We start from the raw sequence: 57,671 nt of genomic DNA, 5'->3' as shown, positions 1-57,671 counted from the left end.
ATCGCAAGCAATGGCGATACTAGAGCAAATCGAAAAACTAAATTTTCTGGTCAGTATATTTTCTTCAATACCTCAACCCGTAAGCCATACAGCCAAAGCACATTTATTGATGCCCTATGGAATATGGGCTGTACCTGAAGCCATTAGACATGGGTTAAATAGGTACTAGCAGCTACAAGGCAATGAAGCTTATAGCAGAATAATGAGCTGTCGATAAAAGAGCTAATTTGAGTCTAATAGAACCGTTTAGTTAAGAACTAAGGTATTTCATATCAGCTGCACGTTTTTCTTGTTGCTCTTGAAGAGCTGATAATTTTTCAATGAGCATTGTAATTTGAGAGGCACTCATTAAGTAAGGTTTGAATTCTTTGCTAGCTGAGTACTTGAAATATTCTGTATTCTGATCGCTGGTGGTTAAATATTTCATTGACCACTTATTCCAATATCGTTCTTCAACTGTACGACAATCGATAACTTCTAAATCAAAATGTCTTTCATCGTTAACCAATTTTCTCAATAGATTGTTAATTACAGGTCGTGCACCTTCGATAACTTGGAGGAAGTAGTTTTCATTCATCACTAACACCCCAGTAACGCCACTACGTTCATTGTTTCGTCGCGCTTGCTCTAGAATACGTGCTACTTCGATATTTGCATTTTTGGTGTTATAGCGGCTAATATAAGTTAAACGTAGGATGATATGTTCACCATGATTTACATCCAAATTTTTTATCTCTTCAAGCGCAGTCAAATTTGACTCCATAGCTTACTCCACTTAATTAAATGTCATTTAATCGTTTGCTGTCACTATTAGAATCAACATTGATAACTACAGCTAAGAATTATGAAGCAATTATAGTAGATATAGTAATTTAGGGCTTGCTAGCAAATGTAGCAAGCATGTAAACATGATGTATTGCGCGGCAATGACTAATTGCTGTGAGCAGATACAGAGAAAATGTCGGAGAAATATATAAGTTTTATGGTTAATTAAAGAAACAATGATACCAATGAACTTTTAATGAGAAAGTAAAAACTATTTATATAGAGTAATCATCAAGCCTTTGAAATTGAATCACAATTTTTCGTTGCCTATGGAGAACATAATATTAACTTGTCTTAAAGAATAATTCTGATTATTCTTAGTTGAGGCCTATTCTTCGCATCAGGCGATGCAGTAGCAAGAATAAGCGGACTTTCAAATAACTACAGGGAATGTATGATGTTAGGAAAAATGATGTATCAGCCATTGCTGATCAGTGGTCTAATCGAACACGCTGCCCGTTATCATGGTGATACGGCGGTTTTGTCCAAAGAAGTCGATGGACAGATGACTCATACCAATTGGCGCACTGTCTCAGATAACTCAAAACGATTGGCCAATGCATTGGCTACACTGGGACTTAAATCATCAGAACGCATAGCAACTTTGGCTTGGAATAATCGTCGTCATTTAGAAGCTTGGTATGCGATTTCAGGTAGTGGCATGGTTTGCCATACTATCAATCCACGTTTGTTTCCCGAGCAGCTTAGCTACATTATCAATGACGCTGATGATCGTGTGCTATTTTTTGATACTACTTTCCTACCGCTAATTATGGCAATCAAAGAGCATATCAAAGGTGTTGAATACTTCATTTGTCTAAGTGATCGAGATGATAGTATCGTAGAAAAACTGCCTAATGTACTGTTCTTTGATGAGCTATTAGCAGAAAATTCTACTGATTTTGACTGGCCTCAATTCGATGAAGCAACAGCTAGCTCTTTATGCTATACATCCGGAACTACCGGTAACCCTAAAGGGATTTTATATACACATCGCTCTTCTGTGCTGCATGCTATGGCGTTATGCATGCCTGATGTCTCCGCGCTCTCTGCACAAGACGTTTTGCTACCCGTGGTACCGATGTTCCATGTTAACGCGTGGGGCACACCTTACGCGGCTGCCTTGACTGGTTGCTCTCTCATACTTCCTGGTCCCAATCTCGATGGAGATAGTCTGGTATCTCTCATTGATGATTGTCATGTCACGGTTGCTCTAGGGGTTCCAACGATTTGGCAAAGTCTATTGACCGCTGCCAAAGCCAGAGGCAGTAAGCTTGATAGTATGACGCGTACCATTGTCGGAGGGGCGGCATGTCCACCATCGGTAATTAAAACGTTCAGAGAAGATTTCAATTGCGATGCCATACATGGATGGGGTATGACGGAAACCAGTCCACTTGGCACGATGAATCAAATAAAAGCCAAACATAAATCGCTGAGTAAAGATGAGATTAATGAGTTGCGTAACTCTCAAGGTCGTCCACCCTACGGCGTTCAGCTACGTCTCATAGATACTGACGAGCCGCTACAGCGAGTCGAAGAAGATGGTATGTCTCAAGGTCGTTTACAGATCAAAGGGCATTGGATCATCAACGATTATTACACCGAGAACCCTGATGCGATAACTGAAGACGGTTGGTTCGACACAGGCGATATTGCAACCATTGATGCCGATGGCTATATGAATATTCGGGATCGCTCAAAAGATTTGATTAAATCTGGTGGGGAGTGGATATCGTCAGTAGAGCTAGAAAACATCGCAGTCGCCCATCCGCAGATAAGAATGGCAGCCGCTATTGCTGCAAAGCATAAAAAATGGAGCGAGCGTCCAGTATTGATTGTGGTGAAAGAACCAGATTCAGAAATCGACGAGTCTCAAGTACTGAGCTTTTACGAAGGTAAAATCGCCAGCTGGCAAATACCGGACAAAGTCATATTTGTAGATAATATCGTCCTAAATGGTGCTGGGAAAATGGTCAAAAAAGACCTGCGTGATGACTATGGCAGCGTATTGTTGGATAGCTGATTTGGCTATTAAGAGCAAAAATTGATAATGCTACTTGCCAAACCAAGTGTGTAATCTAGTTAAATTTCTCTAAGAATAGTGGTATAGGTGAATAGAGCGTTTGAGATGCTCGTCATCTATATCACTTTTCATAATCAGTATTTTAAATGTGCACTGGGAGGTTAATGTACATCAAATGCACAAATTGGGATAGATAGAGCAGGGCAGTATAGAACACCAGATACAACAAAGCCCCTGATATCAGGGGCTTTAGCTGTTCTATAAGATAGTATAGGACTATGTAATGGTACCCGGAGCCGGACTTGAACCGGCACGCTATTGCTAGCGAGGGATTTTAAATCCCTTGTGTCTACCAATTTCACCACCCGGGCAAAACTTTTTTTATCTAAAATGTAAACTAGCTGATAGACCATCTAGTTACTAGATAAGTGGTCGCTATTATAATCGGTTGTGATAATAATGCAAGCCAAAATTAACGTAAAGTTAATAAATAATTGGAGGCTGGAGTCGGAATCGAACCGGCGTTAACGGAGTTGCAGTCCGCTGCATGACCACTCTGCCATCCAGCCAATCAAGGTCGCCTATATTAGCAAAAATATAGTAAATTACAAGTCCTTTTTTCGTTAAAAACAGCTTATTTACTATCTTGTCTATATTTAGCCCCAATTTCAGGACATTTATGCTATTAATAGGCTTTTCCAAGCCATCAGTAACCCAGTGTTTAATGATGATAATTTAAAATATAATACGCTAAACAATATCTCTATTGTCACGTTTAGCACTTTTCACATCGCGATAAGTGGCCGTGCAAATTAACACGAGTACGCCAAGAGTAATGGCAGGCCAAATTAAGATATATAAGCCGTAGATAAAAACGTTGTCCATGATATCTCCTTATAGTATTACTAAATAAGTAGCGATTAGCCAAATACTGCTTACTAATCACTACTCGGATAAAGCGACTTGGGTTTAAGATTTAAGTGACGATGGGATTTCCGATTTTTTGTCGTAATTGCCCACGCGCTGCTTAATTAAGTCGAAGTCGAAGTGTTCGTCTCCCATCAAGCTGATAATCACACAGACAACGGTACTAGCGCCGTAAGCCGTTAGAGAGGCTAGCAGGACCATATATTGACGTAAGAAGCCAGTAGCGAAGATAAGCATCAGCACAAGCGTGATAGCTGCGGCGACCATGCCAATCTTACGACCTAAGAACCCAAAGACCATTAGCCCAATAACAACCGCTGCACCGACACTGGCCAGTATTTCAAAGAATAGGGCAGTGACACCAGTGATTGGGAGTAATTCGAAACGGGCAACGCAAAATAAGAGTAGTCCGACGATAACTGCTGAGGTAAAGGCAGTATTGGTGACGCGATTCCAAAACACACTGGCAATTACAGGGAAGACGATAGCGCCCCATAAGGCACCAACAAATACTAGCATGACGAGAATATCGAGCTTAAAGCTTGCAAAAATTAGTCCAGCTGCTGTCGCAACAATCATCGTGCCTCGACCAATTAGCATCATCGTTTTAGGTTTAACATGACCTTTTTTGGCGATGTTTTTACCGTAGACATCGGCCATCATAATGGTTGATAGCGCTGATAAATCTGAGTCAGCAGTCGAAGACAATGACCCAATCACTAAAATGAAGAATAAGGCGATAAAGACGGGATGTAGATAAGTACTGACCATTTGAGGAATGAGGTTGTTCATATTGCCATCGAGTGGCTCGACGCCAATCGTCACAGCCATTAGTCCAATCATACCAAGACCAATAACGATACCAGCATAGCCGACTGTAGCAGTGATAAACGTCGCTTTAATCTTGGTTTTATCAATCGCGAATAATCGCTGAGTGATGGTTTGATTACCGATAGCATATGCTAATACAGCGACGAAGTAGGGCGCACCTTGTTGAAAGAATGCCTCAGAGGAGAAGAAGTTCTGCTGTTCTAATGTCAGGTTTGACAGGCCGCTAACCATAACCTCAGGACCACCCATAGCGAATAACACGGCGGGAATAATGACAATACCAATGGCCATTAGAGCGACCAACTGGGCGAAATCCGTAAAGACGGATGCTCGAAACCCTGATGTCAATGTGTAACTTAGTACACCGATACCTGCGATCATTACCCCTGTTTGGAACGATAATGGCGACAGGACTGACACCAGTGCTCCAGCAGCGGTAAAGTTGACCATCAAGCTAATTAAACTGCCCATAATATTAGATATGGCTAAGATTAATTGGCTTGATGAACCGTGGCGGGCATGAATCAGTTCACCTAGTGTATGACCGTCTGGTGCCAATTCACGAAAGCGCATACCGAAAGGGTAGATGAACAAAATCATCAATGCACCCCAAAAGCCATAATGTATCGGCCCTGATACGCCGTATTTATAACCAGAGGTGGCCGCGGCGTAAAATGAGGCCGCCCAAATCCAAGTGGCGGTCATGCTGGCTGCACCCATACCAAAGCCAACACCGTGACCTGCGACCATAAACCCAGAAGTTGTCTCTTTATCTTTTTTGATTAATAAGGACAGTAAATAGGTGCCGCCATAAAATGCTAATAATAATAAAATAATCGTCAATGATGAAAATTGGAACAATGACTCAGTTTTCAAACTCAGACCTCGCAATTGTTAGTTGATGAATAAAGTTCAGTAAAAATGAAAGATACCAAACCATTAGGAATACAGCATAGCCTACACAGCCCTCATACCGAACGTATGTGGCTAATATAAATAGCGAAAATACCAACTGTAGTGGTAAGCAGATGCTAAGTGTTACGCCCAAATCTTAATGAGACAAATAGTGTCAAATCAAAAGACAGGGACTACTTTCAATAGGCGTCAGTTAATGGGTAAACCATCACGCTATTAATAGGCATACACAAAGGTAGCTACATGCTAAAGAAAACTCATGTGATGAGTGTCTATAGCGGAATTACGAATAAGCACTAAGCCACGATGGCATGACCCGAACTCGATTTAGACAGCCTTATCAGCTGTAATAAACAATAGCTGAGAAGTCTCTACTCATCTATTGCGATTGATGTGTTACTAAGCAGCATTAATAAATAAAACTACATATTCGTTAAGTGCCTGTAACATATTTGCGCGATAAGAGTAACCTATTATGTCACTAACCTCAAACATTATCCGAGATTTACCAGACAATGACCGAAGATGACATATAAGTGTTTATTTAAAGAGATTTAATAAGATATTTAATAAAGCATTGAAAGATAGGGATTTATTATGAAAAGTATCGAGTGATATATCGCTATGAGCTAAATTATAACTATGAATGATTAGCTGAAGTTTTCATTAGAAAGAAATAGATGATGGGCGATAGACGGTTGCTCTCAATGAACAAGTAGAAGTGAATTTTTATATATTATCTTGTTTGGTGTAGTAAGTGACTCGGTTATCACGTAAAAATCCAGCCAATCCAAGGCCATAACGCTCAGCCACGCGTACAGCTGTACTGGTAGGTGCTGACATGCCAACTAGCCACGAGATTTGACTTCGAATGGACTTTTGAACCAGTTCAATAGAGAGACGCGAAGTCATAAGCACACAGCTAACGTCTGCTTTTTGGCGTAATTGCCAACCGATGAGCTTATCAAGTGCATTATGGCGGCCTACATCCTCAAATAAATGTAGCTGCTGATTATAGATCGTTGCTGCGGCGTGTACTGCACCTGTCAGTTGATGCGTATGTTGCGCGGCATCCACTTGTTGACGCAGTGCCAGTAGGTAGTCAAGACTTGGAACAGTCGTCTTAACACTATCGTTGCTTGTCGGTTGATTATGGTCGGACTGTAGACTGCTTTGAGAGTAAGCACTTAAATCAGGCAAAGCTTGTGTTAATCCAGTAATACCGCACATACCGCAGCCTGTGCGCCCTGCGAGCTGCCGTTTTTGTGCTTGGATACGTTGATGGCAGCGTTGGCTTAATACTAGCTCAACGACATAGATATCGTAATCTTGAAATTGTTCTAAGCTTTGTTCAATTGATACTGAATCAAAATCTTCGTCATTCGAATCTTGAGCAAACTGCTGATAGCTAGCTAGATCTGCAAGATGAGTCACTTCCCAGTCGAATAACTCGTGACTGTATTGAATTAAGCCTTCGCTAAATAAAAAACCAACAGCCAAGTACTCTAACTGATGAGGACTGGCCATCAGCACAGCATAATGAATTCCATTAATGATGATAGAGACCGCAGCTTCTACGGCTAAGCTGGTGCTCTGAGGTTCAATTTGAAGGTGAGAGTCATGATTAGGATCACTACTAACTGACGGGTAATGATGCTTTTGTGCGAAATGACCACGAGCAAGTGGTGTCTCTGACAACCTCTCATCGTTAGACAGCTCAGGTGTAACTATCTTAGTGCTAGTTGAGTTATCTATCATAGCGGGGTCAATGAAAGCCTCACTTTGTTCAGCATTGTTTTCAATGGTTATCACGATTTATCATGGCCTAAAATTATGAGCGTGCTTATGGTCATATAGAGGTAGAGCCAATGAAGTTTTCATTCTCATTAGCTCTCCGCAGTATGATTTACGCAGGCGTAGCTATCGATGTATTTACCTCTACGCGTTCCAAAACGACGGTCGTCGATTTGTACGCTGGGATATGAGAATCTGGCGCATGTGTCTCTAAATCAAAAAGGTCATTGCACTCAGGGTAGTAAGCGGCAACAGCGTTAGAGGCAATATCCATCTCGCTCAATACCAATGGGCCCAATATGCGTGGTTGCTCTAGGCTATCTTTGGCACGCTGGCGAGTGACCATAACACGGTCACCTTTTTGCCAACCTAAACGACTTATTTCATCGGGATGCATGAACAGCACGTCACGACGATCCGTTTGACGATAGCGGTCTTTAAACCCAAAAATCATAGTGTTAAATTGGTCATGGCTGCGGACACTGGTCAATTGCCAAATCTTTTGCGCTGTATTTTCAACATCGTCGATATCGTTTGCGGCTGCCATTTGTGCAGCGACAAAAGTAATCGGATATTGTGGTACTTCAAACTGAGCTTTGCCGCTTTCGGTATTCCATACACGATGACGCGCCGCATGATACAAATGAAAGCCACGCTCAGAGGTGCGAATACGCTGATTAAAGTCTTCAAATCCGTTAATAGCTTGAGCGATATAGTCTCGAATAATATCGAAATCCTCACTCATCGCTAGCCAAGGAATAGACGAGTCGGCGCCGAGTACATGGGTCGCGATATCCGCTACGATTTGCGCTTCAGATTTTAGAGTATCACTAACAGGTTTTAGTTTGCCCTGAGTAGGTACGATCTGACACATAGAGTCTTCGATAGTGGCAAATTGCTCACCCTTTGTTGTGACAATACGCTCGGTACGGCCTAAGCAAGGTAGGATTAAATTATTTGCACCGGGGTATAGCATGGTCTCATTGAGCTTAGTACCGACAAATATATTAAGCTGAGTAGTGGTTAAGGCTTGTTCAATGGCGCTGGTATCAGGGGCGGCCACTGCGTAGTTACCACCCATGCCCATAAAGACTTTCAATTTACCTGCGATAAGAGCCTTGGCACCTGTAACGACATCGTAGCCATGCTCTTGCGGCATAGGGTGCTCAAACACACGCTCTAAACTGTCTAGTAAGCTTTTGCTAGGGCGTTCATGGATACCCATAGTGCGATCGCCCTGTACATTGGAATGTCCACGTACTGGGGATGCACCAGCGCCGTCGATACCAATCATACCCATCAGCAGGAGCAAGTTGGTAATCATCGCGACATTGTCATCACCCTGCACGTGCTGAGTAATGCCCATGCCCCAAGTGCAAATCGTTGCTGGACTATCAGCCACGAGCTCAGCGAGATTGATAATATCTGTCTGAGAAATACCGCAGCCAAGTGTTATATCTGTCCATGATTGCTCTGTTAGCCACTGTTTGAGAGGTTCAAAGCCTGAAGTATGAGTGGTAATAAAATCATGATTGATTTTATCGTTTTCAATTAACCACTTGGCAATGCCCGTCAATAACGCTGCATCACCGCCGATTTGAATTTGAATAACGTCATCGACCATGTCAGCGCTTTGACCAGCTGCCATATGTGTTGGTTTTTGTGGATTTCTAAACTTACTCAGGCCTTGCTCACGCATCGGGTTGATTGAGATGATTCGACAGCCTTGCTCATGCGCATGGGCGAGCATCTCTAGCATACGTGGATGGTTAGTCGCTGGGTTTTGGCCAAACATCAATATCAGCTTGGCCTGCTCGAAATCTTCTAGCATCACCGTCGCTTTACCAATACCTAGCTGTCTGCTTAGCATTACTGAGGTTGGTTCGTGACACATGTTTGAGCAATCAGGCAAATTATTGGTACCAAAGCAGCGTACAAATAACTGAAATAAGAAGGCAGGCTCATTAGTCACACGGCCTGATGTATAAAATAATGCCTCATCCGGTGAATCAAGCTGTCCTAACTGCTCAGCGATTAAGCTGTAAGCGGCTTCCCAAGGAATAGGAACATAGCGATCTTGCGCCGCATCGTAATACATCGGCTCTGATAAACGACCACTGTGCTCAAGCTCGTAACCAGTCCATCCCTGTAGCTCAGTGACGGTATGTCTTGCGAAAAACTCGGCATCTGCTTTATGGGTCATGGTCTCACTGGCAATGACTTTAATGCCGTTTTCACAGACATCGATGGCTTTGTGTGACTTATGATCAGGCCAAGCACAGCCTGGGCAGTCAAATCCGCCTTGGGGCTGATTGCTTTTAAATACACTTATACCGCCACGCAAAAATGTCTTATAGTCCATTAGCTTTTGGGTAGAGGAGATCAGCGCAGGCCAACCAGCAGCAGGGTGGGAGTAAATAGGAATTTTGCGCATGACAGACCTCATATAGTAAGTGACAACAGCGAAGCTTTGATAGACGACAACTATATAATGGTCAGTAAAAAGTTTATATGATCATTAACTATAGATAACAAAAAACCTCCAAGAAAAATCAATTATCTTGAAGGTTTTTGAGGTTGTCGGAAATGGTTGTATCCGACAGGTACAAATTTATAAGTCGTAAGTTATTAGCAGTATTAGCTCAAAATCAGGCTGTCATCTTCAACTTTTTCGCCACGTGTTTGCTCGAACATATCAAGTAGGTCATGTACAGTCATGCCTTTGCGAATGTCACCAGCCACATCTAGCACGACTTGACCCTGATGCAGCATAACGGTGCGTGTACCATGTGCCAATGCTTGTTGCATTGAGTGGGTGACCATCATCGTGGTTAACTTATTGTCCGTGACAATCTTATCAGTCAATTCTAAGACAAATGCCGCAGTCTTTGGATCGAGAGCTGCAGTATGCTCATCAAGTAGCAAAATCTTAGAGGGCTGCAATGATGCCATTAGCAGACTTACCGCTTGACGTTGACCACCAGAGAGTAGACCCATACGATCGGTTAGACGATTTTCTAGACCTAACTTTAAAACGGATAGTTTTTCTCGGAACAAATCACGGTTGTTCTGGTTCAGTGCAAATTTCAGACCGCGATTACCACCACGTTTGTAGGCCAAAGCCATATTTTCTTCAATCGTGAGCGCTTCACAAGTGCCCGCCATCGGATCCTGAAAGACGCGAGCAACCCAATGCGCGCGTTGATGAGCAGACTTTTTGGTCACATCAATGCCATTTAGCAAGATTGAGCCACTATCGACGCGTGTCGTACCGCTTACTGCGTTCAAAAAAGTAGATTTACCTGCGCCATTGGTACCGATGACAGTGACAAATTCACCGTCAGCAATGTTTAAGCTGATACCACGTAGGGCAGGGTTTTCGATAGGCGTGCCTGGGTTAAAGGTCAACCGTAAATCGGTGGCTTGCATCATAATCGTTATTCCTTATTATCTCTTCAAGCGTCGCAAGTGTTAAAAATACCTGCTTTGACTGTCATTAGGCGCGAACCTTGCGTGATAAAAACTTGGTTTTCGCTTTTGGCAATACCAAGGCTAGTACCACGAGCAATGCGGTAATCAAGTTCAAATCCTGTGGACCAAAGCCGATACTACGTAGCGTATCGCTTGATAATGCGACCTGAATAAACAGCTTATACAATACCGCGCCGACAACAACGGCAAAGGTAATCAGCCAAATACGCTTGGCAGGAATGATCGTCTCACCGATGATGACTGCTGCTAGACCGATAACAATCGTACCGATACCAATCGAGATATCTGCGCCACCCTGAGTCTGAACAAACAGCGCTCCCGCTAAGGCAATCAAACCGTTAGAAATCGCCATACCGATGATGGTCATCCACGAGGTATTGATACCTTGCGCCTGTGCCATTCTTAGGTTTGAGCCAGTAGCGCGCATCGACAGACCTGTCTCAGTGCTATAGAACCAGTTCAAAAATAACATAGCAGCTGCGACAACGACACCGATAATCAGGCAGCGCATCCAATAACCATTACCATCGGTCACCAAGGTGCTAAACACTGTGGTTTCGCCAAGCAAGGGTAGGTTTGGCGCGCCCATGATGCGTAGGTTGACAGAATATAAGGCAACCATGACCAAGATACTGGCAAGCAGTTGCAAGATGCCAAGTTTGACATGCAACCATGCAGTGACGATACCAGCGACTGAACCTGCTAACATCCCAAAAGCACAGGCCAACCATGGGTTGATACCAGCGATGATAGAAATACCAGCGACTGCACCACCTAACGGGAAACTACCGTCAGCGGTCAAATCTGGAAAGTCGAGCGTACGAAATGAGATAAGCACACCGAGTGCTACTAGGCCATAAATCAGACCACTTTCAAGCGCACCAAAAAAAGCAATTAAAGACATAAGAGATCAGTAAGTCATAACCAAGTGTCTAGCGTATGGTACCAAGATAAGTAAATGGCAATTGCCAAAATCATCTACCTGCTAAACAGCTAAGCGGTGAATTTAACAGATTAAGCAATCTGCGGTTAGGGTAAACCAAAACATATCACGATTAACAACGATCATAAGCTACCTTGGTTTGAAGCAATGGTTCAAGGCACTGCAATGTAATCAATCAACATATCATCTACTTAACAAGTATCAGATAAATTCTCAGACAAATACAGCACTATTAAGCACGCTTGCAAAAAAAGACTCTGTTTAGACAAGAAGCCCAGCCTAATGACTCATAGCTGGGTTTCTTATTTAATCATTAGCCGTATATTTAAGGTATACAACACAGTATTAAGTAGTGTCGCTTTCCTATTTATACCTGCTATTTTGAGCCAAATACAAAGGTGCGTTATTCTACCACTTCTTTAGCTTTATCGATAACCGCTTGTGGCAACGTGATGCCTTCTTCTTTAGCGTGTTTTGGACTGACGTATAGATCAAGCGCTTGTGGAGTGTAAACAGGGATAGCGCCTGCTTTTTCACCGTTTAAGATACGTACGACAATTTTACCAGTTTCGCGGCCAAGCTCATAGTAGTTCACGCCTAAGGCAGCAACAGCACCGCGCTCAACTGAGCTAGTGTCTGAGGCAATAAGAGGAATCTTACTTTGTTTAGCGATTTGATAAAGTGACTCGTACGCTGATACTACGTTGTTGTCAGTTGAAGTGTAGATCATATCGACCTTACCTTCGAGACTACGCGCTGCCATCGCAATGTCATTACTACGCTGTGCAGGCGCTTCTAATACATTGATACCGAGTGGTGTTAGCTTCTCTTTTAGATTTTTTAAGATAATCGTTGAGTTGACTTCACCTGGGCTATAGACATAGCCGACGTTCTTCAATGATGGAATGATTTGACGCATCAAATCAATTTGTGGCTCATACGGTAGGGCATCTGATGCGCCTGTGACGTTGGTGCCAGAGCCATCTAGCTTAGGTACCAGTTTGGCTGCTACTGGGTCAGTAACTGCTGAGAATACCAATGGAATGCTGCTAGTAGAAGCGGCAACAGATTGAGCAGATGGTGTTGCAATAGCGACGATAACATCTGGCGCATCAGCGACAAATTGCTTGGCAATCTGACCAGCAGTAGCAGTGTTTCCTTGCGCGCTTTGGAAGTTAACGGTTAAGTTTTCACCATCCTTGAAGCCTGCTTCGTTTAGCTCGTCGATGACGCCTTTACGTACATCATCAAGCGCTGGATGTTCGACGATAGCGGTAATAGCAACGGTCTTCATAGCTGTCGCTGCATCACCAGTAGCGGCAGCATCCGTGGAGCCATCATCTTGTGCTGATTGGTTACAACCAGTCAAGATAGCCGTACATACACCGCCTAATAATAAAGCCTTACCGAAATTAAAACGACCAAAACGATTTTGAGACAACATGGGTCTTACTCCTAAAATAATAGTGTGTCCATACACTATATAAATAATTGACGAGCTAATAGATAGCTTACTACTTTTTATTTGGTTTCGGCATCAATATCAACATTGATGGCGTTTTTTAGTAACTCTGCTGGCAAGCTGACACCTTGTGTTTTGGCATGCTTAGGACTGACATATAGTGTCAGATCATTCATGACTTCAGGTTTGATAGTATTGACCGCTTCGCCATTTAACACGCGATATACCATCTTGCCAGTAGTACGACCAAAGTCATAGTCATTAACACCAAGCGCAGCAGTCGCGCCGCGTTTTACACTGAATTCATCAGACGCGATAATCGGTAACTTTAGCTCATTTGCTGCTTGGGTCATGGCCTCAAAGGCAGAGGCAACATTGTTGTCAAATGAGGTATAGATGATATCTGCGCGTCCTTGCAAGCTGCGCGTCGCCATACCGATATCCGTTGGACGATTGGCAGGAATGTCTAATAGGGACAGACCTCGTGCTGGCAGAGCTTGTTTTAGGTTCTCACGCAATGACACTGAGTTTGCTTCACCTGGGCTATAGACATAACCGATGGTTTTTAAGTCAGGTTTTATCTGCTGCAATAAATCCAACTGCGGCTCTAGAGGTAGCTGGCTTGAGAGTCCAGTCAAATTGCTTTGAAAAGGCTTGCCATCGGCTGTGATGAGTTTGGCACCCAATGGATCTGACACAGCAGTGTAGATAATAGGGATAGTGGTGGTCGCGGCTACCACTGACTGCGCAGAAGGCGTTGAGATTGCTACGATTGCGTCAGGATTGTCTCCTGCAAATTGCTTGGCAATCTGTCCTGCAGTCGCTGTATTCCCTTGCGCACTTTGAAAGTTAACAGTTAGGTTCTGACCTTCGACATAACCGTTATCAGCCAATTCATCAATAATACCGCGGCGCATATCATCTAATGATGGATGCTCAACGATTTGAGTAATGGCAATAGATTTGGCAGGTTTGTCTGTAGCCGTGCTATTTTCAGCAGTCGCTGCGGTCTCGGTAGAGGAGTTTGAGCAGCCGATTAGTCCAAGTGTGCTAATGGCACTAAGAGCAACGCCATATAGGCTTAAGCGTAGAGTAGAAGCGATAGTCATTATTAGGTTAACTCATAGGTTATATCAATCGAAAAACCAAGTAGATACGGCCAGACTGAGCCTACTAACTTATATAGTAGTGATTTTGCTCATCTGTCTGGTGTACTTTGGTTTTTTTACCATGATATTGAAGAATGCAGATTAGCCAAGTCAATGCTATGTTGATGCTGAGATAGCAGGCTAACAATTAAATAAAGTAATCGTTCCATCGATTATTATGTTCATATTATGACAGTAATGTAAGTTATCGCAATAAGAAATTAATGTGTAGCGGTCATGGTGATGGATAATAAAAAAATCATCACTTCTTTTTATCTTATTAAGACGCGTGAGGCATTGAAGCTCTTATGTAGATCTGAATATAACGGATGCCGCTAGGGTACTTTTGTTTGCTCAAACCATATGCAAAAGACTTACATCCTAGCAACGCATCTATTACGTACTCACTTCATAATTAACGTAAGCTAATTTTCATACGAGAAACATAATAAGTCTAAGGATAATCCAGTCATTTCGATGACATTGTGCTGAATAGTGGATATGAAATAGACGCTATTATTTATCTAACTTTTTCGAATGACTATTTTAAGGATAATATTATGAACACTGCAAATCTTAAATTATTAACCATCGCGGGTATCACTGCTACTTCTTTGATTGGATTGCCTGCTATGGCAAAAGATGGTCATGGAAACGGGCACGGTAATAGCAAAGGTAACTCTGCCCATGTTAGTAAAAACTATAAGCATAGCGGCAACGCCCACCCAAGTATTAACGCTTATCGCAATGCTAGTCCTAACGCCTCATTTAAGCGTGATCTTGATAGATACGGTTATAGAGTAGTCGGCAAGATTGATAGAAGAGATTATGACCGCTCTGTCGTTTTAGATCGTTATGATGACCGTTACGTTCGTATTCGTACGCCAGAAAATAACATTGTGACGGTGATTAATGATACTTTACAGATTATCGATATTTTGAGTAGATAAGTATCAGGCTTGGTTTTTAGCCATTTGCTAAATCAACCATAAAAAAAAGATGCCGCTTAGGGCATCTTTTTTTATTTTTTAATCCTAAAAATAACCGTTATGCCAGTACGTCGCCAACGACACAAGCATCCGGTAAAGTAACAACCGTCAAGCCCGTCTTTGGCTCACCAGTTGATAGTACCATGCCTTCTGATACACCAAATTTCATCTTACGCGGTGCAAGATTGGTCACGCAAATGACTTTCTTATTAATCAATTGCTCAGGTTCATAGAACTTACGAATACCGCTAAACACATTGCGTGGTTTGTCTTCACCAACATCTAGCGTGAACTGTAGTAACTTATCAGCACCTTCTACATGGTTACACTCTAAAACGTGTGCGACTTTCATCTCGACTTTGGCAAAGTCTTCGATACCAATATAGTCAGTTTGCTCAGCACCTGCATTTGTTGCAGGTGTTTTGTCTTTTGCGGCAGGCTTACTACTTTCAGTTGCAGCAGGAGCGTCTGCTTGAGTTAAGGATGCTTTAGAATCTTCTACCATTGCTTCAATATCTTTTTCTTCGATACGCTGCATCAGTGGTTTGAACTTATTGATTTTATGACCTAGTAACCACTCATTACGACTGGCAAAACTTAAATCATCAAGGTTCAAAAACTCTTTGGCATTATTAGTCAGCTCAGGTAATACTGGCGCGAGATAAACCATCAATTGACGGAAAATATTGATAGCGACCGAGCAGACGTCTTGAACTTCTTGCTCAGTACCCTCCAACTTCGCTAGTGACCATGGTTTTTTGGCATCGATATATTCGTTGGCTTTGTCCGCACATTGCATGATTAAACGCATAGCACGCGAGAATTCACGATTCTCATAAGCAGCAGCAATCTCATCGCCCGTTTTGGTGATGTCTTCTAATAGCTCTGACTCGACGCAAACTTCTGACAGCATGCCGTCGTACTTCTTAACCAAGAACCCTGCACTACGACTGGCAATATTGACGACTTTACCAACCAAGTCAGAGTTGACCTTTTGCATAAAGTCTTCTAAATCTAAATTAATGTCTTCAACTTTATCAGACAGTTTACTGGCAAAGTAATAACGCAAATATTCAGGATGTAAGTGCTCAGCATAAGTCTCGGCCTTGATAAAAGTACCGCGTGACTTACTCATTTTTTCGCCATTGACCATCAAGAAACCATGGGCAAAAACACCAGTCGGCGTGCGTAACTCACTACCAGCTAGCATGGCTGGCCAAAACAAGGCATGAAAGTAAACGATGTCTTTACCAATGAAGTGATAAACCTCGGTTTTATGCTCGTTTTCTTGTGCCCAGTAGCGGTCAAAATCAAGTGCTTGGTCTGTCCCTGCACGCTTATCACATAGGTTTTTAAAGCTTGCCATGTAGCCAACTGGCGCATCTAGCCACACATAAAAATATTTGTCTGGCTCATCACTTGGGGTATCTGGAATTTGGAAGCCAAAGTAGGGCGCATCGCGTGAGATATCCCAGCTGGCAAGTCCTGCCTCAAACCATTCTTGCAGTTTATTAGCGACTGACGTTTGCAAACGGTTGTCACTGCGCGTCCAGTCTTTTAAGAATTGCTCAAACTCTGGCAAATCAAAGAAATAATGCTTAGAGGTTTTGAGTACAGGCGTTGCATTAGACAATGTTGAATGCGGGTTTTTTAGATCTGTTGCATCGTAAGTGGTGCCACATACTTCGCAGTTATCGCCGTACTGGTCTGGTGAATCACACTCTGGGCAAGTACCTTTGACAAAGCGATCGGCTAAGAATAATTGCTTTTCAGGATCAAACAGTTGCTCGACATCTTTTGTACTGATATGACCAGCATCATTTAGACGACGATAAATCAGCTCAGAGAACTGTTTGTTTTCTTCTGAATGGGTGCTGTGGTAGTTATCAAAGTTGATAAGGAACTTTGAAAAATCCGCTTCATGTGAGGCTTTAACTGAGGCAATTTGCTCTTCTGGTGTTACGCCATTGGCTTCTGCTTTGAGCATGATTGCCGTACCGTGTGCATCATCCGCGCAGACATAGGTGACCTGATGGCCTTGCGCTTTCATCGCACGTACCCAAATGTCAGTCTGAATATACTCTACAAGATGCCCCAAATGGATATAGCCATTGGCGTAGGGCAGCGCACTGGTTACTAGAATCTCACGCACAAAATCACCTATATTTTTATATAAACGGGTTAGTTATCGAACATCTTAAGCGGTTCATCGCTCATCGATGTGACATCGTTAATGCTAAAAACTTCTAAAAATAATAAAAATTCAAAAAGTGTGCCTATGATACCGTAAATCAAATAAATTTGTGATATTCCTTGGTAATTACTTCTCATTTGGCAGGCATTTAGTAACCATAAACAACAGCCTTGCATCGTATTTGATAGTTATAGAATAGTTATCAATCAGCCATGAAAAAACCCACCAAGCAGTATGCCAAGTGGGTTTTTTATTTATCCATTATTCGCTTAGATACTAGTAGTTAGTCATAATAAATGGCTAAGCGACTAAGCTAGCTTAGAATGAACCAAACATCGTACCTAAGATAATCACAGCGACTACAGCGACCAATGGGATGACCATTGTAACCATTGCCAAGTTCAAATAAGACTGCTTATGGGTCAGACCACAAATCGCTAGCAAGGTAATGACAGCGCCACTGTGCGGAAGTGTATCGAGACCACCTGCCGCCATGACAGCTACACGGTGCATTAGCTCAGGGTCGATGCCGGCATTGACCGCCATTCTTAGATAATCTTCACCTAATGTCGACAGCGCAATACTCAAACCACCAGACGATGAACCTGTGATACCAGCAAGCGTAGTCATCGCGACTGCTTCTGAGATCAGAGGGTTATCAGGGTTTAGGTTTAGGATGCTATCACGAATGATCAGGAAGCCTGCTAGTGAGGCGATAACTGCTCCGTAACCCACTTCTGATGCGGTATTAAAAATTGGCAACATAGAATCATAAGTACCACGGTTAATGGTTTTTTGTAGGTTATTCCAATGTCCGATACGGAGCAAAATTAACACCACACAAGCCACGACCAACGAGATAATAATTGACCATAACCCAAGCGAGCCTGCGATATTTAAGTCTGGGAATTGAGTTTGTAGACTACTAAAGTCTATCGATGGGAAAACCATATAGGTCAATAGAGCGTTCAAGCCAATGACCAATACAAGTGGAATCATCGCAATGGTAAAAGAAGTATGGTGAGTGTTTAATACCTCAGCTTCTTTTGCAGTTGCGCCAACGCCGCCTACATCTTCTTCGTCATGCTGACCATAACCTTCGCCTGCTGCATTGGCTTTTCTGGCGCGTGACTGAAGCCACATCCAACCACAAACAAACATGATCGTACCACCGATGATACCCAAAATAGGCGCGGCAAATACGTTGGTGTTGTAGTAAGGAATTGGAATGGCATTCTGGATAGCTGGCGTGCCTGGCAATGCGGTCATCGTAAACGTAAATGACCCTAGGGCAATCGCTGCTGGAATCAAACGTTTTGGGATATCTGCCGCTCTAAACAAGTCTTTGGCGATTGGATAGATAGCAAAAGCCACAACGAACAATGATACGCCACCATAGGTCAAAATAGCACAGACCAAAATCACCGCAAGGATGGCTTTGCTCGCACCGAGCTTTTCGACGACCGTATTGGCAATGGCGGTTGCTGCGCCAGAGTCTGCCATTAGGCGGCCAAATAGTGCGCCTAGCAAGAATATCGGGAAGAATTTGAGTAAGAATCCACTTAACGCGCCCATAAAGACATCGGTATAAGCGGGAATGGTGCTTAAGAAGTCACCTGACAGTAAGACTGCTAATGTCGCCATAATCGGTGCTAGGATCAGCACAGAATAACCGCGATAAGCAAAGAACATGAGTAATAATAGGGTAATGACAATAGCAAGTGTACTAAACATGACGGCCCTCCTTGGCAAAAAAATAAGGCAGCGAGTATGCCGTGCCTGTCGATATAGGTCAATAAAATTAATCAAAATAAGCCTATGTCGTCTGTTTTATCAAACATAAATCTAGACTCATAGACTGCTAATCATTAATATCTCGACAATTTAACTCCTACACAGCCTTGACTCACATGCGCTGATGGTTATTTTCTAGTCGCTATGAAAATAATATGTTAAGTTAGCATAAGTGTTTCACGCATGATATAGCGAGATAGAATGTATTGTTATGGATGCTAATGTAAAATATAATGCTTGCCCTTTATCAGATGTAGTGGCAGTAACCTCACTTAAATCTGATAAGCGTTTAACAAAGCGCTAATAATAATTCTCAAAACCAAACATCAAATTTACAAGGAATGTGAATATGTTTAGTGCCATCACTAATATGAGCGTGCAGTTAGTCAATCGCTATCTACCATCCCCATTCGTATTTTCGATCGTTTTGACCCTTATCGCGTTTGCTGTAGGACTGGCTACTACTGGCCAGAATATAATTGATATGGCAGGGCATTGGGGCAATGGACTGTGGTCATTGCATAGCTTTGCCATGCAAATGGCGTTGGTCCTAGTGACAGGCTATGCCTTTGCTAGCGCTCCATTTATTCAGCGTTTATTGGACAATCTGGCTAGTCGTGTTCACTCTCCTACGACCGCCATTATCGTATCAACCTTGGTGGGATTGGTTGGTTCATGGATAAACTGGGGCTTTGGTTTAATCATTGGGGCAATCTTTGCAAAGGCACTGGCCAGAAAAGTGGCTAACGTCGATTATCCGCTATTGGTCGCGGCTGCATATTCAGGCTTTGTGATTTGGCATGGTGGTTTTTCAGGTTCTATACCACTGACACTCAGCTCTGGCGGTGACACATTACTGACGCTATCAGGCAATACCATGACCGAAGCAGTGCCTTTATCGCAGACGGTATTTGCAGGCTACAACATGCTGCTAGTAGGTTTGCTTATCGTTATTTTGCCTCTGCTAAATCGCTTTATGCATCCTAAAAACCCTACGGTTATTGATCCTAAGCTGATCAAAGAAGAGATCTACGTCGCGCCCCAAAGAGACACGCCTGCACAAAAATTAGATGATAGCCGTATTATTGCTGTCATCTTATTGGCCTTAGCACTGATGTACTATATCAGCGAGTTTGGCAGTAACGGTTTTAACCTAGGGCTAAACATCGTCATTGGGCTATTCTTGTTCATAGGTTTGCTATCGCATGGCACGCTAGAGCGTTATTATCGTGCCGTACACTCAGGGATAGGTGGCATCACGGGTATTGTGCTATTGTTCCCGTTCTACGGTGGCATCATGGGCATTATGACGGGAGCAAATGCGGATGGTATCTCTATCAGTACGCAAGTGACCGAGTTTTTTGTCAATTCCGCTTCCGCAGACAGCTTTCCGATCTTTGCATTTTTAAGTGCTGGCTTGGTCAACGTCTTTGTGCCGTCTGGCGGTGGACAGTTTGCAGTACAGGGCCCTGTTATGATTCCAGCTGGTATTGAGCTAGGCGTTAGTCCAGCCATTACTGCCATGGCAATCGCGTGGGGTGACGCATGGACAAATATGATTCAACCGTTTTGGGCTTTGCCATTATTGGGTATCGCAGGTTTGGATGCGCGAGCTATCATGGGTTACTGTCTGATAGTACTGGCAGTCTCTGGTGCCATTATCATGGGCGTGTTCTGGCTATTGGTATAGTCATTCCACTATAAAAATATTACTGCGTTAACCTCGCTTGAAGTATTTAATATACATCTACACTCGGTTGCCTTGTACTATTTTTAAATTGAATCGACTATATGGCGTTATAACGCTTAAAAGAAAAATAAGCATGATGAATTTTCACTGTTAGGTTTTATTAAAAGCAACAATCAAACGGATAATTGAGATACTTAATTCAGCATTAAATTATGCACGGATTAAAAATATAAATAACAGTCATAGGAGATAAGCATGAGTCAATCAAAAGTATATAACAGTGCCGAAGAAGCGCTAAAAGGTGTCGTCAGTGACGGGCAAACGCTCGCGATCGGTGGCTTCGGACTATGCGGTATTCCAGAAGCATTAATCGAAGCGCTGCGTGATAGTAAAGTCAAAGAGCTGACTTGTATCAGTAATAACGCTGGTGTCGATGACTTCGGTCTAGGGCTATTGCTACAGACACGTCAAATCAAAAAAATGATTTCATCTTATGTGGGCGAAAACAAAGAGTTTGAGCGCCAGTACTTGGCAGGCGAGTTAGAAGTTGAGTTGACACCACAAGGAACATTGGCTGAAAAATTGCGCTCAGGCGGTGCTGGTATCCCTGCGTTTTATACTGCAACAGGCGTAGGTACATTAGTCGCTGAAGGCAAAGAGACGCGTGATTTTGATGGTCGTACTTATGTGCTAGAGCATTCACTGCGCGCTGATGTCGCTCTAATTAAAGCGCAAAAAGCTGACAAAGCGGGCAACCTAATCTTTAATAAAACCGCTCGTAACTTTAACCCAGACTGTGCGATGGCTGGTAAAACCACAATTGTTGAAGTAGAAGAAATCGTTGAGACAGGTACGTTTGATCCAGATGAAGTGCATCTACCGGGTATTTTTGTTCAACGTATTGTATTGAATGCTAGCCCTGAAAAACGTATCGAAAAAACCACGACTAAAGCTGTAGAAGGCGCGTAAATAAAAACGTGGTTGACGCTTAATCGTACGTGAAATCAACAGTTAATTTTAGATGGATAATAGTTTAGACAGCCAATCGATTAAATAACTGGCTGTCTAAATGAATAAAAATAGAATATCGTAAAAAAATAAGGAAATCAGCATGGCATGGACAAGAGAGCAAATGGCGCAACGCGCTGCAAAAGAGCTACAAGATGGCTACTATGTGAACCTAGGCATCGGTCTACCAACGTTGGTCGCCAACTACATTCCTGAAGGCGTGGACGTATGGCTACAATCAGAGAATGGCTTGCTAGGTATTGGTGAGTTCCCTACAGCAGAAAACGTAGATGCGGACTTGATTAATGCGGGCAAGCAAACAGTAACCGCAGAAGCTGGTGCTAGCTATTTTAGTAGCTCAGAGTCTTTTTCAATGATTCGTGGCGGTCATGTCAACTTGGCCATATTGGGTGCAATGGAAGTCTCAGAAAAAGGCGACCTTGCCAACTGGATGATTCCCAAGAAGATGGTTAAAGGCATGGGCGGGGCGATGGATTTGGTCGCAGGTGTGCAGCGTGTGATTGTATTGATGGAGCAAGTCAATAAGCACGGCGACCCAAAAATCTTGGCAAACTGTGAGCTACCATTGACGGGTAAAGGCGTGGTTGATCGTATCGTTACTGAGCTTGCTGTATTAGACGTTACTGATGAAGGACTAAAACTGGTTGAATTAGCAGATGGTGTGAGCTTTGACGAACTACAAGAAAAAACACCAGTAAGTATTATTCAGTAAACTTTGTACAGTAAAGTGACTGTCGTAAGATTAATATGTTTTATCCCGCAAATAAATACGCCACTATGATTATAGTGGCGTATTTGTTCAGTTCAGTTTTATAAAAACTAATAATATTTTAGACCATGATAAGGAATATGTATGGCGACCCAATTAGAACAAGATTTGACAGGCAAAGTAGCATTGGTTACTGGCTCTGCAAGTGGTATCGGACGTGACATCGCTGAAACTTATGCAAAAGCAGGTGCAGCGGTTGGTATTGCCGATATTAATCTCGAAGCAGCACAAAAGACGGTTGATGCTATTGAAGCTGCTGGTGGACGTGCTCTGGCGATTGCCATGGACGTTACCTCAGAAGATGCAGTAAACGATGGTGTACAACAGCTAGTTGATACTTTTGGCAGTATTGATATTTTGGTTTCTAATGCTGGCATTCAGATCATTGATCCTATTGATAAAATGGCGTTTAGCGATTGGAAAAAAATGCTTAACATCCACTTAGATGGCGCTTTTTTGACCACTAAAGCCGCGATTAAGCACATGTATAAAGGCGATAAAGGCGGCACAGTTATTTATATGGGTTCTGCTCATTCGCATGAAGCCTCATTATATAAAGCCCCTTACGTGACTGCTAAGCATGGACTACTAGGACTGTGCCGTGTGTTAGCCAAAGAAGGTGCCGCGCATAAGGTACGCTCGCATGTAATTTGCCCAGGATTTGTCAAAACGCCATTGGTCGAAAAACAAATTCCAGAGCAAGCAGCTGAAAAAGGTATCAGTGAAGAGTCGGTTATTAACGATATTATGCTGGTCAATACCGTAGATAAAGAATTTACGACAGTAAAAGACATTGCCCAATTGGCGCTATTTTTAGCGGCTTTCCCAACCAATGTGTTTACTGGACAATCTATCGTTGCCAGTCATGGTTGGTTTATGAATTAATATATATACAATTTGCCTATACCACAACGTCAGACCTACTGGCGTTGTGGTTTTTTTATGCCTCCAATTCAGCTACACTGTCACGATAGAAGGTTTGGCTAATATACTCATTAACGATATCAGTTGTAAAATACGCAATGAGACAACTTGAGCGATTTGCCAGATCTACCCACTTGTATAGGCCATAATAGTAGCTATGTTTAACTTTATGAAGAAAAAAACCACAAAAACCGAAACGCCTCAGCAGCAGGCAGAGCGTGATAGCGCCGTCGACAAAGTCCTACTTGGATATGAGATAGGTGCTGTCAGTATTGCCACGATGGTCACAGGGCTTGAGCGTGATGGCGAAGCACTTACCTTAGACCTGCGTTTGCCGAAGGATAGCAATCCTGAAGTTATACAACAGGAGCTCGGGCAGTTGCTACATCCGCATGGTATTACGACGATTCATATGAACGTGCGTCTGCCTGCGCCAGAAAAAGGCTCAGGTTCAAGCTTGCCAAAGAAAATGCCAAAGACGATCAATGCGATGGATAGTCAGAGCAAGCCTGCCATTAATCCTGATAGTCATAGCTCTGACAATAGTAATAACGCCGAGCCACCGATTACGAAAGCTGCACCTACCCAAGCGTCATTGGCCGCCCATCCTCGTATCCGTCATATTATTGTTGTGGCATCAGGTAAGGGCGGTGTTGGTAAATCAACCACCACGGTCAATATCGCCTTAGCACTACAAAAGCTTGGCAACCGCGTTGGTGTGCTAGATGCCGATATCTATGGTCCTAGTATGCCAACGATGCTAGGCGTTGCTGATGTGAAGCCGCAACTAGAAAACGAGCAGTTCGTGCCAGTTGATGCGCACGGTATGGCAATGCTCTCTATCGGTAGCTTGCTCGATGGAGATAATACGCCGGTTGCATGGCGTGGACCAAAAGCCACGGGTGCATTGATGCAGCTATATAATCAAACTAACTGGCCGCAGCTAGACTATTTAGTGATTGATATGCCGCCAGGTACGGGTGATATACAGCTGACATTGGCGCAGCGTATTCCTGTCACGGGTGCTGTCATTGTCACGACACCGCAGCATGTTGCCTTGCTCGATGCGCAAAAAGGCGTTGAGATGTTTAACAAAACCAACATTCCTGTGCTTGGGGTGGTTGAAAACATGGCGCTACATACCTGTAGCAACTGTAATCATACCGAAGCGATCTTTGGTACGGGTGGCGGTGAATTCATCGCTGAGCAATATCAGGTACCGCTATTGGGTCAGCTACCACTTGCCAGTGGCATTCGTGCACAAGTTGATAAAGGTGTGCCAAGCGTCTTAGCTGATGATGAGTTTGCACAATATTACCTAGATATTGCCAAAAACATCGAAACCAATATCAATAAATTTGCAAAGCCTGTCGATGATAAGCGGATTTTTTGATGTTGGAGAAGTAGCCTAAGCTGGCGACTTTTAAAGTGAATGTATTGTCTAAAAAGAGGATATCTTGAACTTATCTATTTATCAAAGCCATTTAGACAATACTCCTAAGCAGTATAGAGTCGTACGATTATTTCGTCCGCCGATATACATCATTGAACTCTCAAACAATCAGTTGATTGCCGTTTGCTACTATAAAGATGGCAGTAGCAAACGCTATCAGATTAATGCTGACTTTAGCAATCGCCGAATGGTAATTGCCGATTTTAACAAATTCACAAAGGCTCTCGCTGAGCTGTTAAAAAAGTTTCCAAGTCACTTTTTATGGGTGAGTGCGCTTGCATCAATAGATGTTACAGAAACACTAGTAGATGGATTAACCAATATCGAAGTTAAGGTGATAACTGAAGCGTTTTTTGTGGGTGCTGTACAGGCAAAAAGAAGAGTTTCACATAGCACCGTGAGCTATCAAGGACAGATAGTACCTTTAGAAAAATTTGGCTAGGATGCCGATATCATGAATAAAAGCCACGACAAACCGTATATTGCCGCCAACTTAAAACTGGCAAATCTCGAATATCTTATCCAAAATGGTCAGCCTGTTTTTGGTGTTTTCTCCCAAGTCAAAAGTATCAACTACTTAGACTATTATAGTCATCTCATTTCACAAAAATCCTTACCTAACTGGCGTAAAGAACTAAAAGCCAACCAATTCTGTTTCATTCAGATACTCCAGCCCCCGTATCGAGTGTGCCTCGCGCTCGCAACGATTAAGCTTGCGACTAGTGCTTTCGTTTACATTTATAATGAGGATACGCAGCAGCTGGAAGTCTGTGAGGCGCTACAGCCTTTGACGCATCATACGCACTTAGACGGTGATGGTTATCAAGGGCAGATGGCATTTACACATACAAAGCTTAGCGTCACCTTAGATTTTAGTCCTGCTCAGATGACTATTGCGCTCGACAGTCAGTATGTTGCAATAGCGGCAGCGTTAGCACGAAGCGCACAACCGTTAGCCATATGTACGCCGACTGGTAGGCGTGGCTGGACGTTTACGCAAAAAGAACCATTGACCGCACTATCTGGGCATTTACTTATTAAAACCAAGTCAAAATTTTATACTGATGCTCCTGACGCTCAACCTCAAAAAATAACTTTCACCGATGCCACTATTGCCAATCTAGATTGGACGCTCGGCTATATGCGTCATGAGACCAATTGGTTTTGGAGCTGTATCACTAGCTATTTGTCAGATGGCCGTCGCTTTTTGCTCAATCTGTCTATGGGTGTCAATGAGACAGGAGCCAGTGAAAATGCTTGCTGGCTTGATGGGCAGATATTCTATTTGCCACCCGTTATGTTTGCTCGTGAGGGTTCAAATATTCGATCAAGTCAGCCAGACAGTCTTAAGACAAGTATAGAAAGTGTAGAAACTGACGCTAGCGCCACAAAGCCGTGGCGTATTTATCATCAAAATCTAGGGTGGAGCAATGTCGATATTGATTTAAGCTTTACACCGATTGCCGTCTATAAAAAGACTGATAATTTTGGTGTGATAGCCAGTATCTTTGAGCAATGGATAGGTTTTTATAGTGGTGAAATTCGAATAAGAGATGAAGTCATTAGGCTTGATAATGTCATGGGGCTCGCAGAAGATCATTTTGCCAAATGGTAGCTTCTAAAATATAAGATGGGGATAAATGAGATTATTGGCTGTATTCAGTTTTAAGTAGCCGCTCCTCTATAAATTTTGCCATCAATTCCGTATAATCGTCGCTATCAAAATACTGTTATCATAACCGCTATTAAATATTTGCTAAGGAACAACAATGTCTATCAAGTCTGACCGCTGGATTCGTAAAATGGCCGAAGAGCATGGCATGATTGAACCATTTGAAGCCGGTCAAGTGCGCTTCAACGATGCAGGCGAGCGCTTGGTGAGCTATGGTACGTCAAGCTATGGTTATGACGTGCGCTGTGCCCCTGAGTTTAAAGTCTTTACCAACGTACATTCAGTCGTCGTTGATCCTAAAAACTTCGATGAAAAAAGTTTTATTGATATCGTTGGTGACGAGTGTATTATTCCACCAAACTCATTCGCGCTAGCACGTACCATGGAGTATTTCCGTATTCCGCGTGATGTATTGACTATTTGCCTAGGTAAGTCGACTTATGCGCGCTGTGGTATTATCGTCAACGTGACACCGCTTGAGCCAGAGTGGGAAGGGCACGTCACTTTAGAATTTAGTAATACCACCAATCTACCAGCCCGTATCTATGCTGGTGAAGGCGTCGCGCAAATGCTATTTTTCCAAAGTGATGCTGATGACGTTTGTGAGACCAGTTATAAAGATCGCGGTGGTAAATACCAAGGTCAACGCGGTGTGACGTTGCCAAGAACCTAATCAGTAAGTGCTTGGAAAGAGCTTATCAGTTATAGAAGTTAATAAGCCTTTAAATAGTTAATAAAAAAGCTAGTCATATTAAATATGGCTAGCTTTTTTATTGTGTTAAATAGAACTGGTCTACGGTTCTATTTACTTCCAGAATTTTTATTTTAAGACCTTTAAACCCGCTTTATTATCGCGCTTTGGTTTAGGGGTTTTAATAGCGCTGTTGTTAGACATTGGCGCTGAATCGTCTTCTGGCTGATAGTTGTCATACTCTTTTGGATCAAAGAACATCCCTTGCGAGTTCTCTTTAGCATAGATACCCATCACAGCAGTAAGCGGTATCCAGATTTCTTGTGATACACCACCGAAGCGTGCGCTAAAATGAATATAGTCGTTTTCCATACTCATGTTACCCGTAGCACGGCTGGCAATATTTAATACGATACGACCGTCTTGCACATGTTCGGTTGGTATTTGCACATTGTCAGCCGTGGCATCGACCATCAAGTATGGTGTCAGAGCGTTGTCTTCTATCCATTGATATAGTGCGCGTACCATATAAGGACGGGTAGGTGTAATAGAGGTGGTTTCGCTCATCTAATGATTTCCTATACTAATAATTTTTAATAATGAAAAATATCTCGTTCAGCAATTTATCAAATGACAGATGCTAATTAACATCTATCTTATTTATACTTTATTTTAGGACAGCTTTCGATACTTGTCTAATCAACGCACGCTTTTTTGGAAGCTACTACGCTCAAACACTCTCGTTTGGTATTCAAACAATGGACGGCTAATGGCACGTGGCAGCTCAATACCCATCTCATCTAATCGCCATAATAGTGGCGCTAATAACACGTCACACCAGCCAAACTCATCAGCCATAAAATAAGGCTTATGAGCGAACAGCGGTGACAGAGTAATTAACGAATCACTGAGCTGTTTTTTGGCAATGGCAGCCTGTGCTTTATTAAAGCTATCTGGATGCGTCAGCAGACGTTTGCCAAGTACTAACCAATCACGCTGAATGCGCCAAGCCAATTGGCGAAACTGTGCACGCTCTTGCGGTGTCTCAGGAAGCAATTTGTTTGTGTGATAACGCTCTTCAAGGTACTCAAAAATGACGTTAATCTCATAAAGCGCAATCTCACGCTGCTGCAAAACAGGCAAGGTATGATAAGGGTTTAGCTCAGTCAAATCTTCAGGGCGCTCAGAATGTAAGCGAGACAAATAGTAAGCGAGCTTTTTTTCTTCAAGTAATAGGCGTACCACATGACTGTCGTAGCCGTCATCAGCATACAAAATTAGCTGACTACTTGGAATGTCATTCGCATCAATCATGAAAGCCTAATGTTAATAGTGAAGGTTGTCATCGTAAACAAACTCGCAACGTTTATCAAGGTAGTGTACGTAAACATTAGCGCTGAGCGACTTATTTTACGGCATATCTAGTATTTATGCTCTATATCAAGGCACAAAAAAGGCACTACCGAAGTAGTGCCTTTTTTATTTCTCAGAACTATCTGCTGACTATGACTTATTTAACATCTTTCCAGAATTCTTTATTCAATAAGTAAACTGGGATGAGCAGTACTAATAAGAATAGAATTACGAAGAAACCAATTACTTGACGGTCGTGACGAGCAGGTTCACCCATCCACGCCATAAAGTTAACCAAGTCACCAACTTCAGATTCAAACTCTTCTTGGCTCAACTCTTCTTGCATGTTATGCAATACATGAGGCATCGCTGCATTGGCCAGTACTAAGTTATTCGCGCCCCAAGGACGGCTTGGATCTTCATAGAACGACAGTAGGTAAGTATATACCCAGTCGTCGCCACGCAGACGTGTCTCAAGTGATAAATCAGGAGGCGCTGCGCCAAACCAAGATGCTTGAATCTCAGGATCGATTTCAGCAGTAATGTGGTCACCGATTTGATCGGTAGTAACCATCAAATACTTTTCAACCAGCTCAGGCGGTATCTCTAAATCTTTGGCAATGCGTGAGTGACGAACGTACTTGGCTGAGTGACACCCAGCACAGTAGTTCATAAAGATTTTTGCACCGTTTTGTAGCGAGCCCTTATTGGTAAAATCAATAGGAGCAGTACTACAAGCCAAATGCTCTTCAACACCTTCAGCGTTAGTAAACGTGCCACATCCGTGACCCCCAGCCGCCATTGCCGTACCAGCAGTCAACGTCAATGCCGCGCCTAAGCCTAGACCAGCTAGGGATTTAATTAGCGTGCTCATTAGTGACCTCCGGTAACGCGTTCTGGTGGCTGTTTACACTTCTCGATGGCAGTGTAGAACGGCATCAGTAAGAAGAACAAGAAATATAGAATCGTGAATACACGAGCCATGATAGTTGCCGTTGGGGTAGCAGGCGTCGCACCCAAGTAGCCCAATACAACAAAGCTAATAGCAAATACAGTAAGCGCGATTTTAGACAAGATACCTTTGTAACGCATAGAGCGTACAGGCGATCTATCAAGCCATGGAATCAAGAACAATACAGCAATTGCAGCACCCATTGCGATAACACCACCAAGCTTATCAGGAACAGCACGCAAGATAGCGTAGAAAGGCGTGTAGTACCATACTGGTGCAATATGCGCTGGTGTTTTCAGTGAGTTCGCTGTCTCAAAGTTTGGTGGCTCAAGGAAGAAACCGCCGCCTTCTGGGAAGAAGAATACCACTGCAAAGAAACAGATAAAGAATACTACGATACCAACCATGTCATGCACAGTGTAGTACGGATGGAATTCGATACCGTCTAAAGGCACACCATTTTTGTCTTTTAGCTTTTTGATGTCGATGCCATCAGGGTTGTTTGAACCCACATGGTGCAACGCCACAATATGCATAAATACTAGGCCCACGAGTACTAATGGAATAGCAACAACGTGTAGAGCAAAGAAACGGTTTAGAGTAATACCAGAGATGATATAGTCACCACGTACCCATTCAGCAAGGCCATCACCAATAACAGGCAGCGCTGCAGGTAAGTTCAAGATAACCTGTGCACCCCAGAATGACATGTTGCCCCAAGGTAGTAGGTAACCGAAGAAACCTTCTGCCATAAGTGCTAGGTAGATACCCATACCGATGAGCCAGATAAGCTCACGAGGTTTTTGGTATGAACCGTATAACAAGGCTCTAAACATATGCAGGTATACAACGACGAAAAACGCAGATGCGCCGGTTGAGTGCATATAGCGAATGAGCCAACCACCTTTTACGTCACGCATGATGTATTCAACAGACGCAAATGCCCCTTCGGCACTTGGGTTGTACATCATCGTAAGCCATATACCAGTCACCAATTGGTTGACCAATACAATCATTGATAGCACGCCAAAGAAGTACCAGAAGTTAAAGTTCTTTGGTGCGTAGTACTTTGACATATGGTATTCATAGGTTTCGGTCGCTGGAAAACGCGCGTCCACCCAATGCATTAACTTTTTACCCATACTCATATTAAGCCTCCCCAACCGTCAAGATGGTACCATCCATACCATATTCTGGAACGGGTAAATTAAGTGGTGCAGGAACGCCACTATATACGCGACCTGCTAAGTCATATTTTGACCCGTGACACGGACAGAAAAATCCGCCGTACCAATCATTACCACCTAAATCTACCGCGCCCACATCAGGACGGTAGTTTGGTGCACAGCCCAAATGTGTGCAAACGCCTTCGACAACCAATACGGTTGGATCTAAAGAGCGAGTAGGATTTTTGCAATATTCAGGTTGTAGAGACGCATCAGACTCAGGATCAGATAATAGAGGTTTGACTGACTCTAGTCCTGCAACCATGTCTTCGGTGCGCTTAACCACATAAATAGGTTTACCACGGTACTTGACGACGATCATTTGTCCATCTTCGATAGAACCAATATCTTGGGTCACTGCAGCCCCTGCAGCCTCAGCTTTAGCGCTTGGGTACCAAGAACGGACAAAAGGTGTCGCCACGGCAGCTACCCCAGCTGCACCAATCGCGGCAGTTGAGGCAATAAGAACTCTACGGCGTTGTACATTAACGCCTTCGGCTTGGCTCATTAATACTTCCTCCAGGTGAATGAAATGGGATTATCCCACACTGGGTTTGTGGCTTAGAAAATATACAATATCAAGCCACTTTAGCTGTGCCTAATTTTGCTAATTGTTGCTATTCTAAGCTATTTCGGTGATAAAATAAATTATTGCGTTAAAAATAAAGCAACCTCAATAGGACATATTAGAAGGTTGAATATGACAATCAAACCAAAACAGTTGGATTATCAACGTTTAACGCTAACTTTGCTTTAACAAGGATTATGATGTGATGACCTTATAAATAATAAGGATTTTCAGCAATAGCGAATGATACTTGAAATTAAGGTAATGTTCACTAACTTTCACCATCTAACTACTTTGTAAGTTGCTGTAAAACAAATATCACCACTCTACATAATAAAGTGGTGATGTCTTCATAATAATTAATAATGTTTTGTCAGGCTATCAGAAACTTGTTCATCAAAATACGCAATGCACAGTGCACATGTGATATTCCAATAAACTCAGCTAGAGAATTGCCAATACTAGCCTTCAAGCTCACTCCAACGTTCAAGCTTGTGCATCATCTCATCTTCGATGGTTAGGAGACGCTCACTAGCAGCTGTCGCCGCATCAAAGTCAGTATTGAACCAAGATCCATCGGCCAACTTTTCTTGCAATTGAATTTGTTCGGCTTCGAGTGCAGCGATTTCTTTTGGCAAGTTATCCAGTTCACGTTGATCATTATAATTTAGCTTTTTGGCTGCCTTATTTGGTTTCGCTGCTGTGCCAGACTTGTTTGTCGCTTTACTGCTTGCTGCATTGTTGGCAGGTGCTTTGGCAGCACGGGATGCTTCTTCACGGTTCTTTTGTACGAGGTACTCTTGATAACCACCTACATACTCACTAACAGTGCCTTTACCATCTTCATCTTCGCCAAATACCCACGTAGAGGTAACGACGTTATCCATGAATGAACGATCATGACTGATTAGCAAAATCGTACCACCAAAGCTGGCGACTGACTCTTCTAATAGCTCAAGTGTTGCCATGTCTAAATCGTTGGTCGGCTCATCGAGTACCAAAATATTGGCAGGTTTCAATAACTGCTTGGCCAGTAGTACTCGGTTACGCTCACCACCAGACAGTGCTTTGACAGGTGTACGTGCGCGCTCTGGGGCAAATAAGAAGTCTTGCAAGTAGCTCATGATGTGCGTCTTACGGCCACCAACTTCGACAAAGTCAGAACCTTCCGAAACGTTTTGCGCAACGCTCGCCTCAAGATCTAACTGATCACGCAGCTGATCAAAAAAGGCGATTTTTAAATTAGTTCCTAATTCGACACTACCCGACTTAGTGACTTCGTCATCAGACATGTCGAGTAGGGCTTTAATAAGCGTAGTTTTACCCGCACCATTAGGACCGACAATACCAATCTTATCGCCACGCATAATAGTAGTCGTAAAATCATCTACCAAGACGTTGCCGTCATATTCAAGATGTAAGTTTTTAACTTTACAGACAAGCTTACCGCTTTTCTCGCCTTGACCCATGGTGATGTTTACATTGCCTACTTGCTCACGGCGATCGCTACGCTCTTCACGTAAGGCTTTTAGTTCACGTACACGGCCTTCGTTACGAGTGCGACGTGCTTTGATACCTTGGCGAATCCAAACTTCTTCTTGTGCCAGTTTTTTATCAAAGTTGGCATTGTTCTTTTCTTCAGCCTGCAACTGTAGTTCTTTTAGCTCTTGGTAGCGTGCGTAGCCACCTTCGCCTTGTGTTACGTCGTAGCTGGTCAATTGGCCACGGTCAAGCTCAATAATGCGAGTCGAAAGTTTATTTACGAAAGCTCTATCATGAGTCACGAACAACAACGTCAAGCCTTGCCAGTCAAGCAAAAAGCGCTCTAACCATTCGATACTTTCGACATCCAAATGGTTGGTTGGCTCATCTAGGAGTAGCACATCAGGCTTGGTAACTAGCGCACGAGCAAGTAACACGCGACGCTTACGACCACCAGATAGTGATGATAAGTCGTCTTCTGGATTAAGGCCCATGGTCGTAATCAGACGCATGGCATCGCGCTCCAAGTCCCAACCATGCACCGCATCGATATCATGCTGTAGGGTCGCCATGTGCTCACAGGCATCCATATCGCCATTCGCGCACATATCGACTTGCTTGTTATAGTTAATGAGCAAATCAGCCGTGCGACGACTGCCGCCCATAACGATGTCTAATATGCGACCGCTAGTCTCAGGAACGTCTTGCTCTAGCATCGCTACACGCATGCTACTGTTGGTAATAATCTCGCCACTGTCAGGCTGCAATGAGCCATTGATCAGTTTAAACAAAGTAGATTTACCTTCGCCGTTTCGGCCAATCAAGCACACACGCTCGCCTGTATTGATAGAAAAATCAACACCATCAAGAACAGGCGCGACGCCAAAGGCTAAGTGAATGTCTTTTAAATGAATCAGTGCCATAGAGTATCTTAAGCTTATATAATAGTGAGGTAGGGGTTGTTGCAAAATTGCCTGCAGTATAACATGCCACCGCGTCACTGTAGTGCGAGTAAATAGTTTTAACAGTACTATTTATTGTTTTTACTAACTGCTGCTATTTAATGACTATGATTATAGATTTATCGCTAATCTATAGTACTCTTCAAACTCCTTTCAATCTAATATTTACTATAATTTAGAGAAAAATATGAACCAACCTAAAACTACAGACGATACTTCTGATATTCAAAATGATTTGCAAGCCCAAGTAGTCGATCTGCAAATGAGCCTCGCGCACCTTGAAGTAACCGTCGAACGACTGGATGACGTAATCACGCGACAAGACAAAGATATTCATACACTGCAACGTCAACTACAGCTTATTTATAAACAGATTGAGGGTCAGGATACGGAAAGTGGTATTGCACCATTTGATGTACTGGCAGACAGACCACCACATTATTAATAAGTAGAACTTAGAGAGAAAAGCTTCTAATAACAGAAAATATATACGTATTTTTATATATAGATACTGTCTGATGACTATGTGGTCATAACATAGAAATAATGTGTTTTTGTAGTTGTTTTAGTGTTAAAAAATCTTTACTATCTTCCACCTCGGATGCTGATTACCTATCAATACTTGGTAAACAGTAAAACAATGCGGATGTTTGGAGATATAAAATGCGCCACACCTTTCATTTAAAAACTCTTGCAGTAGCTATTGCTACTCTTTCTGTTGCTAGCGTCGCTAGTGCTGCTGGTCTTGATCGCTCAGGCCAAGATATCACCGCATTCCTACAAGACGGCACTTATGCAGAAGCTGTCTACACTTATATCGATGCTGACGTTACTGGTAAAGATACATCAGGTAATAAAATCGATGATATCGCAGAGTCTTATGACTTTTTCCGTTATGGTGTAAAAACAGATATCAATGAAACTTTCAGCATTGGCGTGTTGTATGACGAGCCTTTTGGTGCTGCCGCTGATTATAGTGGTGATAATAATTTTGTAGATAATGGAGACAATGCGGTATTGACTGGCTTCGGTCTATCGCCTGCTGGGAATGGTGAAGGCACCAATGTAGAAGTACGTACAGAAAACATTACTGGTATCCTTGGTGCAAAATTTGGTCAAAATAAAAACTTCCAAGTATACGGTGGCCCAGTTGCTCAGCGCGTAGAAGCAGATGTAAGATTGCGTGGACAAGCGTACTCTGCAGCAGATGGCTATACTACTCATATCAGTGCCGATCAAGATTATGGCTATATCGCAGGTGTGGCTTATAGCAAGCCTGAAATTGCATTAAAGGTAGCATTAACGTATCGTTCAGAGATTGACCATACTATGGATATCTCTGAGACATATCCAGTTGCAGGTGCTCTAGCTAGAAATCCAGCAGCAGCCAGTCAAAATGGTGTTGTGGATGTCACTACGCCTGAATCAGTAAACTTTGATTTTCAAACCGGTATTAATCCTACGACATTAGCTACGGCTAAAATACGTTGGGTGCCATGGTCTGATTTTGCAATCACTCCGCCATTATACAATGGTGTGAGCAAAAGTCTGTTGGGTCTAGGGGCTTCTGGCATTCCTCCAGAAGGCTTAGACTTAATTAGTTATGATGAAGACCAGTGGCAAGTAGAGCTAGGCCTTGCTAAACGTCTAGCACCAGCTCTTGCCATTAGCGGCACTGTAGGTTGGGATAGTGGTGCAGGTAACCCAGTATCTTCACTAGGACCTATCGAAGGCTATTATAGTGCTGGTCTTGGTGCCAAATACAATGTAACCGAAAGCTGGGCAGTATCTGCTGGTGGTAAGTATTTATGGTTCGGTGATGCCGAAGGTCAAATTCCAAGTAAAACGATTGTTAGTGATTTCGAGAGCAATGATGGTTTTGTACTTGGTGTAAAAGTTTCTTATCAAGCTCAATAATTTGCATCTTAGTTATATAGCAAAACTTCTAAATGTTATTAATAAAAAAGCGACTCTTTATGGGTCGCTTTTTTTGTGAACGATTTTTTAACGAAAATATATTTTGAAAATTTCAAGTAAGAATGAGAGTTTATCTTCTGACTATGGGCGCTATCTCAAAATCATACTAAAGATAATAAGTAAACGACATTGTTCTATTTATATCTTATTTGTACTGTTCAGTCATAATTAAGAAATAAAGCACTTTAATTGTTGTTTTAGTGTCAAAAAGGCATTAGTATTCAACTTAGGACACGACTTTGATAACTTCAATGTTAAGCGCAGCAATGCTATATATTGGTTATCAAAGTAGTAATACAACAAGGACCGTTGGAGATACACAATGCGCACTACTTTTCACTTAAAAACCCTTGCAGTAGCAATCGCTACTCTCTCTGTCGCTAGCATGACTAATGCTGCTGGTCTTGATCGTTCAGGTCAGGATGTTACCGCTTTTTTCCAAGATGGCACTTACGCTGAAGCCGTTTATACCTATATCGATGCTGATGTAAGTGGTTACGATAGTTCTAACAACGATCCTTTTAACAACACTTACGTACGTGGCAATAAGACAGGCGACATTGCCGAATCTTACGATTTTTTCCGTTACGGTGTAAAAACGGACATAAATGATACTTTTAGTATTGGTATCTTATATGATGAGCCTTTTGGTGCTTCTGCTGAATATAAAGGTGATAACAATTTTGTTGCAAACACTAATCCAGCTGATTCAGCAGGGGAGTTCGCAAATGATCCTGCACCTAACAATCCTGTAGATGGTGCTACGACAGCAGCACTAGAACCAGCTATAATAGGTGCCGAAAACAGTACTGCAGGAGAAAATACACAAGTTGAAGTTCGTAGCGAAAGTTTAACAGCTATCCTTGGTATGAAGTTTGGTGCTAATAAGAACTTTCAAGTGTACGGTGGGCCTGTTGCACAGCGTATTCAATCCGATACAAAATTACGAGGTCTAGCTTATGGTCTAGCTACTGGCTATACCTCACATATGAATCCTGATATGGATTATGGTTATATTGCAGGTATTGCTTATAGTAAGCCTGAAATTGCGTTAAAGGCAGCATTAACATATCGCTCTGAGATTGATCATGATGCTGATACATTTGAGTCTTATCCTTTAGCTGGATTATTAAGTGGGGGAGCTCTTCCAACGTCTCGAACTGGGAAAATTGAAGTCACCACACCTAAATCAGTCAACTTCGACTTCCAAACAGGTATTAACCCAACGACTTTAGCAACTGCAAAAGTACGTTGGGTACCATGGGGTGATTTTGTCTTGACTCCGCCTTTATATAATGAGGCTAGTCAAGCCAGTGGTCGTTACGGTGATGATGGATTGAATTTGGTTGAATATGATGATGATCAGTGGCAAGTAGAGCTTGGTCTTGCCAAGCGTGTCGCACCAGCACTTGCGATCAGCGGTACTGTTGGTTGGGACAGTGGTGCTGGTGATCCGACAACATCTTTAGGTCCTGTTGACGGTTACTATAGTGTTGGTCTTGGGGCCAAATACAACGTCACTGAGAACTGGGCGGTATCTGCCGGTGGCAAATACTTATGGTTCGGTGATGCTCAAGGTGCTCTACCAACGGACAAAATCGTTGCTGATTTTGAAGACAATGATGGCTTTATTGCTGGTGTAAAGATTTCTTATCAGGCAAGATAATTTGGTTTAATAATTATTATGTATTAAAAAAGCGACCTATGATGGGTCGCTTTTTTTGTGAACGTTCTATTAAATATTTGATTGTTAGTTCTCAAGTATAGGTAGAATAGCAAAGATTATCTACATAGTACTAATTTATATAGCAGGGTTATATTTTATTTGCTTAGTTTAGCTTCGTATCCATGTATAACGCACATCCTTCAGATCAAGAGCAGATACGTACTTATATCTTATCGAATATTTAGTAAGTAAGTTGCTAATAACATAGCACACCTGAGGTATATAACGATGTATAAACAGGTAGCCAAATACGGTGCTAAATAGAGGTAGTTGTCCTAATAAAGGTCCACCATTCAAGGGTGGGTAGCAGTTAGATTGTCAAATAGGCTAGGGCAATCTAGCTTAATATACCCATCACAGGGCTATCCATACTACTGTCTCATTGGTCATAAGTTCTCTTGGGTTGATACTGTAGTAGGTTAAATGTAATAAATCGTTACTCATAAAAAAACCTCGCCAATAATGACGAGGTTTTTTATAACAATAATCTTAAGATTTTACGTAAACTTATTTGTTTAAGTTTAGCTCCATCTCTTTGTACTTAGCAGAAACTGAAGGTCTTGGGCCACCAGTCATGATACTAACAGCAAAGATAGCGATAGTACTTAAGATAAAGCCTGGAACGATAGCGTATAACCAGCTATTTAGTGCCATACCATCTACTTGGAAAGGACCATAAATCCATAGGATAACAGTCAAAGCACCAACAACCATACCAGCAACAGCACCATTACGGTTCATACCACGCCATGTCAGACTGAAAATAACCAATGGACCAAACGCAGCACCAAATCCTGCCCATGCGTTAGAAACTAGGTTCAATACTGAGCTATCTGGATTAGAAGCAAGCATGATAGATACTAGCGCAACCACTACGACAGAGACACGACCAACTAATACCTGACGAGCTTCTGGTGCATCTTTATCAAAGAATAGTTTGTATACATCTTTGGTTAGAGAGCTTGATACAACCAATAGCTGTGATGAAATAGTACTCATAATTGCCGCTAAAATAGCTGCTAATAGGAAACCTGAAACCAATGGATGGAACAAGAACTGAGTGAATACTAAGAAGATAGTCTCAGGATCGTCTAGCGTCATCGCAGTTTTTTGTACGTAGGCACGACCAGCAAAACCAGTCATTAGTGAACCAATAAGACTCACAACCATCCAGCTCATACCGATATTACGTGCGGTTGGTACATCTCTCACTGAGCGAATCGCCATGAAACGTACAATAATATGTGGCTGGCCAAAGTAACCTAAGCCCCATGCCATTAATGAAATAATACCGATGACACTCATACCGCTAGTAACGTCTAAAAGGGTTGGATCGATGTTTCTAACCGCTTCTGTCGTGGCTGAAATACCACCAAGATCAGTAAAGGCAACGACAGGTACGATTACCATGGCAAACAGCATGATGACACCCTGTACGAAATCGGTCATAGATACTGCTAAGAAACCACCGAATAGCGTATAAGCCACAACCACACCAGCAGTAACCCATAAGCCAGTGCTATATGAGAGGTTAAGTGAGCTTTCGAAGAGTTTACCACCACCTACAAGACTTGCAGCGGTATAGACGGTAAAGAATAGAATGATGACCACGGCTGAGATGACGCGTAGCATGTGCGACTTGTCTTCAAAGCGGTTGGCAAAATAATCGGGTAGGGTGATAGCGTTGTCAGCCACTTCGGTATAAACACGAAGGCGAGGTGCTACGATGAGATAGTTTAATAATGCACCTAATGTCAAACCAAGCGCGATCCAAATACTGACCACACCATCGGCAAACATATAACCAGGCAAGCCAAGTAGTAACCAACCTGACATATCTGATGCACCTGCAGAAAGTGCGGTTACTGCTGGGCCTAAGTTACGACCCCCTAACATATAGCCTTCAGTATCATTGGCTTGCTTAAAATAAGCGTAAACGCCAATCCCAATCATCACTAAGAAATAGGCGCCGAGTGATATCAGCACGCCACTAGAAACTCCGTTCATATAAATTGTCCTTAACCAACATGGTTGGCTGTAATTATTTTTTAACTATAAAAGTTCTGTCCTACAAGGCGATGTCCAAAACAATATTTAAAGACAAAAAAAGCCATTAATTAAGACATAATGGCTTTTTTCAGTATCTTCTGTAGTTATATATGATTGATGTCGTTCTATGGCTAGCACTCATATAGAGATAGAGAACAATGGGAATTTCGCATTCCACTTATCTATTGTTATTGCTCGCATCTGCTATTTGTATATGAGTATTAGCAACCTACACAATCAACCAAAACCATTAAACCTACTGTTAACCATCATATCTTACTAGAAGTATTCAATATATGACTATCAGTGTCCTTGTGGTAAATTTTTGTTATACAAACAACGTCAAGCGTATTATAACGCATGAGAGATACAAATGCGAATAGGTTGAATTGATATATATTATATCTAGCGATGTTTATTCAATGGGAGCCAGTAAGTCTAAGAGTGCGGTAACACTGCTAGATTGCGTAAGCTTTGGATTAATGACTACACCTAGATAACGCTGTAGCTCAATATTGTCTGCCATATCAATACGTTCCAAATCTTGGCTGACCATCGTTTGAGGCAGTACTGACCAGCCAAGACCGACAGATACTAGCATACGAATAGACTCAAGCGGGTTGGTGCTCATCGTGGCATAAGGCTTTAGATTGTGCTTGGCAAATTCGGCCAAAGTAATCTGACTGGTAAAGGTATTGGCAGACGGGAGAATAGCAGGATATCGGGCCAACTGCTCTAAAGTGACATTTGATTTGGTTGCCAACGCTGATAGCGTACCAGTCATGAAATAAAGAGGATCTGACCATAGCGTATGGTAGGTTAGTCGCTTATCGTAGACAGGTGGAAGCGTAACAAAGGCTAAAGATAAATCACCATCTAATACTGCTTTATGCGCTTTTTCAGAATCTACGAAATGTACTTCTAACTGAACAGCTGGATAAGCTTGAATGAAGTGTTTGAGGACAGGTGCTAAATGATGTAGGCCAATATGATGGCTAGTACCAATGACTAACTTGCCAGAGACAATGTGCTGAGAATGCTGCAAGTTGATTTTAAAATTTTCATAGTCTTCTAGCCAACGCTTGGCATGAGGTAGCATTTCACTAGCAGCTTGAGTAGGTACAATTCCACGTCCTACCGTATCAAACAAGGTAATGTTAAACTCGTCTTCTAAGTTTTTGATACGTTTACTGACAGCAGGCTGCGTGATAAACAGTTTTTCTGCGGCGCCTGAAATACTGCCAGTGTGCATAACGGTAACGAATGTCGTCAAGTTTGTGGTGTTCAAACGAATGTCCTTAGCTACTTTATGAGCTATAAATAAAAGTTGGCTGACCCAATCACAACGTATTAGAAATAAAAGTTTGCGTCTGGTTAAAAATCATCAATTATTATTATAGGATTTGCCTGCTATAATCACAAGACATCGAGGCGTATTGTGACATATTTATTCTAAAAAATTGGCTATTTGCCTTTTAAAACGTATTTTAAGCGTTAATTTTAGTCATATGTTGGGTCTAATAAAGAAATAATATTTAAATCTTAGATACGACCGTAATTATTAAACATTATAGATAGACATAGCATTTACATAGAATCTTAGCTTGGCAGTGTGCAAGCAAGTAAAAATTAAGTAATTAGTAACCTATAAAGGATAGCAACATGGCTGGTCAAACGTTATATGACAAACTTTGGAACGCTCACGAAGTCACTAAGCGCGACGATGGTTCGAGCCTGATTTATATCGACCGCCACCTGTTGCACGAAGTGACGAGTCCACAAGCATTTGAAGGGTTGGAGTTGGCAAATAGAGCGCCATGGCGTTTATCGGCCAACATTGCCAGTCCAGATCATAATGTGCCGACCGTCACTAAAGAGCGCCTAGAAGGGGTACCGGGGATTAAAGACAAGGTATCACGCTTGCAGGTTGTCACCTTAGACGATAATTGCACCAAGTTTGATATTGCTGAATTTACTATCAATGATGCGCGTCAAGGAATTTTGCACGTGGTCGGTCCTGAGCAAGGTTTGGTCTTGCCAGGTATGACGGTTGTTTGCGGTGACTCGCATACAGCGACTCATGGGGCACTTGGCTGTTTGGCTCATGGTATCGGAACCTCCGAAGTTGAGCATGTATTGGCAACGCAGTGTTTGATTCAAAAGAAATCAAAAAATATGCAAATCCGTGTCACTGGTCAACTTGGTGCTGGCGTCACTTCAAAAGATGTGGTGTTAGCTATTATTGCAAAGATTGGTACAGCAGGTGGAACAGGACACGCGATTGAGTTTGCAGGTCAAGTATTCGAAGACATGAGTATGGAGGGTCGCATGACCGTCTGTAACATGGCGATTGAAGCAGGTGCACGTGTTGGTATGGTTGCGGTCGATGACACGACAATTGATTATGTCAAAGGTCGTCCATATGCGCCAAGCGAAGCACAATGGGAACAAGCGGAAGCCTACTGGCGCACACTATATTCAGATGATGACGCGATATTCGATACTGTGGTAGAAATCGACGGTAGTCAGATCGCACCGCAAGTATCTTGGGGTACATCGCCTGAGATGGTGGTAGATATCACTCAATCTGTACCGACACCAGATCAAGCCATTGATGAGGCCCAAGAAGAAGGCTGGTTACGCGCTTATACTTATATGGGGCTAGAAGCAGGTCAAAAAATTACGGATATCCAACTTGACCGTATATTTATCGGTTCATGTACCAATTCACGTATCGAAGATTTACGTGATGCAGCAGCGGTAATCAAAGGTCGCAAAGTTGCTGATAACGTAAAAGAAGCGATCGTTGTTGCAGGTTCTGGACAGGTGAAGTTGCAAGCAGAAGCTGAAGGCTTGGATACGTTATTTACCGAAGCTGGTTTTGAATGGCGTGAGCCGGGCTGCTCGATGTGTCTTGCGATGAATGCAGACAAGCTTGAGCCGCAAGAGCACTGTGCCTCAACGTCTAATCGTAATTTTGAAGGTCGTCAGGGTAATGGTGGTCGTACGCATTTGGTAAGCCCAGCAATGGCAGCTGCCGCCGCGTTGGCAGGTCATTTTGTAGACGTCCGTACGTTTTAAGTCTGATAATAAGTAGCTGACATCATGCTTGTATGAACGATAAATATATGAGCATGCTGTCAAAGATGGTAAAAACTTATTTACTGTTTAATACACTTATCAAAATCATCAGCCAGCAAAAATATAATTGATAGGAAATTTTATGCAAGCTTATAACACCCAAACAGGTATTGTTTGCCCGTTAGATCGCGCAAATGTCGATACCGACCAAATTATCGCAAAACAGTTTTTAAAGTCTATTAAACGTACAGGTTTTGGCGTGAATCTATTTGACGATTGGCGCTATCTTGACGAAGGCTATCCTGGTCAAGACAACAGTACACGAGTTATCAATCCAGACTTTGTATTGAATAAACCACGTTATCAAGGTGCTACTATCTTGCTAGCACGTAGAAACTTTGGTTGTGGCTCTAGTCGTGAGCATGCACCTTGGGCGTTATCAGAGTATGGTTTCCGTACGGTAATTGCGCCAAGTTTTGCAGATATATTTTACAATAATTGCTTTAAAAACGGTATGTTGCCGATTGTGTTGGATGAAGCGATTGTAGATACGTTAATGAAGGCGACTTTTGATAACGAAGGCTATGAGTTGACCGCCGATCTTGAGCGTCAAGTCGTTATTACACCAACTGGCGAAGAATATGCCTTTGAAGTAGATGCTTTTCGTAAACATTGCTTGTTAAACGGACTGGATGATATTGGTCTAACTTTGCAACAAAGTGATGCTATCAAAGATTATGAGCAACAAATGATGCAAAAAACACCGTGGATATTTAACGACGTACGAGCGTAGAAGGTCATTCTATAATCTACTGCTTATAAAACTGCGAGTAGTCGCAACGCAGCGTTGAGTTATGGCGGTGAACTGTCTAAAATGAAGAATAGTTTTTCACTACATTTTATTATCTCTCTTGAATAGTAGCCGCCATTATGAATACAAAACGTTATGCTCTATGGACAAGTACCATTGTTGCTGCAAGCTTATTATTGTCAGGCTGTCAGCTATTGACGGGCTATCAAAAAATAGATGAAGCAGAGAGTGCTGAAGCATGGGTGGGTAAAATCAAACCTATCGCTGGTGAAGTAAATATTGCGTGTGTGGGTACATATCATTGCGAAATTGTGCAGATAGATAAAACACTCATTATTGCGCCCAACAGTCACGAGCCAATCAATCCTCAGATTATGACAGCCTTACCACGTCAAGAAGGTATGGCAAAAACCTCGATAAATATGGATATGACACCACTCGTCAATAAAAATGCCATAAAAGTTGTACCGTTAGCGCCTTCAAGTATGCCAGGATTGACTAACTACTATGCACGAGTCATGCCTGCCAAACACGAAGTACATGTGAATTTTTATCCAGAAAATAATATGGGCTATGTTGAGCGTTTTGCGATGATTCACGACTTCACTGAAGCAGGTACCTATCAGTTGCGCGCTTATCAAAAGAAGAACAGCGAAAAATCAGGCAGTCTATTGGACACAGCATCACCTGAGCCCTTATGCATTGAGCTATTGCAAGGTACGAAAGTACAGCGCCGATTCTGCAAGCAACTAGACGCTGAGCATCAAGGCGAGTTTGTAGAGACGGGTATGGATAAAGCAGTAACATCAGCACCCAAAGCCAAAAAAATGGCAGCATAAAATATGAGTATAAAAAGCTCAAAAATATAACCAACCAATAAAAACATTCCAAAAGGATCAGTATGGCAACGATTTTAACATTAGCGGGTGATGGTATTGGCCCTGAAATTATGACCCAAGCCATTGACGTGCTCAAAGCTGTCAATGATAAGTTCTCACTTGATTTAACGCTTGAGTCTGGATTGATTGGCGGTGTGGCTATTGATGCAACTGGTGAGCCTTTACCAGATGAGACATTGGCCCGTGCTCGCGCCGCAGATGCCGTATTGCTAGGTGCAGTTGGTGGTCCTAAATGGGATGCAATCGAGCGTAGTAAACGCCCTGAGCGCGGTCTATTGAAAATCCGCGGTGAGCTTGGTTTATTTGCTAACCTACGCGTAGCCAAGCTCTATCCACAGTTGGCTAATGCCTCAAGTATCAAACCTGAAATTATCTCAGGTTTAGATCTATTGATCGTTCGTGAACTGACAGGCGGTATCTATTTCGGTGAGCCTCGTGGTATCCGCACACTAGAAAACGGTGAGCAGCAGGGCTATAACACGATGGTGTATAGCACAAGTGAGATTCAGCGTATTGGTAAAGTTGCCTTTGAATTAGCAAAAACGCGTGCGCAAGCAGCAGGTACAGCAGCTAAGGTATGTTCAGTTGATAAAGCCAATGTATTAGAAGTCACCGAGCTGTGGAAACAGACGATGATCGAAATGCAGCAAGTTGACTATAGTGATGTGGCGTTATCACATATGTATGCTGACAATGCTTGCATGCAGTTGATTAAAGATCCTAAGCAGTTCGATGTTATGGTGACAGGAAACATGTTTGGCGATATCCTATCTGATGAAGCTGCGATGTTGACAGGCTCTATTGGTATGTTGCCATCAGCGAGCTTAGATGAGTCAGGTAAGGGCATGTATGAGCCGTGTCATGGTTCAGCGCCTGATATCGCAGGACAAGATAAAGCCAATCCATTAGCGACTATCCTATCTGTTGCTATGATGCTGCGTTATACGTTCAAGCAAGAAGATGCGGCACAAGCAATTGAGCAGGCAGTTAGTGATGTGCTTGATGATGGTCTACGTACGTTAGATATTTTAGATAGCAGCGAAGCTGGACTTAAGCAGGTAGGCTGTAAAGAAATGGGTCAAGCGGTCTTGACCAAACTGATATAAGTTAACTTGCGTTTAAAGGCTATTCCTATATAGCATTTTCCACAGTCTCAGTTTACGTGTTATATACCCATAAGCTACCAAGTGGCTTATGGGTTTTTTATTGTTTATCTGTTAGCCAAGCTTATTTATAAGCACCTTATTAACAGAGACGCTGTACAACAAAGCTCCTTTTAACACAAAGCTGTTATATGCTCACAGGGTAATATGACAATATTGATGACTCGTAAGAGACTTAAAATCTTTTACTTTTAGCAAAAATATAATAGTAAAAACTTAGATGACAGAGGTAAGTTCTAAAAATCCAAAAAACTGTAGTATTTGAAAACTGAAAATAATAATAGAATTTATTAAATGAGGAGTGTTACATGTATCAACTAACAAGAATCAGTAAAGCATTGACAGTGGTTAGTCTCTCTAGCTTACTATTCATGGGACAAAGCATCGCAGCAGAGACAACGGATATTGTAAGCTCAAGTAATAGCGTCAAAGCTCCGGCAGAAGTCAGTCCGGTGACTAATGGCGTAAGTCAAAAGTTAACAGGAGATAGTAAAGCCGCGACTTCATTGAATAAGCTACTGCCTACTATTAAATACACAACTGAGAACCTATCTGACAATGCAAAAAAGATAAACAATGTCACTTGGACGGCAGATGCAGATATTGATCGTAACGTAGGAACAAAGCTGCAGGCTCTACTAAACTGGCATCATAACGGAGTAGGGCCTGTCGATGGCTACTGGGGCAAAAATACTCGCAAGGCCATGCAAGCGTTTCAAAAAGCGAATGGTTTAGACGTAACTGATACGTTGAACGCTGAGACATGGCAAGCACTGACTAAAAATGAGAAGCTCACAACTCAACCAGTATTAGTCAGTTATCAGCTCACTGAAGCAGATGTGAATGTCAAAACCACAACCATACCTGCTGATTCTGTTGCCAAATCCAAGCTTGAGGGGATGTACTACGAAAGTCTTACTGAGGCGTTGGCAGAGAAGTTTCATATCAGTGAAAAGTACTTAAAATCGCTTAATTCTGATGCCAGTTTTACTGCTGGTGAAATTATCACGGTATATAATCCTGGCAATCCTAACACTAAGCCTGTGCATCGCGTTGTCGCTGATAAAGCCACTGAAACACTCTACGCATATGATGAGAACAATAACTTGATTGCTAGCTATCCGACGACAGTGGGTAGTACAGCGACACCATCACCAACAGGTACGCATACTGTTAAGGTAAAGGTGCACGAGCCGAACTATACTTATACGGCAAATGACGGTAGCAAGTCTATCATTCCACCAGGTCCCAACAATCCAGTAGGCTCAGTATGGATTGGGCTTAGTAAACCAACTTATGGCATTCATGGATCACCAGATCCTGCTCGTATCAGTCGTCAAGCATCAGCAGGTTGTGTGCGTTTGACCAACTGGGATGCGCTTAGTCTGCTCGGAGTCATAAAAAACGGCGCGACTGTCGAATTTAGTTAAATGCGATAGTACTAAGCCATAAAAAACGGACAAAAAAATACCGCTAAAATCTAGCGGTATTTTTTGTGGTAAGCAGAAACAGTCAATACTAAATAACTAAAATATTGATAGGCAATAATGAGCAGATTAGCATTTTCATTATTATTATCAGTTACACTACCCAAGCGTCATATCAGCTATCAGCGATAACGTAGCTATTCGGCTATTGGCTGTATCTTACCAATGCTAATACTTTCATAACCATATTGGTCAGTCAGTATTTAGTTTTTACCACGGTAGGTGATACGGCCTTTAGATAGGTCATAAGGCGTCATTTCAACTTTAACCTTATCACCTGTCAAGATACGAATATAATGCTTACGCATCTTACCAGAAATATGCGCAATGATTTCGTGCCCGTTTTCTAAACGAACTTTGAACAAAGTATTAGGAAGGGTATCAATGACTTCGCCTTCAAATTCAATAATATCGTCTTTTGCCATAATTTGTATCAATCAATTAAAAAATAAGCCCATATTATACGTAAGTTAGCGGATTAAAGCAATACGAACCTGCTTTTGACTTGACAGCATGTAAGTGATATGTATGCCAAATGATATTGATTTAGTTAGGCAAATTTAACCAGATAGGCGTTAACGGTGCATCTGGCAATAAGCTTTGAAAACGCTCAGGATAATAAGCATTGATAAAATACAGCCCATCACCTGAAGCGGTGGGCGGTGCAATCGTTCGATCTTTTTTATGCAAAATATTCAAAAAATCTGCTGGCTCTAGCTCATGTCTACCAATGGCATACAATGTGCCCATCAAATTGCGAACCATATGATGTAAAAACCCATCTGCTTGTATATCAAAAACGATAAATTGGCCATGAGCAAAAAGATTGGCATGGCTAATCGTACGCACTGGTTGATTGGATTGACAGGCAGCAGCACGGTAACTGCTAAAATCGTGTGTACCGACGATATCAGCTGCTGCTTGCTGCATGGCTTTCAAATCAAGCGGCTCATAGATATGAGTTACTTGATGATTTAGTATGGCAGGGCGCTGTGCTTGGTTGAGCGTAATATAACGATAGCGACGAGCAATAGCACCAAAACGCGCGTGAAAATCAGCTGGCATGGGTTGTATCCAGCGTAGAGCAATATCATCGGGAAGCAGGCTGTTCACACCGCGTAACCAGTTATGAGTAGGGCGATACGCATGAGTTATAAAATGGGCAATCATATTGCTCGCATGGACGCTGGCGTCAGTACGCCCAGCTGCGATGACTTCTACAGGCTCATTGGCAACTTTGCCGATAGCTGTCTCTAAGGCTTCTTGTACACCCAAAACCTCTCGTTGCCGTTGCCAGCCATGATAATGAGTTCCTAAGAACTCAATAGCAATCGCTAAAGTGTAGGTTGGTGCAGTTTCAATAATTTCAGTCTCAGACATTAGGGTTTCTAAACTTATAAAATGGGAATTAATTAAAAGTCGCTTATCGCTTCTTGATGTTAGTGCCAGTTTGATTGACATTATTCAACCAACGCTGTTTGCGTCTTGCAGGACTGTCATAGCGAAGTAGCAACCATAGTAATCGGGCATAAATAGCAGGTATGGTCAAACGTCCACCAGCAATGACATGATGCTCGTACTGCCAACTACCCGCTGCATAGCTATCGTTGACGCCACCAAATGGACATTGACTGGCTGATATCACCATATGTCCACGCTCATGAGCAAGGGTCAGTGTCTCTGCTAGTGCAGCTGAGTAAGGGATGTTACCAGCGCCAAATCCCAATAGAATAATGCCACATGGTGGCTGCGACAATAAAGCTTGTAGCTGATTGTTCATCATCGAAACATCGTTAGGTAGGCAATATAGCGCATGAATACTCGCGTTTTCAGCACGTGTTTGAATACTGGATAGCAGGTCTTGTTGATCATCAAGCCAATGTTGCCTACGCGTGTCAGGTAGATTTTTTATATAGCTATTGGCTGGATAAGCGGCGCGAGAATGACCAGTAAATGCCATCAGATCATGACTGTGAATTTTCTGTACCGTTTGAGCAGGCCATGATTCGCCGCCAAAACTAATCTTCACACCTGATTCACCAGCAGCGGCTAGTTTTAATGAGTCGTTGAGATTGCCCCAAGCATCGCTATGTCCATCGATGTTATAGGAATATAATATCTCACTATCTAATAATGGACGCATACTTGCGGTCAGAACAATACAAATATCACTACTTGCAAACGCTTCTGCTAAAAATGCACCCAAGTAACTCAACGTATCCGTGCCAGTGATGAGCACAAAGCGTCTATCACCTTTGGCATAAGCATTTAGTAGTAGTTGATAGAAATGGGTAAAGTCGCTAGGAGTAAGTTGGCTGCTGTCTTTGATCAGGGTGTTTTCTAACCATGAGACTGTCGGTAAGTTATTCGTACTGTCTTGGGCAGATAAAAGTTTTTGTAGAGTAGGCAAAAACACTTCTGCTGATAATGGCGCTAAAGGTCTGCCATAGCTACCAAAGGTACCACCAGCATAAATCAGTTGAATAGGATCGGATAGATTTTTGAGCATAACAGAAGATGGCATAGTATCAACACAGTAAACAAGTATGGAAGAAAAGAGGTGCTGGAGAATTGAGCAACGATGGCTAAAGGGTTCAATAATAGATAGTATTAGAGTTAAATGCAAAAAAATCAGCAAGCATCCCGTGATTCGGAAGTACTTGCTGATGAGAGACTAGACTATTAACTACGCAGTACGTTCGAGTAATAGCTGTGCTTGCTGTTTCTGCTCACTAGTACCTTGAGCTATCACTTCATTGAGTAGACGCTTTGCACTGTCATATTCACCCAGTTGTAGATATTGATCTGCCAAGTCTAACGTTACTTGATTACTGTCTAGTGACTTTACGAAATCAAAATCTGCTGCGAAACGTGATGAAAAATCTTCTGCTGATTCAGCCTCTTGAGGCGTGATAGAAGTGTCACTCTCAACTGGCGCAGCTGTAGAGACTGGGGTAGTGGCCGATGGAGCGTCAAATAGAGAATCAGCATCGTCAATATTAAAATCATCGTCTATCAGCGTATTGTCATCAAATCTCAATGGTGTAGCAGGTGCGATATTCGATTCGTCAACATCATTAGCCTCGATATCATTATTGAGTAATGGTTCCTCAAGATTAATATCTGCAAAGTTATCTTCTTCAAGGGTCATACTTTCAGAAGCATTGTTTCCAAAATCAATATCCTCAAAAATAAAGTTATCAATATCACTATTTGTTTCAGTAGTAGGTAGTTCATCACTTAAGGTATTATCTATATTATCTGATGTATCTAGGCTGCCCAAAGATAAAGCAAAGTCATCTTCACTGTTTTGAATAGTGTCGATAGAGTGTTGTTCTGAATTTGTAGATACGTCATTAGTGACGACATTATCTTTGTCTGTATCGGCTGCTAAATCATCGAAATCTAAGATAAAATCTTCTTCTAGTACTGCTTTCTCATTGTCATCATGTGAGAGGTTAGTGTCTATAGATGATTCATTCGAAGTATCATCAAATGAATCAAAGTCAAACTCAAAGTCACTAAGATCGTTATCTTCGTTATTACTAACATTATCGTTAGCAGAGCTCTCTAAAATGTCGTTATCTACATTGTCTAACGGTGTGACAGGCATTTCATTTGTCGTATTAGGCGCAGCGAAATCGCTCTCTAAATCGCTGAGAGTCAGATCAAAGCTATCATTTGGATTTTCGGTAGTAGGATTAATATTGTCAATTTCGTTTGACACTTCTAAGCTATCGATAGGCTCATTTATTGCGTTATCGTTATTACTTTCTTCAATTGACTGGTGATCTACTGTATTAGTACTATCATTCTGACTAATAGGCAAATCGAAGTCGATAGCACCAAAATCATTGTTAGTATTATCTGTGGCTAGCATTTGCGCAGCGGCAGGTTCTAATTCATCAAAAGATAGATTTCTTATCTCATCTGCTTGAGCGATAGTCTGACTATCATTATGAGTTTTTATGGACTCATAAATACTATTAAAATCTTCTGGCTGGTTTATCGTCGCGTATATGCTGAGTAGTTTAAGAGACAATGCACTGTTATGAGGTTTTTCACTTAAACCACGTTTAATGGTTTCGATCGCCTTGTCATAGCGCTGCTGATCCATAAAACGCTGAGCAATAGTGATATGGTCAAATTTATGGCTATTGCTGACATTAGTGTGGGTAGGAGTACCATAATCTACTTTTTGTGATGGAGTAGACGTATTTTTTCTTGAATTAATAGGCGATGGTGATGACGATTTCTGCGCCTTGTTTTTGCGCAAGAATAAAGCAGCCACTAACAGAATAAGCGCCAATCCGGCGATGATATATAGCATATTGTCCATAGTTATTCCTACGCCTGTGATCACAATCTAATGTATGAGTCAGTTAGGCAATTATTGATTGCGTAATTTTTCGAGACGAGCCTGTAGCTCAGCCAATTTTTGGTTTTGTAATTGAATTTTTTTAGTATAGCTACTAAGAGTGCTACTCGTACTTGATAATCGTTGAGCCTGTGATGCTGCTTGTTGCCGCGATGCTTTAAGTGTCTCTAATATATCTGTACTCAAACCATTCCCTGTGTTTGATGCTGCTTTCGCTTGAGTGCCATCTGCATTGCCATCTCGCCCAGGCGCAAGCACAGAAAATTGTGCTTTTGATAAAGTCTGTGTTTTAGTCGTAGTGGCTTTCTCAGGGCGTTTGACCGCTTGCGTACTTATAGAGAGTTTTTTAAAAGGTCTTTGAGCTGTTTTTTGCATCGCCGCTGTATTTGCTCTGCGAATATATTGTCTTTGTGCATTGATAGCTGCTTCTAAATTTTTCTGTGATGGTATGACATCATAACTAGGTAAAATAAGCTTAGCATCTGCTTTTAATTGATCCGCGTCTTTATTGATAAAAGCATCAGGGTTTTGTGACTGAATTTGCTTCATCACGATGGAAGTATCTAGATTGTTTTCTTGCGCGATCTGCTGAGCAATAATCCATAGGCTATCGTTACGTTGTACTTGGTATTGATTAACTATCGTACTATCTGTTGCTATGTCATTTGAAGGCACAGTATTGATAGCGCTATTAGTAGTTTTCGACGTTGTATTGTCAATAGAAGCAGCCAAGACGCTAGTAGCATTTTTCTCAATATTGCTTGCGATGATACTAGGATTCAGAGTAGGTACGGGTGATGTATCAGCATCTGTTTTTTTACGACTCGGCTGTATCTGCCGTGTGACTTGAATATTTAGAGTGTCGAGTGGTTTATCAATTAATACTTTATCTAAGATTGGAGTGCTTTTTATACTTGCCTTATGGCTATCGTTGTCAACAGCTTTCGTAGTTTCAGTGTTGTTGTTTGCATTTAAGAAACTGCTATCTAAACGGTTCGCTGAACTAAGTCCGTTATCAGTCTTCTTTGCATTACTGCTAGCATTTTTTATATCAGAGTCGCTATTTAAGCGCCCATTATCAAGCCGACTAGGCGCGTAAGTAAGATTGCTAGTCTGCGAAGTAGCAGTCACTGTCGGAGCTTGTATGTTAGACACTGCTCTGGAAATGGAAGAATCAACTGCTGCTATGTTTGCTAGAGCTGGTTTATTTGCAGCAGCGTTAGATACCGATATTAATGGCGGCGGCGCACCTTTTCTTACGGTTAACGGTTTTGCAGCGCTTGCAGAAACACTTGGTAAATTAAGTTTCTGAGTGCCTTTGATATTGTTCTTGGAAGCATTATTAATCGGTAGACTATCGTTTAACGGCATCAATAATGTTTTTGGTACGACATTTTGCTGCCCATTATCATTGATCGACAACACCAAATCAGCAAAAGGCTTGGACACAGGCTGTGATGTGCTGATTAATACCTGACCACTGGTCGCTGAAGTTGCTTGAAAGCGCACCTGCATTGAGTCAGTCGGCGTCAATCCCATCTGTTGATAGATGACTGGATTGGCCAAGCTCGCTGAAAAGTCAGCCGCTCGTATGTCAGTAACCACGATACTTGCGCTCAACGGTTCATGCTGAGCTGAGCTAACCACGGTCTTACCGATAGTTGCCGCTTGCGTGCTTGGAATAATAGCGGCCAAACCTACAGAATAAAGTAATGCCATCGATACCGCGCGATGTACAGGAGTCAAGCGACGAGATAAATGACAAGACATGAGCAGTCCTTTACAAAATAAGTTATCTTTGCTGTTATAACAAAGTACGGTTTAGTTTACCAGTTTATTTCACAACTGTTGCGTCCAATGCATAGATGTTTATTTAATGTTTATCTTATTTTCTTGTCAAGTAACATCGCATCGCCATAGCTGAAGAATCGATATTCTTTTTCAATAGCATGTTGATATGCCTGTTCAATCGCTGCTTTGCCAGAAAAAGCTGATACCAACATTAGCAACGTCGATTTGGGTAAATGAAAGTTTGTTAACAGTCGATCAATGACACCGAATTTAAACCCTGGATAAATAAAAATGTCCGTGTCCCCTGACCAACTAGAGAGTGCTTGCCCATTGATAGCTGTTTTTTGATAAGCCGTTTCAAGGACGCGAGTCACCGTGGTACCAATAGCAATAACCTTATTACCATTTGCATGCGTTTGATTAATTAGCTCAGCAGTTGCTTGTGGCAAATGTGCATACTCACTGTGCATAGTATGATTGAGTAGGTTGTCTGTTTTAACTGGCGCAAAGGTACCAGCGCCAACATGCAATGTCACAAAAGCAGTATTGATGCCTTTTTCTGCCAACTTATTGAGCACCAAGTCATCGAAATGCAAACTTGCTGTCGGTGCAGCGACACTTGCAAGCTTAGCAGGATCATGGAACACCGTTTGATAACGAGTATTATCAGTATCATCAGCATGACGTTCAAAGTAGGGCGGGATAGGTAACTCGCCGTAAATTTCTAAATCAGGCAAAATTGGCGCATCAAAGGCTAAAACAAACAAGTTGTCCTGACGACCAATCATCGCGCCACTCATATGACCATCAGCAAGTTGAAAACGTTGACCAAGTTTCAGTGCTTTGCTGGCTTTTACATGGCAAAGGGCAATATGTTCTTGATTGACTGACTTATTATCTGAATCTTCTAAATGCAGCGTCGTTATATCTAAGTCTGAGACAGTAACCAATCGCTCAATCAAAACCTCAAGTTTACCGCCAGTATCTTTTTGACCGAATAGGCGTGCCTTCATCACCTTTGTATCATTAAAGACAATCAGGTCTCCAGCGTCTAACAATTCAGGCAATTCAGAAAACAAACAGTCTTCTACAAGCGTAGCATTTGTGTCAGTGTGAGCAGGCAAGTACAAAAGTTTTGAAGCAGAACGTTGTGCCAATGGATATCGCGCAATCAAACAATCTGGTAGATCATAGTCGTAATCTTCTACGCTTAGATAATCTAAGACGTCACTGTTGTTATTGGTATCAAGCGGGGCATTAGAATCGGAAGATGCAGTGTGGGCGTTGGTCATAATCAGTCTTTAAATGGATAGAAATTTTGGCATAATTGTAGCAGAAATACTGCTATAAAAGGTTGCTTTACTAAGTAGTCACCGTGCACAAAACATATTTGAACTACTTAAATAGCCTAAGCGATAAGCTGTTAACTGTTCTAATGTTTACTACGCTAGTCTTTGCTTATTTTACTCAAATAAATTTAATTGAGGCAATAGTTGGGCTGCAGGTGTCAAAGACGAAAAAGTGACCCCGACTAATCGGATAGGGAGCTGGCGAGGGATATCTAAGAATAACTTATCTAACCAGTAATGTGCAGATTCAGCGCTACTAAAAGCGGTGGTTAGCGTGTGCGTACGGGTAATCTGAGTGAAATCGGCATACTTAACCTTGAGTGTTATAGTATGAGCGATGAGATTTTTTTTGTGCAGCTGCGCGAAGGCATCCGCGTTTTGTTCATAGATTTGTACACGTAACGCCGTGTCATCGTTTAGGTTTTCTCTAAAAGTAGTCTCCGAACCAACAGACTTATGCAGGCGCTCAGATTTGACAGCGCGTTCATCCCGACCATGAGCGATATCATGATAAAACTGTCCTCGCTTACCAAACTCATTAATCAATACTTCGGCTGACATACGGCGTAGATCAGCACCGTTAGTCACGCCCATTGCATGTAATCGCCTTGCCGTTGCTTTACCTATCCCATGAAATCGTTCAATAGGTAGTGTGCTGATAAAAGCATCAGCGTCTTCTGGCGTGATAATAGCGGTGCCGTTAGGCTTATTGATATCAGAGGCAATCTTGGCCAACATCTTGTTGAAGGATACGCCAGCAGAAGCAGTCAATCCTGTATGTTGTAATATTTGTGCTCTTAACCAATTGGCCATTAATGTCGCTGAGCCTTTATGTACGGTAAGACCAGTGACTTCGAGATAAGCCTCGTCTAGCGATAATGGCTCAACATGAGGCGTTAAGCTGTACATGATATTGCGAATATCGCTGCTAACAGCTCGATATATTTCAAAACGTGGTCTAACAAATATGACTTCTGGACAACGTTTGCGAGCTTCATAACAAGACATGGCTGAGCGGACCCCAAACTGACGTACCTCATAGCTAGCCGCTGCTACAACACCGCGACCATTTGGATCTCCACCAACCACTAGTGGTTTGCCCCGTAATTCTGGGAAGTCACGTTGTTCTACACTGGCATAAAACGCATCCATGTCTATATGAATGATTTTACGTGGATTGGATGCTGTAGGAGTTTTCATTATTAATATTTTACATCGCTCAATACTTTTATTTCAGTATCGATTATTAAACGGTAAAGGTTTTTTTCGACTATAGAACCATAAAAATATGGCAATATGCGAATAATTTATATATCAGTAATTAAATATAGTGTAAGGTTAATAGTTGAATAACAGACAGCAATTAGAGGTTGACAAACATACCTTAGTGAACGTATGTTAACTGCATATATTCTAAAATACGCATACATTAAATATTATAGATTTTCTATACCGTCTGTCTAAATATTATCGCCTTCCGTCATAAATATTATAACTATATGTTACAGTTCTAATGCTATCGTTTTACAATATATTAATCACAACAATTAATAGTTATGAAAGTAATAAATGGTTTTTTATAGGAATTTTATTTACCTGATAAAACATTGTTTATAGCTCATACCAAACTTATGAATTGAGTACTGGTAAATTAACTTTCTAAAAAAATAGTAATGAGAAAGTTCAAGATAATAAAGGAGCTGATAATGAGTCATGAATTAAAAGGGAGCGATTTGACAAGAGCAATGTTAGCGCGCGGTGATGAAAATATATGGTGCGCGGTTTGTGATGAAAGCGATGAACAAGCGATGATGGATCAGTGTGGTAATGATTTTACCGCTTATATCGTGTCGTTCAATGATGGATATTTTTATTGTAGTGCTGGCATGCCATGGAGTTATGCAGTACCAATTAAGATAAGCGCTGTTATGCCATTTGAAGTATCGATATAAACGAGCTAGAAATTTATTAAAACAAATATAATAAGCACAAAAAAACCTCCGATAAAGGAGGCTAGTTTGTACTAAATATTGGTACCAGTGGTCGGACTCGAACCGACACGCTTTTAAAGGCAACGGATTTTGAATCCGTCATGTCTACCAATTCCATCACACTGGCATGTTAGAAGATAATGTTTATTAAATAAATATTATCGAATTGGGTTACAGTGTTGACTGTATAGGCTGCGTATTATAGCAGCCTATTTGCATGCGTCAAGAATTATTTAATATAATTTTTCTATTCTTTGAATCAGTATCAGTTAGCCTCAATCTAGCCGACAAAGGCACGCTCAACTGCGTAATCTGCCTGCACACCCATACGTGGTGAAACAGTTAGGCCGAAGTCATCTAAAATAGCAGAAACCTCAGCATTAAATGGCATGCTGCCACAAAGCATGACACGGTCGTCGTCTTTATTCATTGGCGGTAAACCAATATCTTCAAACAATTTGCCTGATTTCATCAAATCAGTGACACGACCTTGGTTTCTGAATTCTTCACGCGTAACGGTTGGATAATAGATGAATTTTTCGCGGAACCATTCACCAAAGATTTCATCATTAGGCAGCTCATTTTCAAACATTTCACGATAAGCCAAATCATGAACATGACGTACGCCATGTACTAAGATAATTTTGTCAAAACGCTCATATACTTCAGGATCACGTGCTAGTGACAAGAAGGGAGCAAGGCCAGTACCAGTAGAGAGCATGTAAAGGTTCTTACCTGGTAGCAGATCGTCCAATACTAGTGTGCCCGTCGGCTTTTTACTGACTAACAGCTCATCACCTACTTTGATATGCTGTAAGCGTGAAGTTAACGGACCATCTTGAACTTTGATAGAGAAGA

The 57,671-nt window shown here is 42.1% G+C and carries 46 protein-coding genes and 3 tRNA genes (1 of these 49 only partly in view); 19 read left to right on the top strand and 30 right to left on the bottom strand.

What is annotated here, in order from left to right; translation table 11 throughout:
- Positions 1–250 precede the first annotated feature (250 nt).
- Complete coding sequence (locus Q0788_RS03790) at positions 251–751, bottom strand: BLUF domain-containing protein (protein ID WP_298807995.1); 501 nt, start codon at positions 749–751, stop codon at positions 251–253.
- A gap of 471 nt (positions 752–1,222) precedes the next feature.
- On the opposite strand from Q0788_RS03790, the gene Q0788_RS03785 reads away from it, so the two are divergent.
- Positions 1,223–2,851: a long-chain-fatty-acid--CoA ligase gene (locus Q0788_RS03785; RefSeq protein ID WP_298808358.1), complete on the top strand. Its 1,629-nt coding sequence runs from the start codon at positions 1,223–1,225 to the stop codon at positions 2,849–2,851.
- 284 nt (positions 2,852–3,135) lie between these two features.
- Here Q0788_RS03785 and Q0788_RS03780 read toward each other — a convergent pair.
- From Q0788_RS03780 to Q0788_RS03735, 10 genes are all read right to left on the bottom strand, one after another.
- Positions 3,136–3,222 (bottom strand) — tRNA-Leu (locus Q0788_RS03780).
- Between the two features lie 124 nt (positions 3,223–3,346).
- A tRNA-Cys gene (locus Q0788_RS03775) sits at positions 3,347–3,420 on the bottom strand.
- Between the two features lie 181 nt (positions 3,421–3,601).
- On the bottom strand, positions 3,602–3,736 hold the full coding sequence (locus tag Q0788_RS03770) for a putative transporter small subunit (protein WP_211181310.1): 135 nt from the start codon (positions 3,734–3,736) through the stop codon (positions 3,602–3,604).
- A gap of 84 nt (positions 3,737–3,820) precedes the next feature.
- The gene (locus Q0788_RS03765; protein WP_224737969.1) at positions 3,821–5,470 is read right to left on the bottom strand and encodes a sodium:solute symporter family protein; all 1,650 of its coding nucleotides are present in this window, start codon (positions 5,468–5,470) and stop codon (positions 3,821–3,823) included.
- Between the two features lie 783 nt (positions 5,471–6,253).
- Positions 6,254–7,336: a formate dehydrogenase accessory sulfurtransferase FdhD gene (gene fdhD, locus Q0788_RS03760; protein WP_298807991.1), complete on the bottom strand. Its 1,083-nt coding sequence runs from the start codon at positions 7,334–7,336 to the stop codon at positions 6,254–6,256.
- A 94-nt stretch (positions 7,337–7,430) separates the two neighbouring features.
- A complete protein-coding gene (locus tag Q0788_RS03755) occupies positions 7,431–9,752 on the bottom strand; it encodes an FdhF/YdeP family oxidoreductase (protein ID WP_298807989.1) in 2,322 nt (773 codons plus the stop codon).
- A gap of 203 nt (positions 9,753–9,955) precedes the next feature.
- Positions 9,956–10,750 carry an ABC transporter ATP-binding protein gene (locus tag Q0788_RS03750; protein WP_057759272.1) on the bottom strand — a complete coding sequence of 265 codons (795 nt, stop codon included), beginning with the start codon at positions 10,748–10,750 and terminating at the stop codon, positions 9,956–9,958.
- A 64-nt stretch (positions 10,751–10,814) separates the two neighbouring features.
- A complete protein-coding gene (locus tag Q0788_RS03745) occupies positions 10,815–11,714 on the bottom strand; it encodes an ABC transporter permease (protein ID WP_101204314.1) in 900 nt (299 codons plus the stop codon).
- Positions 11,715–12,156: 442 nt separating this feature from the next.
- Positions 12,157–13,197 (bottom strand): ABC transporter substrate-binding protein, encoded by a 1,041-nt coding sequence (locus Q0788_RS03740; protein ID WP_114700879.1) that lies wholly within the window; start codon positions 13,195–13,197, stop codon positions 12,157–12,159.
- Positions 13,198–13,274: 77 nt separating this feature from the next.
- Entirely contained in the window at positions 13,275–14,324 is a 1,050-nt protein-coding gene (locus Q0788_RS03735) for an ABC transporter substrate-binding protein (RefSeq protein WP_102094939.1), read from the bottom strand.
- A 599-nt stretch (positions 14,325–14,923) separates the two neighbouring features.
- Here Q0788_RS03735 and Q0788_RS03730 point away from each other — a divergent pair.
- Positions 14,924–15,313, top strand: coding sequence for a hypothetical protein (locus Q0788_RS03730; protein WP_201572656.1), 390 nt, complete (start codon positions 14,924–14,926; stop codon positions 15,311–15,313).
- A gap of 97 nt (positions 15,314–15,410) precedes the next feature.
- On the opposite strand, the gene metG is transcribed toward Q0788_RS03730, so the two are convergent.
- Together metG and Q0788_RS03720 are read right to left on the bottom strand one after the other, a co-directional pair.
- Entirely contained in the window at positions 15,411–17,504 is a 2,094-nt protein-coding gene (gene metG, locus Q0788_RS03725) for a methionine--tRNA ligase (RefSeq protein WP_298807981.1), read from the bottom strand.
- A 360-nt stretch (positions 17,505–17,864) separates the two neighbouring features.
- Positions 17,865–19,280 (bottom strand): GntP family permease, encoded by a 1,416-nt coding sequence (locus tag Q0788_RS03720; RefSeq protein WP_298807978.1) that lies wholly within the window; start codon positions 19,278–19,280, stop codon positions 17,865–17,867.
- Between the two features lie 409 nt (positions 19,281–19,689).
- On the opposite strand from Q0788_RS03720, the gene Q0788_RS03715 reads away from it, so the two are divergent.
- From Q0788_RS03715 to dcd, 8 genes are all read left to right on the top strand, one after another.
- The gene (locus Q0788_RS03715) at positions 19,690–21,030 is read left to right on the top strand and encodes a TIGR00366 family protein (RefSeq protein WP_298807976.1); all 1,341 of its coding nucleotides are present in this window, start codon (positions 19,690–19,692) and stop codon (positions 21,028–21,030) included.
- A gap of 255 nt (positions 21,031–21,285) precedes the next feature.
- Entirely contained in the window at positions 21,286–21,999 is a 714-nt protein-coding gene (locus Q0788_RS03710; RefSeq protein ID WP_298807975.1) for a CoA transferase subunit A, read from the top strand.
- Between the two features lie 142 nt (positions 22,000–22,141).
- Positions 22,142–22,771, top strand: a complete 630-nt coding sequence (locus Q0788_RS03705) for a 3-oxoacid CoA-transferase subunit B (RefSeq protein WP_298807973.1) — start codon at positions 22,142–22,144, stop codon at positions 22,769–22,771.
- 141 nt (positions 22,772–22,912) lie between these two features.
- The gene (locus tag Q0788_RS03700) at positions 22,913–23,713 is read left to right on the top strand and encodes a 3-hydroxybutyrate dehydrogenase (protein WP_298807972.1); all 801 of its coding nucleotides are present in this window, start codon (positions 22,913–22,915) and stop codon (positions 23,711–23,713) included.
- Positions 23,714–23,909: 196 nt separating this feature from the next.
- Positions 23,910–25,145, top strand: a complete 1,236-nt coding sequence (apbC, locus tag Q0788_RS03695) for an iron-sulfur cluster carrier protein ApbC (RefSeq protein ID WP_298807970.1) — start codon at positions 23,910–23,912, stop codon at positions 25,143–25,145.
- Between the two features lie 64 nt (positions 25,146–25,209).
- On the top strand, positions 25,210–25,647 hold the full coding sequence (locus Q0788_RS03690; protein ID WP_298807968.1) for a hypothetical protein: 438 nt from the start codon (positions 25,210–25,212) through the stop codon (positions 25,645–25,647).
- A 12-nt stretch (positions 25,648–25,659) separates the two neighbouring features.
- A complete protein-coding gene (locus tag Q0788_RS03685; RefSeq protein WP_298807966.1) occupies positions 25,660–26,820 on the top strand; it encodes a DUF2804 domain-containing protein in 1,161 nt (386 codons plus the stop codon).
- A 154-nt stretch (positions 26,821–26,974) separates the two neighbouring features.
- Positions 26,975–27,550 (top strand): dCTP deaminase, encoded by a 576-nt coding sequence (dcd, locus tag Q0788_RS03680; protein ID WP_010199897.1) that lies wholly within the window; start codon positions 26,975–26,977, stop codon positions 27,548–27,550.
- A 147-nt stretch (positions 27,551–27,697) separates the two neighbouring features.
- On the opposite strand, the gene Q0788_RS03675 is transcribed toward dcd, so the two are convergent.
- The 6 genes from Q0788_RS03675 to Q0788_RS03650 form a co-directional block, all read right to left on the bottom strand.
- Positions 27,698–28,135, bottom strand: coding sequence for a ClpXP protease specificity-enhancing factor (locus tag Q0788_RS03675; protein ID WP_298807960.1), 438 nt, complete (start codon positions 28,133–28,135; stop codon positions 27,698–27,700).
- 132 nt (positions 28,136–28,267) lie between these two features.
- Entirely contained in the window at positions 28,268–28,882 is a 615-nt protein-coding gene (locus tag Q0788_RS03670; protein ID WP_057759299.1) for a glutathione S-transferase N-terminal domain-containing protein, read from the bottom strand.
- A gap of 196 nt (positions 28,883–29,078) precedes the next feature.
- Positions 29,079–29,795, bottom strand: coding sequence for a cytochrome c1 (locus tag Q0788_RS03665; protein WP_298807958.1), 717 nt, complete (start codon positions 29,793–29,795; stop codon positions 29,079–29,081).
- Entirely contained in the window at positions 29,795–31,000 is a 1,206-nt protein-coding gene (locus tag Q0788_RS03660) for a cytochrome bc complex cytochrome b subunit (RefSeq protein WP_178379291.1), read from the bottom strand. Before Q0788_RS03660 ends, Q0788_RS03665 begins: the two co-directional genes overlap by 1 nt.
- Before the next feature lie 22 nt (positions 31,001–31,022).
- Entirely contained in the window at positions 31,023–31,607 is a 585-nt protein-coding gene (petA, locus tag Q0788_RS03655) for a ubiquinol-cytochrome c reductase iron-sulfur subunit (RefSeq protein WP_057759305.1), read from the bottom strand.
- 521 nt (positions 31,608–32,128) lie between these two features.
- A complete protein-coding gene (locus tag Q0788_RS03650; protein WP_298807956.1) occupies positions 32,129–34,072 on the bottom strand; it encodes an ATP-binding cassette domain-containing protein in 1,944 nt (647 codons plus the stop codon).
- A gap of 226 nt (positions 34,073–34,298) precedes the next feature.
- Here Q0788_RS03650 and Q0788_RS03645 point away from each other — a divergent pair, with 226 nt between their 5' ends.
- The 3 genes from Q0788_RS03645 (at position 34,299) to Q0788_RS03635 (ending at position 37,754) form a co-directional block, all read left to right on the top strand.
- The gene (locus tag Q0788_RS03645) at positions 34,299–34,556 is read left to right on the top strand and encodes a SlyX family protein (RefSeq protein ID WP_298807955.1); all 258 of its coding nucleotides are present in this window, start codon (positions 34,299–34,301) and stop codon (positions 34,554–34,556) included.
- A 218-nt stretch (positions 34,557–34,774) separates the two neighbouring features.
- Complete coding sequence (locus tag Q0788_RS03640; protein ID WP_298807954.1) at positions 34,775–36,028, top strand: OmpP1/FadL family transporter; 1,254 nt, start codon at positions 34,775–34,777, stop codon at positions 36,026–36,028.
- A 382-nt stretch (positions 36,029–36,410) separates the two neighbouring features.
- Positions 36,411–37,754 carry an outer membrane protein transport protein gene (locus tag Q0788_RS03635; protein WP_298807953.1) on the top strand — a complete coding sequence of 448 codons (1,344 nt, stop codon included), beginning with the start codon at positions 36,411–36,413 and terminating at the stop codon, positions 37,752–37,754.
- Positions 37,755–38,321: 567 nt separating this feature from the next.
- Here the strand turns inward: Q0788_RS03635 and putP are convergent.
- Both putP and Q0788_RS03625 read right to left on the bottom strand, forming a co-directional pair.
- Complete coding sequence (putP, locus tag Q0788_RS03630) at positions 38,322–39,821, bottom strand: sodium/proline symporter PutP (RefSeq protein ID WP_298807952.1); 1,500 nt, start codon at positions 39,819–39,821, stop codon at positions 38,322–38,324.
- A gap of 457 nt (positions 39,822–40,278) precedes the next feature.
- A complete protein-coding gene (locus Q0788_RS03625; RefSeq protein ID WP_057759318.1) occupies positions 40,279–41,151 on the bottom strand; it encodes a LysR family transcriptional regulator in 873 nt (290 codons plus the stop codon).
- Between the two features lie 374 nt (positions 41,152–41,525).
- Here Q0788_RS03625 and leuC point away from each other — a divergent pair, with 374 nt between their 5' ends.
- The 5 genes from leuC (at position 41,526) to Q0788_RS03600 (ending at position 47,247) form a co-directional block, all read left to right on the top strand.
- The gene (gene leuC / locus Q0788_RS03620; protein WP_298807946.1) at positions 41,526–42,944 is read left to right on the top strand and encodes a 3-isopropylmalate dehydratase large subunit; all 1,419 of its coding nucleotides are present in this window, start codon (positions 41,526–41,528) and stop codon (positions 42,942–42,944) included.
- A gap of 142 nt (positions 42,945–43,086) precedes the next feature.
- On the top strand, positions 43,087–43,737 hold the full coding sequence (leuD, locus tag Q0788_RS03615; RefSeq protein ID WP_057759322.1) for a 3-isopropylmalate dehydratase small subunit: 651 nt from the start codon (positions 43,087–43,089) through the stop codon (positions 43,735–43,737).
- 137 nt (positions 43,738–43,874) lie between these two features.
- Positions 43,875–44,594 (top strand): hypothetical protein, encoded by a 720-nt coding sequence (locus Q0788_RS03610; RefSeq protein WP_298807943.1) that lies wholly within the window; start codon positions 43,875–43,877, stop codon positions 44,592–44,594.
- Between the two features lie 62 nt (positions 44,595–44,656).
- Complete coding sequence (gene leuB / locus Q0788_RS03605) at positions 44,657–45,760, top strand: 3-isopropylmalate dehydrogenase (protein WP_298807940.1); 1,104 nt, start codon at positions 44,657–44,659, stop codon at positions 45,758–45,760.
- A gap of 365 nt (positions 45,761–46,125) precedes the next feature.
- Complete coding sequence (locus tag Q0788_RS03600; protein WP_298807937.1) at positions 46,126–47,247, top strand: L,D-transpeptidase family protein; 1,122 nt, start codon at positions 46,126–46,128, stop codon at positions 47,245–47,247.
- A gap of 260 nt (positions 47,248–47,507) precedes the next feature.
- On the opposite strand, the gene infA is transcribed toward Q0788_RS03600, so the two are convergent.
- From infA to dinB, 7 genes are all read right to left on the bottom strand, one after another.
- The gene (gene infA, locus Q0788_RS03595) at positions 47,508–47,729 is read right to left on the bottom strand and encodes a translation initiation factor IF-1 (RefSeq protein WP_021814850.1); all 222 of its coding nucleotides are present in this window, start codon (positions 47,727–47,729) and stop codon (positions 47,508–47,510) included.
- Positions 47,730–47,850: 121 nt separating this feature from the next.
- Complete coding sequence (truA, locus tag Q0788_RS03590; protein WP_298807935.1) at positions 47,851–48,684, bottom strand: tRNA pseudouridine(38-40) synthase TruA; 834 nt, start codon at positions 48,682–48,684, stop codon at positions 47,851–47,853.
- 43 nt (positions 48,685–48,727) lie between these two features.
- On the bottom strand, positions 48,728–49,828 hold the full coding sequence (locus tag Q0788_RS03585) for an asparaginase (protein ID WP_298807933.1): 1,101 nt from the start codon (positions 49,826–49,828) through the stop codon (positions 48,728–48,730).
- Positions 49,829–49,990: 162 nt separating this feature from the next.
- Positions 49,991–51,643: a FimV/HubP family polar landmark protein gene (locus Q0788_RS03580; protein ID WP_298807930.1), complete on the bottom strand. Its 1,653-nt coding sequence runs from the start codon at positions 51,641–51,643 to the stop codon at positions 49,991–49,993.
- 51 nt (positions 51,644–51,694) lie between these two features.
- A complete protein-coding gene (locus Q0788_RS03575; RefSeq protein ID WP_298807927.1) occupies positions 51,695–53,452 on the bottom strand; it encodes a peptigoglycan-binding protein LysM in 1,758 nt (585 codons plus the stop codon).
- Positions 53,453–53,562: 110 nt separating this feature from the next.
- Entirely contained in the window at positions 53,563–54,765 is a 1,203-nt protein-coding gene (queA, locus tag Q0788_RS03570) for a tRNA preQ1(34) S-adenosylmethionine ribosyltransferase-isomerase QueA (RefSeq protein WP_298807925.1), read from the bottom strand.
- Between the two features lie 171 nt (positions 54,766–54,936).
- Positions 54,937–56,022, bottom strand: a complete 1,086-nt coding sequence (gene dinB, locus Q0788_RS03565) for a DNA polymerase IV (RefSeq protein ID WP_298807923.1) — start codon at positions 56,020–56,022, stop codon at positions 54,937–54,939.
- 506 nt (positions 56,023–56,528) lie between these two features.
- Here dinB and Q0788_RS03560 point away from each other — a divergent pair.
- Positions 56,529–56,774 carry a hypothetical protein gene (locus tag Q0788_RS03560; protein WP_057759343.1) on the top strand — a complete coding sequence of 82 codons (246 nt, stop codon included), beginning with the start codon at positions 56,529–56,531 and terminating at the stop codon, positions 56,772–56,774.
- 79 nt (positions 56,775–56,853) lie between these two features.
- Here Q0788_RS03560 and Q0788_RS03555 read toward each other — a convergent pair.
- Positions 56,854–56,940 (bottom strand) — tRNA-Leu (locus Q0788_RS03555).
- Between the two features lie 153 nt (positions 56,941–57,093).
- Positions 57,094–57,671: the 3' portion of a ferredoxin--NADP reductase gene (locus Q0788_RS03550; protein ID WP_201566849.1), read on the bottom strand. 196 nt of this gene lie beyond the right edge of the window; the window shows 578 of its 774 coding nt (coding positions 197–774); the start codon falls outside the window, past its right edge; it ends in the stop codon at positions 57,094–57,096.

Origin of the sequence: uncultured Psychrobacter sp., from assembly GCF_947500265.1 — a bacterium.
Classification (GTDB): Bacteria; Pseudomonadota; Gammaproteobacteria; order Pseudomonadales; family Moraxellaceae; genus Psychrobacter.
This window is presented reverse-complemented; position numbering and strand designations above follow the sequence as displayed.

Bases quoted from the DNA above. Each gene is read 5' to 3' on its own strand.
- Q0788_RS03705 (WP_298807973.1), top strand. From the start codon at position 22,142: ATGGCATGGACAAGAGAGCAAATGGCGCAACGCGCTGCAAAAGAGCTA.
- Q0788_RS03750 (WP_057759272.1), bottom strand. From the start codon at position 10,750: ATGATGCAAGCCACCGATTTACGGTTGACCTTTAACCCAGGCACGCCT.
- Q0788_RS03660 (WP_178379291.1), bottom strand. From the start codon at position 31,000: ATGCATTGGGTGGACGCGCGTTTTCCAGCGACCGAAACCTATGAATAC.
- Q0788_RS03685 (WP_298807966.1), top strand. From the start codon at position 25,660: ATGAATAAAAGCCACGACAAACCGTATATTGCCGCCAACTTAAAACTG.
- Q0788_RS03740 (WP_114700879.1), bottom strand. From the start codon at position 13,197: ATGTTGTCTCAAAATCGTTTTGGTCGTTTTAATTTCGGTAAGGCTTTA.
- Q0788_RS03700 (WP_298807972.1), top strand. From the start codon at position 22,913: ATGGCGACCCAATTAGAACAAGATTTGACAGGCAAAGTAGCATTGGTT.
- Q0788_RS03585 (WP_298807933.1), bottom strand. From the start codon at position 49,828: ATGCCATCTTCTGTTATGCTCAAAAATCTATCCGATCCTATTCAACTG.
- infA (WP_021814850.1), bottom strand. From the start codon at position 47,729: ATGGCAAAAGACGATATTATTGAATTTGAAGGCGAAGTCATTGATACC.
- Q0788_RS03785 (WP_298808358.1), top strand. From the start codon at position 1,223: ATGTTAGGAAAAATGATGTATCAGCCATTGCTGATCAGTGGTCTAATC.
- Q0788_RS03635 (WP_298807953.1), top strand. From the start codon at position 36,411: ATGCGCACTACTTTTCACTTAAAAACCCTTGCAGTAGCAATCGCTACT.
- Q0788_RS03580 (WP_298807930.1), bottom strand. From the start codon at position 51,643: ATGGACAATATGCTATATATCATCGCCGGATTGGCGCTTATTCTGTTA.
- Q0788_RS03575 (WP_298807927.1), bottom strand. From the start codon at position 53,452: ATGTCTTGTCATTTATCTCGTCGCTTGACTCCTGTACATCGCGCGGTA.
- Q0788_RS03560 (WP_057759343.1), top strand. From the start codon at position 56,529: ATGAGTCATGAATTAAAAGGGAGCGATTTGACAAGAGCAATGTTAGCG.
- Q0788_RS03640 (WP_298807954.1), top strand. From the start codon at position 34,775: ATGCGCCACACCTTTCATTTAAAAACTCTTGCAGTAGCTATTGCTACT.
- Q0788_RS03645 (WP_298807955.1), top strand. From the start codon at position 34,299: ATGAACCAACCTAAAACTACAGACGATACTTCTGATATTCAAAATGAT.
- leuD (WP_057759322.1), top strand. From the start codon at position 43,087: ATGCAAGCTTATAACACCCAAACAGGTATTGTTTGCCCGTTAGATCGC.
- apbC (WP_298807970.1), top strand. From the start codon at position 23,910: ATGTTTAACTTTATGAAGAAAAAAACCACAAAAACCGAAACGCCTCAG.
- putP (WP_298807952.1), bottom strand. From the start codon at position 39,821: ATGAACGGAGTTTCTAGTGGCGTGCTGATATCACTCGGCGCCTATTTC.
- leuB (WP_298807940.1), top strand. From the start codon at position 44,657: ATGGCAACGATTTTAACATTAGCGGGTGATGGTATTGGCCCTGAAATT.
- Q0788_RS03720 (WP_298807978.1), bottom strand. From the start codon at position 19,280: ATGTTTAGTACACTTGCTATTGTCATTACCCTATTATTACTCATGTTC.
- Q0788_RS03745 (WP_101204314.1), bottom strand. From the start codon at position 11,714: ATGTCTTTAATTGCTTTTTTTGGTGCGCTTGAAAGTGGTCTGATTTAT.
- Q0788_RS03650 (WP_298807956.1), bottom strand. From the start codon at position 34,072: ATGGCACTGATTCATTTAAAAGACATTCACTTAGCCTTTGGCGTCGCG.
- Q0788_RS03770 (WP_211181310.1), bottom strand. From the start codon at position 3,736: ATGGACAACGTTTTTATCTACGGCTTATATATCTTAATTTGGCCTGCC.
- Q0788_RS03665 (WP_298807958.1), bottom strand. From the start codon at position 29,795: ATGAGCACGCTAATTAAATCCCTAGCTGGTCTAGGCTTAGGCGCGGCA.
- Q0788_RS03610 (WP_298807943.1), top strand. From the start codon at position 43,875: ATGAATACAAAACGTTATGCTCTATGGACAAGTACCATTGTTGCTGCA.
- Q0788_RS03755 (WP_298807989.1), bottom strand. From the start codon at position 9,752: ATGCGCAAAATTCCTATTTACTCCCACCCTGCTGCTGGTTGGCCTGCG.
- dinB (WP_298807923.1), bottom strand. From the start codon at position 56,022: ATGAAAACTCCTACAGCATCCAATCCACGTAAAATCATTCATATAGAC.
- Q0788_RS03675 (WP_298807960.1), bottom strand. From the start codon at position 28,135: ATGAGCGAAACCACCTCTATTACACCTACCCGTCCTTATATGGTACGC.
- leuC (WP_298807946.1), top strand. From the start codon at position 41,526: ATGGCTGGTCAAACGTTATATGACAAACTTTGGAACGCTCACGAAGTC.
- truA (WP_298807935.1), bottom strand. From the start codon at position 48,684: ATGTCTGAGACTGAAATTATTGAAACTGCACCAACCTACACTTTAGCG.
- queA (WP_298807925.1), bottom strand. From the start codon at position 54,765: ATGACCAACGCCCACACTGCATCTTCCGATTCTAATGCCCCGCTTGAT.
- Q0788_RS03600 (WP_298807937.1), top strand. From the start codon at position 46,126: ATGTATCAACTAACAAGAATCAGTAAAGCATTGACAGTGGTTAGTCTC.
- dcd (WP_010199897.1), top strand. From the start codon at position 26,975: ATGTCTATCAAGTCTGACCGCTGGATTCGTAAAATGGCCGAAGAGCAT.
- Q0788_RS03670 (WP_057759299.1), bottom strand. From the start codon at position 28,882: ATGATTGATGCGAATGACATTCCAAGTAGTCAGCTAATTTTGTATGCT.
- Q0788_RS03715 (WP_298807976.1), top strand. From the start codon at position 19,690: ATGTTTAGTGCCATCACTAATATGAGCGTGCAGTTAGTCAATCGCTAT.
- Q0788_RS03730 (WP_201572656.1), top strand. From the start codon at position 14,924: ATGAACACTGCAAATCTTAAATTATTAACCATCGCGGGTATCACTGCT.
- petA (WP_057759305.1), bottom strand. From the start codon at position 31,607: ATGAGCCAAGCCGAAGGCGTTAATGTACAACGCCGTAGAGTTCTTATT.
- Q0788_RS03710 (WP_298807975.1), top strand. From the start codon at position 21,286: ATGAGTCAATCAAAAGTATATAACAGTGCCGAAGAAGCGCTAAAAGGT.
- Q0788_RS03735 (WP_102094939.1), bottom strand. From the start codon at position 14,324: ATGACTATCGCTTCTACTCTACGCTTAAGCCTATATGGCGTTGCTCTT.